The 57671-nt window shown below is 61.1% G+C and carries 52 protein-coding genes and 1 tRNA gene (2 of these 53 only partly in view); 20 read left to right on the forward strand and 33 right to left on the reverse strand.

Annotation, left to right across the window (positions count from 1 at the left end; genetic code table 11):
* From ACN0SO_RS13575 to ACN0SO_RS13585, 3 genes are all read left to right on the forward strand, one after another.
* Window positions 1–618, forward strand: partial view of a sigma-54-dependent transcriptional regulator gene (locus ACN0SO_RS13575; protein WP_417678522.1) — the 3' end only. The gene continues 939 nt to the left of window position 1, outside the view; only the last 618 of its 1557 coding nucleotides appear in the window; its start codon lies beyond the left edge, outside the window; it ends in the stop codon at window positions 616–618.
* A 307-nt stretch (window positions 619–925) separates the two neighbouring features.
* Window positions 926–2635: a DUF882 domain-containing protein gene (locus ACN0SO_RS13580; protein ID WP_417678782.1), complete on the forward strand. Its 1710-nt coding sequence runs from the start codon at window positions 926–928 to the stop codon at window positions 2633–2635.
* A 114-nt stretch (window positions 2636–2749) separates the two neighbouring features.
* On the forward strand, window positions 2750–3844 hold the full coding sequence (locus ACN0SO_RS13585) for a transporter substrate-binding domain-containing protein (protein WP_417678524.1): 1095 nt from the start codon (window positions 2750–2752) through the stop codon (window positions 3842–3844).
* A 158-nt stretch (window positions 3845–4002) separates the two neighbouring features.
* Here ACN0SO_RS13585 and ACN0SO_RS13590 read toward each other — a convergent pair whose 3' ends face one another.
* From ACN0SO_RS13590 to ACN0SO_RS13600, 3 genes are all read right to left on the reverse strand, one after another.
* Complete coding sequence (locus ACN0SO_RS13590; RefSeq protein WP_190292029.1) at window positions 4003–4263, reverse strand: DUF2312 domain-containing protein; 261 nt, start codon at window positions 4261–4263, stop codon at window positions 4003–4005.
* 149 nt (window positions 4264–4412) lie between these two features.
* A complete protein-coding gene (locus tag ACN0SO_RS13595) occupies window positions 4413–4709 on the reverse strand; it encodes a DUF1244 domain-containing protein (RefSeq protein WP_417678526.1) in 297 nt (98 codons plus the stop codon).
* 24 nt (window positions 4710–4733) lie between these two features.
* Window positions 4734–5552 (reverse strand): N-formylglutamate amidohydrolase, encoded by an 819-nt coding sequence (locus tag ACN0SO_RS13600; RefSeq protein ID WP_417678528.1) that lies wholly within the window; start codon window positions 5550–5552, stop codon window positions 4734–4736.
* 553 nt (window positions 5553–6105) lie between these two features.
* Here ACN0SO_RS13600 and ACN0SO_RS13605 point away from each other — a divergent pair.
* Both ACN0SO_RS13605 and pyk read left to right on the forward strand, forming a co-directional pair.
* Window positions 6106–6507 (forward strand): DUF1036 domain-containing protein, encoded by a 402-nt coding sequence (locus ACN0SO_RS13605; RefSeq protein ID WP_417678784.1) that lies wholly within the window; start codon window positions 6106–6108, stop codon window positions 6505–6507.
* Window positions 6504–7940 (forward strand): pyruvate kinase, encoded by a 1437-nt coding sequence (pyk, locus tag ACN0SO_RS13610; RefSeq protein ID WP_417678530.1) that lies wholly within the window; start codon window positions 6504–6506, stop codon window positions 7938–7940. The genes ACN0SO_RS13605 and pyk overlap by 4 nt, the downstream gene beginning before the upstream one ends.
* A gap of 84 nt (window positions 7941–8024) precedes the next feature.
* Here the strand turns inward: pyk and ACN0SO_RS13615 are convergent, their stop codons facing one another.
* The 4 genes from ACN0SO_RS13615 to cpdR all read right to left on the reverse strand — a co-directional run bounded on the left by ACN0SO_RS13615 (window position 8025) and on the right by cpdR (window position 9652).
* Window positions 8025–8672, reverse strand: coding sequence for a tetratricopeptide repeat protein (locus tag ACN0SO_RS13615; RefSeq protein ID WP_417678532.1), 648 nt, complete (start codon window positions 8670–8672; stop codon window positions 8025–8027).
* A 120-nt stretch (window positions 8673–8792) separates the two neighbouring features.
* The gene (gene ykgO / locus ACN0SO_RS13620) at window positions 8793–8918 is read right to left on the reverse strand and encodes a type B 50S ribosomal protein L36 (protein WP_006932207.1); all 126 of its coding nucleotides are present in this window, start codon (window positions 8916–8918) and stop codon (window positions 8793–8795) included.
* 171 nt (window positions 8919–9089) lie between these two features.
* A tRNA-Val gene (locus tag ACN0SO_RS13625) sits at window positions 9090–9164 on the reverse strand.
* 128 nt (window positions 9165–9292) lie between these two features.
* Window positions 9293–9652 carry a cell cycle two-component system response regulator CpdR gene (gene cpdR, locus ACN0SO_RS13630; protein WP_190293130.1) on the reverse strand — a complete coding sequence of 120 codons (360 nt, stop codon included), beginning with the start codon at window positions 9650–9652 and terminating at the stop codon, window positions 9293–9295.
* Window positions 9653–9891: 239 nt separating this feature from the next.
* Here cpdR and ACN0SO_RS13635 point away from each other — a divergent pair, with 239 nt between their 5' ends.
* Window positions 9892–10755: an N-formylglutamate amidohydrolase gene (locus ACN0SO_RS13635; protein ID WP_417678787.1), complete on the forward strand. Its 864-nt coding sequence runs from the start codon at window positions 9892–9894 to the stop codon at window positions 10753–10755.
* 369 nt (window positions 10756–11124) lie between these two features.
* Window positions 11125–11916 carry a histidinol-phosphatase gene (hisN, locus tag ACN0SO_RS13640; protein ID WP_417678535.1) on the forward strand — a complete coding sequence of 264 codons (792 nt, stop codon included), beginning with the start codon at window positions 11125–11127 and terminating at the stop codon, window positions 11914–11916.
* A 24-nt stretch (window positions 11917–11940) separates the two neighbouring features.
* Here the strand turns inward: hisN and ACN0SO_RS13645 are convergent, their stop codons facing one another.
* Together ACN0SO_RS13645 and ACN0SO_RS13650 are read right to left on the reverse strand one after the other, a co-directional pair.
* Complete coding sequence (locus ACN0SO_RS13645; RefSeq protein ID WP_417678537.1) at window positions 11941–12987, reverse strand: alpha/beta hydrolase; 1047 nt, start codon at window positions 12985–12987, stop codon at window positions 11941–11943.
* Between the two features lie 103 nt (window positions 12988–13090).
* Window positions 13091–13504, reverse strand: a complete 414-nt coding sequence (locus ACN0SO_RS13650; RefSeq protein ID WP_417678539.1) for a hypothetical protein — start codon at window positions 13502–13504, stop codon at window positions 13091–13093.
* A gap of 293 nt (window positions 13505–13797) precedes the next feature.
* On the opposite strand from ACN0SO_RS13650, the gene ACN0SO_RS13655 reads away from it, so the two are divergent.
* Window positions 13798–14244 (forward strand): Hsp20 family protein, encoded by a 447-nt coding sequence (locus ACN0SO_RS13655; RefSeq protein ID WP_417678541.1) that lies wholly within the window; start codon window positions 13798–13800, stop codon window positions 14242–14244.
* Between the two features lie 108 nt (window positions 14245–14352).
* Here ACN0SO_RS13655 and ACN0SO_RS13660 read toward each other — a convergent pair whose 3' ends face one another.
* The 5 genes from ACN0SO_RS13660 to ACN0SO_RS13680 all read right to left on the reverse strand — a co-directional run bounded on the left by ACN0SO_RS13660 (window position 14353) and on the right by ACN0SO_RS13680 (window position 18224).
* Window positions 14353–15408 (reverse strand): threonine aldolase family protein, encoded by a 1056-nt coding sequence (locus ACN0SO_RS13660; protein ID WP_417678543.1) that lies wholly within the window; start codon window positions 15406–15408, stop codon window positions 14353–14355.
* Window positions 15409–15471: 63 nt separating this feature from the next.
* Window positions 15472–16050: a DoxX family membrane protein gene (locus ACN0SO_RS13665; RefSeq protein ID WP_417678545.1), complete on the reverse strand. Its 579-nt coding sequence runs from the start codon at window positions 16048–16050 to the stop codon at window positions 15472–15474.
* 13 nt (window positions 16051–16063) lie between these two features.
* Complete coding sequence (locus ACN0SO_RS13670; RefSeq protein WP_417678547.1) at window positions 16064–16834, reverse strand: DNA-binding domain-containing protein; 771 nt, start codon at window positions 16832–16834, stop codon at window positions 16064–16066.
* Window positions 16835–16853: 19 nt separating this feature from the next.
* The gene (locus ACN0SO_RS13675; RefSeq protein WP_417678549.1) at window positions 16854–17753 is read right to left on the reverse strand and encodes a DUF692 domain-containing protein; all 900 of its coding nucleotides are present in this window, start codon (window positions 17751–17753) and stop codon (window positions 16854–16856) included.
* 171 nt (window positions 17754–17924) lie between these two features.
* Entirely contained in the window at window positions 17925–18224 is a 300-nt protein-coding gene (locus ACN0SO_RS13680; protein WP_417678551.1) for a DUF2282 domain-containing protein, read from the reverse strand.
* 624 nt (window positions 18225–18848) lie between these two features.
* On the opposite strand from ACN0SO_RS13680, the gene gltB reads away from it, so the two are divergent.
* Window positions 18849–23579, forward strand: coding sequence for a glutamate synthase large subunit (gene gltB / locus ACN0SO_RS13685; RefSeq protein WP_417678553.1), 4731 nt, complete (start codon window positions 18849–18851; stop codon window positions 23577–23579).
* A gap of 86 nt (window positions 23580–23665) precedes the next feature.
* The gene (locus ACN0SO_RS13690) at window positions 23666–25096 is read left to right on the forward strand and encodes a glutamate synthase subunit beta (protein ID WP_417678557.1); all 1431 of its coding nucleotides are present in this window, start codon (window positions 23666–23668) and stop codon (window positions 25094–25096) included.
* A 75-nt stretch (window positions 25097–25171) separates the two neighbouring features.
* On the opposite strand, the gene ACN0SO_RS13695 is transcribed toward ACN0SO_RS13690, so the two are convergent.
* The 4 genes from ACN0SO_RS13695 to ACN0SO_RS13710 all read right to left on the reverse strand — a co-directional run bounded on the left by ACN0SO_RS13695 (window position 25172) and on the right by ACN0SO_RS13710 (window position 29455).
* Window positions 25172–26305: a GDSL-type esterase/lipase family protein gene (locus ACN0SO_RS13695; protein WP_417678559.1), complete on the reverse strand. Its 1134-nt coding sequence runs from the start codon at window positions 26303–26305 to the stop codon at window positions 25172–25174.
* A gap of 47 nt (window positions 26306–26352) precedes the next feature.
* The gene (locus tag ACN0SO_RS13700; RefSeq protein WP_417678561.1) at window positions 26353–27546 is read right to left on the reverse strand and encodes a lytic murein transglycosylase; all 1194 of its coding nucleotides are present in this window, start codon (window positions 27544–27546) and stop codon (window positions 26353–26355) included.
* Between the two features lie 218 nt (window positions 27547–27764).
* Window positions 27765–29261, reverse strand: a complete 1497-nt coding sequence (locus ACN0SO_RS13705; RefSeq protein WP_417678563.1) for an outer membrane beta-barrel protein — start codon at window positions 29259–29261, stop codon at window positions 27765–27767.
* Window positions 29249–29455 (reverse strand): hypothetical protein, encoded by a 207-nt coding sequence (locus tag ACN0SO_RS13710; RefSeq protein ID WP_417678565.1) that lies wholly within the window; start codon window positions 29453–29455, stop codon window positions 29249–29251. Before ACN0SO_RS13710 ends, ACN0SO_RS13705 begins: the two co-directional genes overlap by 13 nt.
* Here ACN0SO_RS13710 and ACN0SO_RS13715 point away from each other — a divergent pair.
* The 3 genes from ACN0SO_RS13715 (at window position 29454) to ACN0SO_RS13725 (ending at window position 32288) form a co-directional block, all read left to right on the forward strand.
* Window positions 29454–30467, forward strand: a complete 1014-nt coding sequence (locus ACN0SO_RS13715; RefSeq protein ID WP_417678567.1) for a KpsF/GutQ family sugar-phosphate isomerase — start codon at window positions 29454–29456, stop codon at window positions 30465–30467. The genes ACN0SO_RS13710 and ACN0SO_RS13715 overlap by 2 nt on opposite strands.
* Window positions 30468–30632: 165 nt before the next feature.
* On the forward strand, window positions 30633–31400 hold the full coding sequence (locus tag ACN0SO_RS13720; protein WP_417678569.1) for a motility protein A: 768 nt from the start codon (window positions 30633–30635) through the stop codon (window positions 31398–31400).
* A 33-nt stretch (window positions 31401–31433) separates the two neighbouring features.
* Entirely contained in the window at window positions 31434–32288 is an 855-nt protein-coding gene (locus ACN0SO_RS13725) for a flagellar motor protein MotB (RefSeq protein WP_417678571.1), read from the forward strand.
* Window positions 32289–32318: 30 nt separating this feature from the next.
* Here the strand turns inward: ACN0SO_RS13725 and ACN0SO_RS13730 are convergent, their stop codons facing one another.
* The 10 genes from ACN0SO_RS13730 to ACN0SO_RS13775 form a co-directional block, all read right to left on the reverse strand.
* A complete protein-coding gene (locus tag ACN0SO_RS13730; protein ID WP_417678573.1) occupies window positions 32319–32792 on the reverse strand; it encodes an NfeD family protein in 474 nt (157 codons plus the stop codon).
* Complete coding sequence (locus ACN0SO_RS13735) at window positions 32789–33784, reverse strand: SPFH domain-containing protein (protein WP_417678575.1); 996 nt, start codon at window positions 33782–33784, stop codon at window positions 32789–32791. The genes ACN0SO_RS13730 and ACN0SO_RS13735 overlap by 4 nt, the downstream gene beginning before the upstream one ends.
* Before the next feature lie 156 nt (window positions 33785–33940).
* The gene (hemH, locus tag ACN0SO_RS13740) at window positions 33941–35017 is read right to left on the reverse strand and encodes a ferrochelatase (protein WP_417678577.1); all 1077 of its coding nucleotides are present in this window, start codon (window positions 35015–35017) and stop codon (window positions 33941–33943) included.
* Window positions 35018–35181: 164 nt separating this feature from the next.
* Window positions 35182–36420, reverse strand: a complete 1239-nt coding sequence (locus tag ACN0SO_RS13745; RefSeq protein ID WP_417678579.1) for a phenylacetate--CoA ligase family protein — start codon at window positions 36418–36420, stop codon at window positions 35182–35184.
* A gap of 29 nt (window positions 36421–36449) precedes the next feature.
* On the reverse strand, window positions 36450–37292 hold the full coding sequence (locus ACN0SO_RS13750) for an ABC transporter ATP-binding protein (RefSeq protein WP_417678789.1): 843 nt from the start codon (window positions 37290–37292) through the stop codon (window positions 36450–36452).
* Window positions 37293–37365: 73 nt separating this feature from the next.
* On the reverse strand, window positions 37366–38691 hold the full coding sequence (locus ACN0SO_RS13755) for an ABC transporter substrate-binding protein (RefSeq protein ID WP_417678791.1): 1326 nt from the start codon (window positions 38689–38691) through the stop codon (window positions 37366–37368).
* Between the two features lie 110 nt (window positions 38692–38801).
* Window positions 38802–39878, reverse strand: coding sequence for a branched-chain amino acid ABC transporter permease (locus tag ACN0SO_RS13760; RefSeq protein ID WP_417678581.1), 1077 nt, complete (start codon window positions 39876–39878; stop codon window positions 38802–38804).
* Between the two features lie 5 nt (window positions 39879–39883).
* The gene (locus tag ACN0SO_RS13765; RefSeq protein WP_417678583.1) at window positions 39884–40837 is read right to left on the reverse strand and encodes a branched-chain amino acid ABC transporter permease; all 954 of its coding nucleotides are present in this window, start codon (window positions 40835–40837) and stop codon (window positions 39884–39886) included.
* A gap of 17 nt (window positions 40838–40854) precedes the next feature.
* Window positions 40855–41667, reverse strand: a complete 813-nt coding sequence (locus ACN0SO_RS13770) for an ABC transporter ATP-binding protein (RefSeq protein ID WP_417678793.1) — start codon at window positions 41665–41667, stop codon at window positions 40855–40857.
* An 8-nt stretch (window positions 41668–41675) separates the two neighbouring features.
* The gene (locus ACN0SO_RS13775; protein ID WP_417678586.1) at window positions 41676–43658 is read right to left on the reverse strand and encodes an AMP-dependent synthetase/ligase; all 1983 of its coding nucleotides are present in this window, start codon (window positions 43656–43658) and stop codon (window positions 41676–41678) included.
* Window positions 43659–43919: 261 nt separating this feature from the next.
* Between ACN0SO_RS13775 and ACN0SO_RS13780 the strand changes: the two genes are divergently transcribed.
* Window positions 43920–45881 carry a PAS-domain containing protein gene (locus ACN0SO_RS13780; RefSeq protein ID WP_417678588.1) on the forward strand — a complete coding sequence of 654 codons (1962 nt, stop codon included), beginning with the start codon at window positions 43920–43922 and terminating at the stop codon, window positions 45879–45881.
* A complete protein-coding gene (locus ACN0SO_RS13785) occupies window positions 45878–46621 on the forward strand; it encodes a response regulator transcription factor (RefSeq protein WP_417678590.1) in 744 nt (247 codons plus the stop codon). Before ACN0SO_RS13780 ends, ACN0SO_RS13785 begins: the two co-directional genes overlap by 4 nt.
* Window positions 46622–46630: 9 nt before the next feature.
* On the opposite strand, the gene ACN0SO_RS13790 is transcribed toward ACN0SO_RS13785, so the two are convergent.
* The 5 genes from ACN0SO_RS13790 to ACN0SO_RS13810 all read right to left on the reverse strand — a co-directional run bounded on the left by ACN0SO_RS13790 (window position 46631) and on the right by ACN0SO_RS13810 (window position 53704).
* A complete protein-coding gene (locus tag ACN0SO_RS13790; protein WP_417678592.1) occupies window positions 46631–48199 on the reverse strand; it encodes a TRAP transporter large permease in 1569 nt (522 codons plus the stop codon).
* Window positions 48196–48705, reverse strand: coding sequence for a TRAP transporter small permease subunit (locus ACN0SO_RS13795; RefSeq protein ID WP_417678594.1), 510 nt, complete (start codon window positions 48703–48705; stop codon window positions 48196–48198). The genes ACN0SO_RS13790 and ACN0SO_RS13795 overlap by 4 nt, the downstream gene beginning before the upstream one ends.
* Before the next feature lie 95 nt (window positions 48706–48800).
* Window positions 48801–51464 carry a TRAP transporter large permease subunit gene (locus ACN0SO_RS13800; protein WP_417678596.1) on the reverse strand — a complete coding sequence of 888 codons (2664 nt, stop codon included), beginning with the start codon at window positions 51462–51464 and terminating at the stop codon, window positions 48801–48803.
* Between the two features lie 18 nt (window positions 51465–51482).
* Window positions 51483–52520 (reverse strand): TRAP transporter small permease subunit, encoded by a 1038-nt coding sequence (locus tag ACN0SO_RS13805; protein ID WP_417678598.1) that lies wholly within the window; start codon window positions 52518–52520, stop codon window positions 51483–51485.
* Between the two features lie 83 nt (window positions 52521–52603).
* Entirely contained in the window at window positions 52604–53704 is a 1101-nt protein-coding gene (locus ACN0SO_RS13810; protein ID WP_417678600.1) for a TRAP transporter substrate-binding protein, read from the reverse strand.
* Between the two features lie 187 nt (window positions 53705–53891).
* On the opposite strand from ACN0SO_RS13810, the gene ACN0SO_RS13815 reads away from it, so the two are divergent.
* The 5 genes from ACN0SO_RS13815 to nthB form a co-directional block, all read left to right on the forward strand.
* Window positions 53892–55259: a cache domain-containing protein gene (locus ACN0SO_RS13815; RefSeq protein WP_417678602.1), complete on the forward strand. Its 1368-nt coding sequence runs from the start codon at window positions 53892–53894 to the stop codon at window positions 55257–55259.
* 1 nt (window position 55260) lies between these two features.
* Window positions 55261–55914 carry a response regulator gene (locus ACN0SO_RS13820; RefSeq protein ID WP_417678604.1) on the forward strand — a complete coding sequence of 218 codons (654 nt, stop codon included), beginning with the start codon at window positions 55261–55263 and terminating at the stop codon, window positions 55912–55914.
* Between the two features lie 115 nt (window positions 55915–56029).
* Window positions 56030–56791, forward strand: coding sequence for a gamma-glutamyl-gamma-aminobutyrate hydrolase family protein (locus ACN0SO_RS13825; protein WP_417678606.1), 762 nt, complete (start codon window positions 56030–56032; stop codon window positions 56789–56791).
* A gap of 31 nt (window positions 56792–56822) precedes the next feature.
* On the forward strand, window positions 56823–57458 hold the full coding sequence (nthA, locus tag ACN0SO_RS13830) for a nitrile hydratase subunit alpha (RefSeq protein WP_417678608.1): 636 nt from the start codon (window positions 56823–56825) through the stop codon (window positions 57456–57458).
* Window positions 57455–57671, forward strand: the 5' portion of a protein-coding gene (nthB, locus tag ACN0SO_RS13835) for a nitrile hydratase subunit beta (RefSeq protein WP_417678610.1). 443 nt of this gene lie beyond the right edge of the window; only the first 217 of its 660 coding nucleotides appear in the window; it begins with the start codon at window positions 57455–57457; its stop codon lies beyond the right edge, outside the window. The genes nthA and nthB overlap by 4 nt, the downstream gene beginning before the upstream one ends.

The following is a 57671-nucleotide window of genomic DNA, read 5'->3' on the forward strand; positions in this document are numbered from 1 at the left end:
CCGATCTGGATCCCGCCACTCCGCGACCGGCTGGAGGATATCCCCGCCCTCACCCGTCATTTCCTCGCCCGGTTCGCGGCAGAGGAAGGCAAGCCTCAGGTGACCGGTATCGCGCCGGAGGCCATGGCGATGCTGCAGCGCTATCACTGGCCCGGCAACATCCGTCAACTGGAAAACACGGTTTTCCGCGCGGTGGTCCTGTGCGACGGCGCCCGGCTTACGATCGATGACTTTCCGCAGGTGGCAGCCGCCATCGATTACCCGATCCAGCCCTCCGCGCCGGCCCCGGCAGACGGAGCGCAGGTCGCGGCCGATGCGGCTCCGGCCGCGCACCAGCCGCCCCCGTTTCCGCGCGATCCCGTCCCGCCGTCAAGCTACAGCGCTTTCGAGCATGCCGCTCCGTTCGGCTTCATGCGCAACCTCGACAATGAAGGCCATGTGCGCAAGCTGGCCGATATCGAGGAGGAACTGATCCGGACCGCCATCAACCACTACTCCGGCCGCATGACGGAAGTCGCCAAACGGCTGGGGATCGGGCGGTCGACCCTTTATCGAAAGCTGAAGGAATACGGCCTGGAGGAAGAAGGCGAATCAGCGGGCAACGACGCCGCGGCGTAATGCCGGCTCCCTGCCCTCAAAAGGACCCGAACCTGAAATCACTACGCAGAACCCCGCAATTTACCGATTGCGGGGTTGTTTTTCGTGCGCATTTTAGCGAGAAAGATATTTATCGTTGCATTTCTGCCACGTTTTAAGATCAAACGAAAACAGGGTAAAATCTTCTTAACCTGCTCGAGGCTACCTTGCGACACCTGCTGGGGAGCAAGGGAATGGCTGAGGCCATCACAAACGGCGAGACAGATTATTGCGTAAACGGTTTGTTGGATACGACGCCGTCACTGGACTGAAGCGCGCGCTGACACTGATGTGTTTGTTTTTTGCGCTCTCGGTTGCCCAGTTTGCCGTTGCCGATGCCGAGGCCGAAACTCGGACGTTGCACCTCTATAACCTGCATACCAAGGAGCGGGTATCGATCACGTTCAAGAAGAACGGTCGCTACATACCTTCCGGCTTGCGCGAAGCGAACCGCTTCCTGCGCGACTGGCGCCGTAACGAAATGACCAAGATCGATCCGGCCCTGCTCGATCTTATCTGGGAAGTCTATCAGAAGGTCGGAGGGAAGCAGCCGGTCAACGTGGTGTCCAGCTACCGCTCGCCGGCAACGAACAACATGCTCAGGAGCCGCTCCAAGGGCGTTGCCAAGCGCAGCCAGCACACGCTCGGCAAGGCAATGGACTTCTTTATTCCCGGCGTCAATCTCGCCACGTTGCGTGCCACCGGCTTGAGAAAACAGGTGGGCGGCGTTGGCTACTATCCCAAATCCGGCTCCCCCTTCGTGCACATGGATACCGGCAGTGTCCGCCACTGGCCGCGCATGACCCGTTCGCAGTTGGCCAAGGTGTTCCCGGACGGAAAGACGCTGCATATCCCGAGCGACGGCAAGCCTCTTTCGGGCTACAAGCTGGCGCTCGCCGAGGCCAAATCCGGAACGAAGCGCCCCACCCGGCCGACGCTGGTCGCGGCCGCCGACCCCGCGTCGAACAAGACCACCGGACAGAGCCTGACCAACTCCGAAGAACGGTCGGGACCGCGGCCGCCGGCGAATCTGCTGGCAAGCCTTTTCAGGTCGAACAACAATTCGGATAGTGCGCAACGCTCCCGCGTCGCCTCGGTCAGACCCGACAATGGACCCAGCCTGCCTGAGGGCGTCCTCCCCGGCGTCCGGAGTTCGCAGAATTCGCCAACGGCAGGCGTGCCGGCGCCTGTGCCCGCGGCTGCGCCGGAGACCAGTCAGATCGTTCTTGCCGACATAGGCACCGTGCCGAACCGGAAGCCGGCTCGTGCCGTGGAAAACCCCGTCCAGCTCGCCGCCGCACCGCCGGTCGGAAGACCTGCGGAACCCAATACGCTCGAAGCCCAACGGGTCGCGCTTGAACAGGGCCAGACGTCGCCGGCCGCTTCCGCACCGGTCGATGGCCGGTTCAACGTCGCCGGCAATGTACCGAACGAAAACGCACGCGAACAGCTGCTCAAGGCGACGCAACAGGCAGCCCTGGCGGAAGCCTCCGTCTCCGGACGCGTTCCGGTTCCGCCCAAGCCCCCGGCGCTCGACCCCGTATCGGCAATTGCTGCCGCGACGGGAACCGCCACGCCGACCGTGAAACCGGCGGCATCGACGACCCTCGCCTATGCTTCAGCCACTTCCATGACGGCCGCACAGCCGCGAAGCGGTCAGGATCTTGCAGCCGGAGGCAACCCGCCTATCATGCGCCCGGCGCCCGCAAACCAGTCGGTTTCAGGCAGAATTCCGCGTGAAGAGATCAAGGACCCGCTTGCCGGATTTGCGGGGTTGCCGGACAAGTCTGAACCGAAGCTCATCTCCGGGCGAAGCACAACCCGCAACAGGCTGTTCGCCTCCCTGCGCCATCCCTTCCAGCGGTCCATGAACAACCTCCTGGATCCGGGTAACCGGTTTGTCCAGAGCGGGTTCGCGAAGTTCCCCTATGGCACGCTGCGCACCGACCGTTTCGACGGTCCTGCCGTCGTGGTCCTGCCGGTGACCTTCGCCCGTTAAGACCGATCCGCTCTGAGGTTTCGGACGCAGCGCCTTGGCCATCGTCCGGATCTTCGCCCTTCGGCCCGGGCCTGATCGTTTTATGCGTTCCGAAATGAGGGAAGAGGTTTTCAAATGGGCACAGGGCCACAAAGGTTTTTAAGGCTTCTCGGCGCCTTGCTGCTCATTCTCGCCTCAAGCCTGGCCTCTCACGCACAAGACGGCGGCTCCGGAAAACTGAAAGTCGGCATTCACGACAGTCCGCCCTTTGTCATGCACAAAAACGGGCAGCCGACCGGCATGGCCGTGGATCTCTGGAAGGAACTGGCGGACGAACTGGGCGTCACCTACGAGTATCAGGTGTTTCCAACCGTCCGGGGCCTTGTCGATGCGACAGCGGACGGACAGATCGACGTGGCTGTCACGAACCTGACCGTGACCCGCAAGCGCGCCGAGCGAATCGACTTCACCCAGCCCTGGTTCGATGCCGGTCTCAGGCTCATGGTGAACGAAGATCGCGGGTCCGGCTTCGCCGCGATCGTGCAAGGCCTGAGGGATGCGGGCCATCTTCAGGCCTATGGCTGGCTGGCATTCGTTGTCGTGGCCGCAACGGTTTTTCTGACACTGTTCGATCGTCGCTTCAATCCGGACTTTCCCGGAACCTGGCGCGACGGAATGGCGGAAAGCTTTTACTCCGTCATGTCGGTCGCGACATCGGGAAGACTGCCTTCGCGGAAAAACACCTTCGGTTGGATCGGCCGGGTCATGCAGGCGTTCTGGCTGGTGTGCGGCATCGCGGTGCTCGCCTATGTCACCTCTTCCGTAACCAGCGTCATGACGACGCTGTCCCTCTCCAGCCAGATCCACGGCCTGGAAGATCTTCCGGGCAGGACCTCAGGCGTTTTCGAAGGAAGCGTGGCGGAAGAATTCGCGCGCGACGAAGGCTTGCGAGCCAGAAACTACGACAACATGGACGCCGCCGTATCGGCCCTGCTTTCGGATGACATTGCCGCGATCATCGGCGACGCGCCGGTTCTTGAATATTATGCGTACAAATATCCAGGAGAGCCGCTCGACGTGGTCGGCCCGCTTTTCGAGCCGGATAAATACGCGTTCGCCCTTCCTCCGAACAGTCCTCTGACCCGCCCCCTCTCCCTGGCGATCCTCAGCGCCAAGGAGAAAAGCTTCATCGAGGATCTCCGGATCAAATATTTCGGCGAAGCCCAGTAAGCCAAAGCACCGGACCGGGCCGATAGCCGTATTTTCCGGCGGCAAGCCAATACGTACACGGTCGGCGTTGGGGCGAAAAAACAAAACCCACCGGAAATACCGGTGGGTTATCAAACTCGTCCGGGCCTCTATGAAAGCCGCCCCGATGTTCTCGGGCGTCAGCCCTCTGCCGGCCCCGCCATGCCGAGCGCATGCAGGTAGAGATCGAGCACGGCTTCTTCCTCTTCCCGCTCATGCGGCTGCTTCTTGCGCAGGGAGACGACCTTGCGAAGGATCTTCACGTCGAAGCCATTGCCCTTGGCTTCCGCGTAGACGTCCTTGATGTCGTCGGAGATGACTTTCTTTTCTTCTTCCAGCCGCTCGACGCGCTCAACAAACGCACGCAATTGATCGGCTGCAACTCCGCCCGGTTCTGCCATGGATAGATGTCTCCTTGATGGATTCTTGTCTGTGGATTCTTGGTGTCATGCGGTCCCCCGGCTGACCCGCCGGGGCAACGATTTTCAATATCGGAAGCTGCCGTGCCAGAGTTGGGTCCCAAGGTCAAGCGCGCTCGACGGTTTGCCGCTCAATGCTGCGGCTTGTTCACCTCGAAAGCGGCTTTCTGGGCCTCGGTCGCCTCGGTCTGGTACTTGTCCTTCCACTCCGAATAAGGCATCCCGTAGACGATTTCGCGCGCGTCTTCCTTGGCGAGGTCGATGCCTTTTTCTTCCGCCGCATCCTGATACCAGTTGGACAGGCAATTGCGGCAAAAGCCGGCCAGATTCATCATGTCGATGTTCTGAACGTCCGTGCGGCCGCGCAGGTGGGAAACGAGACGGCGGAACACGGCCGCCTCCAGTTCGGTCTTTGTCTTTTCGTCCATGGACTTCCTCTCTGGCCGAATGCGTCAGCGGGCCATTGGGCCATCGCCGCGCGACGGATAATATTCGATGGTCCGAAGATCGGGTCTTTTTGCCAGATCTTCAAGGATCGGCTGCAGCCGGTCGGCCCAGCTCATGACACCCGCCTCGTCCGCAATCAGATCCTGCCGCACCTCCAGAAGGGCATGGGCAAGCCCCCGTTTGGTCGCGTGGCGGTACATGGTGTCGTTCTTCAAGGCGCCGTCATAAGGCTCGTTGTCGCCGATGACCATATCCGGATCCGCGCCAAGCTGGTCCAGGAACGGCCGGACGGCGCGGGGATCCGTATCCCAAAGAATGCCCGCATGCCAGGGACGGGGCACACCCCGCCAGACCGGCGTGTAGCTGTGAATGGAAATGATCACCGGCGGAGCGGCCGCTTCCAGCATCCGATCCAGGGTCCGGTCGATCAGGTCGTGATAGGGCCTGTGAAACCGTTCGATCCGCCGTTCCCGTTCCGCCGCGTCGATCCTGGCATTTCCCGGAACGACAGCGCCGTCGGACAGGCGCATGACGATGGTCGGATCGTCCTCGCCCCGATTCGGATCGATCAGAAGTCTGGAATAGGTCGTCATCAGGGCCGGTACATCGAGCCGCCGCGCCAGCTCCAGCGTCAGCGGACGGACACCGATGTCATAGCCGATGTGCCGTTCGAACTGCTCCTTCGGCAGACCCAGATCCCCGTAGTCCGGCGGAACCTGGTTGCTGGCGTGGTCGCACAGCAAAAGCAGTCCGCCTGCCAGGTTCCCCGGAACGGTCTCGGTCGGAACGAAGCCGGCGCCGGCATGAGTCGAATGCAGTGTCATGAACCGTGTCTTAGAGCGGGTTGCAGGGCGTGCCGAGATTCCGGGATGTTGTAGGACAAGGGCGTCTTCGTTCCAAGTTTTTCGTTGATCGCCCCCCGATTGAGCAAATGTCCCATCGTTCCTCTTTCGGCAAACCGCGACCCGACAGATATCCTGTGAACGAATATCACCATTCGGTCGGCAACCGGATAAACAGCAGCAATTTGTCAATCATTTGGCGCGACAAGCAAAGGAACGACCGTGAGCCGACGAAACAATCCGAAATGAAAAAGGTTTGGCCTTGATCCCGCCTCATTTCTGGAGACAAAGCGTACTATCAAATCAGAAGCCGACCTGCCCGCTCCTTGAAGGAAGCAGGGGTCAAACTCTATGAATGTCAATAACTTTAGGCCATCATCGTTGACAATACGGATGTGGCCACGCAAAAAGCTTATTGTCTATAACGCCGCGAGACGACAAACAGCGCATGACTAGGGACAGGAAACGACGCCAGGCCGGAAAGCAGGCTGGGTTTGGCTTTGTCGGAAAAGCGACAAGCGCCGCCTTTCTGTCCATGCTGTCTCTCGCTGTCTTCGGCGGCTCGGCGAAAGCCGATTTGCGCCTGTGCAACAAGACCGAAAGTCAGGTCGGCGTGGCGATCGGCTACAAGGACAAGAACGACTGGGTCACCGAGGGCTGGTGGAATCTGACACCGAGTTCCTGCGAAACGCTGGTTCCAGGTTCGCTGGTGTCACGATACTATTACATCTACGCAGTTGATTACGACCAGTTCGGCGAATGGGGCGGACGTGCCTTCATGTGCACCCGTGAAAAGGAATTCACCATCCGCGGAATTGAAGACTGCGTCGCCCGCGGGTATGAACGTACGGGCTTTTTCGAAATAGACACCGGTGAGCAAAGCAGCTGGACCGTCCAGCTTACGGAGCCGGTGCAACAGGGGACAGGTGGGCGATGAGGCGTAACCGGCGAGTTAAAATCCTGGCAACTCTCGGTCCCTCTTCCTCAGAACAAGACATCATTGAAAAACTATATCGCTCGGGTGCGGACGTGTTCCGCATCAACATGAGCCATACGGATCATGATCGTCTGAAGATGCTGGTTGAACGCATTCGTTCGGTGGAAGAATCAGTCGGACGACCGATTGGCATTCTGGCGGACCTGCAGGGGCCGAAACTTCGCGTCGGCACGTTCGCCGACGGCCCGGTCCAGCTCGAAAACGGCGCCAGGTTCATCCTGGACAACGATTCCAAGGCCGGCGACGTCAACAGGGCCTATCTGCCCCATCCGGAAATCTTCAAGGCGCTTGAGCCGGGCCACAGGCTCCTGCTCGACGACGGCAAGGTCCAGCTGCGCGTCATCGAAGCCTCCAGCACCCGCGCCGTCACCGAAGTGGAGGTCGGCGGCAAGCTGTCCGACCGCAAGGGCGTCAGCGTTCCCGATTCGGAGATCGCCACTAGCGCCCTGACCGAAAAGGACCACAGGGACCTGGTCGCGGCTCTGGACCAGAATGTCGACTGGATCGCCCTGTCCTTTGTCCAGCGCCCTGACGACATCGCCGAAGTGCGCAAGATCACCCGCGGTAGAGCCGGCGTTCTGGCCAAGATCGAAAAGCCGCAGGCGATCGGTCGTCTGGCCGAGATTATCGAACTGTCCGACGCCATCATGGTTGCCCGCGGGGATCTCGGCGTCGAGCTGCCGCTGGAACAGGTTCCGGGCCTGCAGAAGCAGATCACCCGCGCAGCGCGGCGCGCCGGCAAGCCGGTGGTGATCGCCACCCAGATGCTGGAATCCATGATTTCCGCCCCGGTTCCGACCCGCGCCGAGGTGTCCGACGTGGCGACAGCCGTGTTCGAAGGTGCAGATGCGGTGATGTTGTCTGCCGAATCCGCGGCGGGCTCCTATCCGGTCGAGGCGGTGGAGACGATGGACAAGATCGCCCACGAAGTCGAACGCGACCCCAATTTCCTCACCATCATCCATGCCCAGCGCACGGAGCCGGAAGCGACCGGTGCGGACGCGATTTCAGCCGCCGCCCGCCAGATCGCCGAAACGCTGAAGCTGGCCGCGGTCGTCTGCTATACGACGTCCGGTGCGACCGGTCTCAGGGCGTCGCGCGAACGTCCAGCCTCCCCGGTAATCGTTCTGTCTCCGGTGATCACCACGGCCCGGCGCCTGTCGCTTGCCTGGGGCCTGCATTGCGTGGTGAGCGAGGACGCCACGAACGAGGACGACATGGTCGACCGCGCCTGCCGGATTTCCTATTCGGAAGGGTTCGCCAGGCCCGGCCAGCGGATTATCGTGACCGCCGGCGTGCCCTTCGGCACGCCCGGATCGACCAACATGCTGCGGATCGCCTTCGTCGGCAGCGACGGTCAAGGCGGCATCTGACGGCTTAATCGATTTATCGAGCACAACGAAAGACGGCGGCCCGAGGCCGCCGTTTTCATATCAGTGACGAGAGCATCGGGCCGCTCAGATCGCGTCGCCCTCGGCTTCCTTCTCCATTTCGTCAACGGCTTCCTTGGCATTCTTGAGGCCGGGATTGATTTCCAGTGCGCGGCGGAAGGTCGTCAGCGCCTTGTCATCCTCGCCGATCCGGCGCTGGATAATTGCCAGGCCGGAGAGCGCGCCCCAGTGGCGCGGCTCAAGCGCGAGCGTCCGCTCTATATCCGCCAGCGACCGGCCGAAATCCTGTTGCACGTAATAGACCGTCGCCCGCCGGTTCCAGCCTTCGGCGAAATCCGGCTTCAGCGTTACCACCACGTCGAGCAGATCGAGCGCCAGGCCATACTTGTTGGCCCTCAGCGCAGCCGCGGCACGAGACATCAGCGCATCGACGGTATCGCTTCCCGATTCGAGCCACTTTGCCTGGATCTTCTGGCCGATGGCGAGCGCCTGTTCCGGCGTTTCCGCCCCGCCGAGCTTTTCGAACAGCTCATCGAGGGCTTTCTGGTCCTGATCCGTGCCGTCGGCAACGACCTTTCCGCCTGTCTCGTCCTCTTCATTTTCGGGAAGGGAATGCAGGTCGTCGAGGGACGGGGTATCGACATCGGGCCCAAGCTCGGGGGCCTGTTGCGCAAGGCTTGCCGGGGCGGCAAGCGACATAAGGAGGATAAACAAAAAGAGCCGCATGCCGACAAGTATGCCTTGCCGGCTGCAGCGGTCAATCCGTTAAACGGACAATGAAGAAATCACTTTTACGCGAAACCGGGGCGGCCGGGCCGCCGTACAAGGGTTTCCTCAGCCCTGGCGGGCTTTAAAGCGCGGATTCTTCTTGTTGATGATGTAAACGCGACCCTTGCGGCGAACCATGCGGTTGTCCCGGTGACGGGTCATCAGCGCTTTGAGCGAGTTCTTGATCTTCATTGTACTGTCCCCCGAAAGGGCCCTGTTTCCCTAAAACGTGAACGAGCGCCTGAGGCGCCCGATTTGATGGTGGCTATCTCCGTTTCGGACCGCTGCATGCCTTATGCATTGCGCCGGCCCGTTTCCGGAAACCGCCTGCGCTTTTCGAAAAACTCCCGAAAACCGCAAAAATGGTGGGCGTGACAGGGATTGAACCTGTGACCCCTTCGATGTCAACGAAGTGCTCTCCCGCTGAGCTACACGCCCGAATTTCTCGGTATTTCGACGCCGCAGCGCCGTGGTGGAGTGCGATATAACGGGGATCGCCGATCAGTGCAAGACCCCAATTCGCAGAACTGTCAAACAATTCTCACGGAGGCCGAAAAGATCGCGCTTCAGGCCGCCAGCATCCGATCCACTTCCTGGACGAGATCCTTCAGGTGGAACGGTTTGGACAGGACCTTGGCATCCTTGGGCGCATCCGATTCCGGATTGAGAGCCACCGCCGCAAAACCCGTGATGAACATGACCTTGAGGTCCGGGTCCAGTTGCGTCGCCCGGCGGGCCAGCTCGATGCCGTCCATTTCCGGCATGACGATATCCGTCAGCAGCAATGAAAACGGCTCTTCGCGCAGGCGCTCGTAGGCGCTTTTTCCATTATCGAAAGACACCACGTCGTGACCGGCGTTTTCCAACGCCTTGGCCAAAAACCGACGCATGTCGTTGTCATCTTCCGCAAGAAGGATACGCGGCATCTTGGTCAACCATTCTTCTCCGTACCGGTGAGGCAGGGACAATCCACCTCCCTCGCCGGTTATAGTCCGAAATGCGCGTAAAGATAGGGTGAAACCGTTCTCCCCCTGTTTTGAGCCGGTTTCTGTGGACTGCGTGTTGATTCCTTGGCACGATGGGAATGACAGTGAAACGAGGACGAAATTTGCCAAACACGAGCGACGGCGATACCGCGGATGCGGCGCAGGCCGACTTCAACGGCTTGCCGGCCTTTGAAGTTCTGGCGCCCGCCGATCAGCGCCTGCCCTTCATCTTCAATTCCCCGCATTCCGGCCGCGAGTATCCGGCAAGTTTCCTCGATGCGTCCCGTCTGGACGAACTCGCGATCCGCCGCTCCGAAGACGCCTATGTCGATCAGCTGTTCATGAACGTCGTCGGATTGGGCGCACCGCTTTTGAAGGCCAACTTCCCCCGCGCCTATCTGGACGTGAATCGCGAGCCTTACGAACTCGACCCCAAGATGTTCGACGGCCGTCTGCCGTCTTATGCCAATATTCGCTCCATCCGGGTGGCCGGAGGCCTCGGTACGGTGGCCCGCGTGGTCAGCGAGGCCCAGGAGATCTACCGGCACCGCCTGCCGGTCAGCGAGGCCATGACCCGGATCGAGGACATCTACAAGCCGTATCACTCCACTTTGCGCCGGCTCCTGGCCCAGACCCACGTTACCTTCGGCCACGCGATCCTGATCGACTGCCATTCGATGCCGTCGACCATCAAATGCCAGACGAGCGAAACCCGGCCCGATTTCATCCTGGGCGACCGTTACGGTACGAGTTGCGCCATCGAACTCACCGATTTCGCCACGGAGCTTCTGAAGGGCTACGGCTACACGGTCAGCCGAAACAAGCCCTATGCGGGCGGCTTTATCACGGAACACTACGGCCGGCCCGCAAGCGGGCTTCACGCACTGCAGATCGAAATCAACCGCGGTCTTTACATGGACGAAGGTGCCCACACCCTTCATTCGGGTTTCAACACCCTTGCGGACCATCTGGCGAGTTTCGTGCGCGAACTCACGGCCATGCCGGATACCGCCTTCGGCGCCGACTCCATCGCAGCCGAATAACCCGCATTGGGCGTTTGCCCGAGATCACCCCGTAGCCGCATTGTCACCAGGCGAAAAACTCGATAAACGGGCAAAAAAAAGGCCGCACTCACGAAGAGGCGGCCCGAGTCTAGGGAGGAAACGCCCAAGGAGGGCGGCGCTAATAGGAAAGATCCTTTCGCGCTGCAACAAATTCGCATTGCGTCGCACAAAGGTCAAGCCCACCTTGTAGGCAGGAGATGCCCTAAAATAGGGCACCGACCTTCTGCTTGGCTCTTGCTTGTTGCTTTAACCAATTTAAGTCACTGACCTAAAAAGAAAATGAGGCAAACTGACGCCTCCAGACTCTCTGCACTCGGTATACAGGCATTCCAAATGAACAACCCAGCCATGCACTTATCGCATATCCATGCGGATTTTCTGAACCGGCTCGCCGATGCAGCCGAGGCAGCGATCATGCCGCACTTCCGATCGGGGCATGATGTCGAGAACAAACTTGATGCAGGGTTCGATCCCGTGACGGTCGCCGACCGCGCCGGAGAAGAGGCCATGCGGGCTCTGATCAATGCGGAATTCCCCGATCATGGCATACTGGGGGAAGAGCACGGCCCGGAAAAACTCGATGCCGAAAACGTCTGGATTCTGGACCCGATCGACGGTACCCGTGCCTTTATCACCGGGCTGCCCACCTGGGGCACGCTGATCGGGCTGCGCACCAACGGCCGCGCCTGTCTCGGCATGATGGCCCAACCTTATGTGAAGGAACGGTATGCGGGCGACGGCACATCGGCCTGGTACACGGGCCCGATCGGCCAGCGGCAGCTAAAAACCCGTGCCTGCGAGCGGATCGGGGACGCGGTCATGCTGACGACCGCGCCGGAGCTTTTTTCCGCCGCCGAGCAGCCGGTTTTCGACGCCGTCGCGAAGGCCACGACCCTGACCCGTTTCGGCACCGACTGTTACGGCTATTGCATGGTCGCTGCCGGTATGGCGGACCTGGTGATCGAATCCGGTCTCAAGGCCTATGATATTGCGGCCCTCGTTCCGGTCATTGAAGGAGCCGGTGGCGTCGTGACCACATGGTCAGGCAACTCGCCCGTGGACGGTGGCCAGATCCTGGCCTGCGGTGATCCACGCCTGCATGAAAAGGTCCTGCACATGCTGGAAGGCGCGGCAGTCTAGGGGCCGGACCCGGGACCGAATTCGTCATTCGTAGTCGGACCCGGGCACGAAGGCGTCGAACGCCGTCCAGAACTGATCTCTGTATACATTGGCTTCGGTCAGCAGCTCGTGCTCCGATCCGGCGATCTCGATATATCCGGTCGCCCGGCAGCGGGAGGCGAACTCCTCCGTTGCCCTTGTCGAGACGATACGGTCGTTGCCCGCGGCAATAATCAGGCAGGGCAGCATGACCTTCTGGCCCGCGTCGCGTCGCCGGAAGGACAGCATGCACCGCGCTGCGCTGTGCAGCCAGCCAATGGTGGGAGACCCAACCCCGAGTTGGGGCGCGGCGACCAGCACCGCATTGAACCGGGCGAACCGGTCATGATCGCTTGTCTGCCTGTTTTCCGAGAAAGGAATGAGGAAATTGCGGCTGCCGCCGGGGATGAACGCCCGGGCCAGCCCGATCCAGGAAAATATCGCAGCCAGGGGGAAGGCAATCCGTTCCAGGAAATTCCGGGCACCGGGCGTATATCTGGTGACCTCCGGCTTCGGATACCGCCCGAAGCTGAGGAATTTAATGAGCCTGTAAAGGCCTGGCCGGGTCTTTTTCAGATTGAAGTCCGCCAGCCCCATCAGCGGTGATATCAGCACCGCCCGGTCCAGCATGGTCCGCAAGCGGGCGGAATCCGACAGGAGGATCGACGCCCCCGTCGAGTGGGCCAGAGCGAAATGCGGTCCCGGATATTCGGTGAGCGACACTTTCTTCAGAACCGTTTCCAGGTCCTGACGGTACTGCCGGAACCCGGAAATGTGCCCCTTCGCGCGATTGCGCAAGGACCGTTGCGATCCGCCCTGCCCACGCCAGTCGAAGGTGATCACGGCAAAGCCCCGCCCGCGCAGGTCCTGAATGGTCTCGAAATATTTCTCGATGAATTCCGCCCGCCCCTGCAGCAGGGTCACCGTGCCGCGGCGCCTGCCCCCGACGGAGCCCCAGTGCGCATAGCGCAGTTCGGTACCGTCCGGAGTTGTGATCATGCCGGTGACCGCGCCGTCGGGAATGGGGTTTTCGGGATGATCGATCAGGGTCATGCGGCAACTTGCAAAGGAATCGGTTCTTCACTGATACCTTCGGCCGATCCGGTCCTCAACCGGAAACGGGCACCCCTGCGTCAGGGGCGCCTGTTTTCTGTGTTCACCAGCTGCGGCCCCAGCCGCCGTGATGACGACGGGTCACATGCTTGCGCAGGATCCGGCCGTTGAACGCGTCGACCACGAGCCGGACCGGTGCGCCGCGCCAGCCACGGGCCTTGACCACGTAGACCGGACCACGTGCATCGACAATGCGGACCCGGTGGAAACCGCGATGCTTCAGGCTGCGACGGATCTGGTGCGGCCCCATGCGGCCCCAGTGACCCGGACGGTTCCCATGCCAATGACGGCCACCGTCACGTCCGCCGCGGAAACCGGCTTTCTGGACCGCGACCGATTCCGGAACCTGGAACTGGGCACCTGCAGCCTGGGCGGAAGCAGCGCCGCCCAGAGATACGGCGGTGATCAGGAATGCGCCGGCCAGCGGTGCGGAAACGAGGGACTTCAAAATGGACATAACGGATCTCCTTTTCTCATCGCCAGCCCTGTGCCGGCGTTGAAGACAAGATGACCCGCTGCACTTGAACCTAACCGGAAAGCCTTGTTCATGTGCCGTTCAGCTTCCCGGCCCGTGTCCCCCGCCCGCGCAAACGAACGGGCTTTTTGCCTCTTGAAAGGGAAAATTGCCGTTCCCATCTCTTGGATGCAGGCGCCAAACGGGCCTGCGCTGCAAGGACTGTCCGCGTCCCGCCGAAGTCGGGGGACCATGGAAGTCAGTGGAACCGTTGCTCATCAGAAGAGGACATAACCATGCGTCATTTTGATTTTACCCCCCTGCACCGTTCGACGATCGGATTCGATCGCCTGTTCTCCATGCTCGATTCGGCCAATTCCGAAACACCGAGCTATCCGCCCTATAACATCGAGCGAACCGGAGAGAACAACTACCGCATCACCATGGCCGTCGCAGGCTTTGCTGAAGCCGACCTGTCGCTGGAAGCCAAGGAACATGTGCTGACGATCAAGGGTGAGAAGAAGGAAGAAGACGAAACCCGCGACATTCTCTATCGCGGTATCGCTTCGCGCGCCTTCGAACGGCGCTTCCAGCTCGCCGAACACGTCCGTGTGGAAGGCGCCCATCTGGAAAACGGTCTCCTGCATATCGATCTCGTCCGCGAGATCCCGGAAGCCATGAAGCCGCGCAAGATCGAAATCGGCTCCGGCGCGCCGAAGCAGATCGAGACCAAGGCTCACTAAGGAGGCTCCGGCTCCGCCTGAAAAAGGCGGAGACCGTCAGAGCCGAAACGGGCGCTCGGGAGACCGGGCGCCCTGTTTCGTTTCGGCCAAGATTATGACCCGAAAGGCTCAGCTTCCAGCCAGTATCTCAAGGAACCGCTCCACATCCGCCTCGGTCGTGGCGAAACTCGTCACAAGGCGGAGGCAGACTTCGTCCTCCTTAGGCCCTGCTTCTGCCGGCACACCGCTGGCCGGCCATTCATAGAAAAAGGCACCGGCGGCCTTGAGCCGTTCGGCGTCCGCCTTTTTCAGGATCGGAAACAGCTCGTTGGCCTCCACCGGCCAGGCCGTGCGCCCGCCGGCTTCGCGAATGCCTTCGGCAAGCCGTAGCGCCATGTCATTGGCGTGGGCAGCCGTCGCCAGCCAGTTGTCGTCGGCGAGATAGCCCTCGAACTGGGCGGCGATGAACCGGCTTTTGGAAAAGAGATGCCCGGCGCGCTTGCGCGCATATTCGAAGCCCCTGGCAGCTGCCGCGTCGAAAAAAACGACAGCCTCCGCACACCAGCAGCCGTTCTTCGTCGCCCCGAAGGACAGGACATCGACACCCGCCCTCCAGGTCATGTCCGCAGGCGAACACCCAAGAGAAACAAGCGCGTTGGCAAAGCGGGCGCCATCCATGTGAAGCGGCAGGCCTCGCGTCTGCGCGACCGCCTTGATCGCCCGGATCTCGTCGAGACTGTGGACAGTCCCGCTTTCGGTCGCCTGGGTAATGGACACCGCAGCGGCCTGCCCGTGATGGACGACACCCTCGGGAAAGGCGGCAATTGCCGTTTCCAGCGCCTGCGGCGACATTTTTCCGTTTTCCCCGGGAACGGAACCCAGCTTGCCGCCGCCGGTGAAAAATTCCGGACAGCCGCATTCGTCGACCTGGATATGCGCATCCGGATGGCAGAAGAACGCCGCACCCGGCTTCGCATAGGCCGACAGCGCCAGCGCGTTCGCCGCCGAGCCGGTCCCGACAAAGAAGACGGCGACCTCACGCTCGAAAATCTCCGAGAGCCGGTCCGTTACGGATTTGGAGATCGGATCCACGCCGTAGGACGGCACGGCTCCGGCTTGATGGCGGGCCAGGGCAGCCATCACCGGCTCCGTGGCACCCGCCCAATTGTCACTGGCGAAGTTCATGCCCCGGTTTAATCAGCAAATCCGCCAGCCGACAAGATCGCGAAACCGGGATCCGAGCGCACTTTAATAGTAATAGCGCTCACGCTTGCGGTAATAGGACCCGAGCAGGGTATCGAGCGACAGATATCCGCCCCCCTTCAGGGCCGGCACCAGAAGCACGAAGATCCACATCAGCCGCTGGTCGGCAATGAGCGAACTTGGATTGCCGTCAAACAGCGCCCCGATCGTCTCCGCCCCGACATGATGGCCGGTAATGTCCACATAGGTCATGACGACCACGAAAACGATCATGCCGAGGCTGGCCGCGCGCGTAAACAGGCCGACCGTGATCAGGACGGGAAGAATGAACTCCATCCAGGTGCCGAGCAGGACGATGAGTCCGTAGGGGAAAAAGGCAATCTGACTGGTGTCGTAGCTGACCTTTTCCATCAGGGTCGGCAGGATCTGGGCATAGGCCCCGTCACTTGGTGACAGAAAACCCAGCGGGCCATTACCGATCTTGGTCAGTCCGGAATTGATGAAATAGACGAGCAGGACGCTGGCGAACACGAACCGGGCGGCAAGGCCGAGCAGCCAGCCGTTGGTCAGCCGCTCCAACCCGCCGAAGAAGCCGCCGTAAAGCCTCGTGAGAAAACCGATCATAACTTCCCCTCTATCAAGCTGACCGATCCGCCGGCGTGTCATTCACGACGAGGCCGGAAAAGGCTCCGGCGGACAGAAAATCGGACAGGCACCCAGACAAATCGAATTCGGGTATCTCCGCAAGGGCCTTGTTGGCCGCTTGCCCCAGAGTGTGTGTTTCAAGCGCCCGGAAAAACAAATCCGCGCCCGGGCGCATCAGCTGCAAGCCGACGTCCAGCTCGGGCCGGGTGATCAGCACGCTTTCGGATGTTTCAAGATCGACCACCGGCGGATCTTCGGGCAAAAACCGGTTGGCAAGCGCAATGGACAAGACCGGCCAGGGCGAGCTGACGCAGCTTGCGGCCGGATGGAGCTTGAAACGAACTTCGCCGACACGCTCGGGCGCCACCGAACCCAGCACCTGCGGATCGAGCGGTTCGTCATCTGCCGCGTGATAGGCCTGAAGCCAGGTCCATTCCAGGCGCGCGACATCGGCCAGATACGGATACCGGCCAAGCGGCGGGAAAGCCTCGATGAAGTCCGGGAACTTTGCCCCGTACCACAGAAGCACCGGCGAACGTGGCGGATGATCGATGACGAAGCTGCGTGCGAGCGCCTTGAAATAGTCGTCTCCGAGCAACCGTTCGATGGCCGGATACGTCTGCGCGAGCGCCTCCGTGAGGCTGACGATCACGTTGTTGCGGTAGACGTTGAAGCGTTTCGGCGCCGGCTCGCCGTCAGGTCCGACGATACCGTCCGGAACCGGCAGATCCGCATCTGTCAGCGCGGCGGAGAACGATGACATTGTATCCGGTAACTCGGGATCAGACAGCACGTTTCAGCTCCGAACCCGTCATCCGGCCCAGAATTGCATCCGCCGCCCGCGCCTCCGCGAGAAGCACGGACCATGCCGGCACGTCGTTGTCCCATTCGATCAGCGTCGGCAGCGGACCGGAACGCTTCAGGACCTCTTCATAGAGCGCCCAGACCGCCTGATCGACTTCCCGGTCGTGCGCATCGATCAAAAGAGGTCGGCCCTCGTCGTCCGTATCCGGCGCGTGACCGCCCAGATGCAACTCGCCGACCGCTTCCATGGGAAAGGCATCGATATAGTCTTCGGCAGACCTTTGGTGATTGACGCAGGAGACATGAACATTGTTGACATCGAGCAGCAGGCCGCAGCCGGTCCGGCGGGTAATTTCGCGCAAGAAGTCCAGCTCGCTCATGGTGCTCCGGTCAAAGGCGACATAGGTCGAGGGGTTTTCCAGGAGCATCCTGCGGCCCATGACCTCCTGGACCTTGTCGATATGGTCGCAGACCCGCTGCAGGGTCATCTCGTCATAAGGTACCGGCAGAAGGTCATTGTAATAGGTCGCATCGTGGGTCGACCACGCCAGGTGTTCGGAAAACAGCCCCGGCTCATAGCGGGTATTCAACGCTTGCAACCGCTTGAGATGATCCCGATCGAGCGGTCCTTCGCCGCCGATGGACAGGCCCACGCCGTGCAGCGACACCGGATAATCGCGGCGGATCGACTCCAGCTGGCGGTGCGGGACGCCTCCTGCCCCCATGTAATTCTCCGCATGAACCTCGAAAAACCCGACTTCCGGCCGGGTCTCCAGGATCTCCGCCACATGCTCCCCCTTCAGCCCCGCGCCCGCACGGGCCGGAACCGTCTCAGCGATGCGCGAATGGGCAGTCTGGCTGTCCGGGTCGGATGTCATAAGGACCTCCTCAAGGGTGCTCGGCGCGACGCCGGCGGGTTGCCGGCCGGTTTTTCGGGCCAGTGTTTTTGGCCAGTGTTTCGGGTCGCTCTTCAGGTCGCAACCGGAATATCAAAGCCGGACGCGGCAAGGCGCCCGGCTTTCTATGCATGCGTCGATACGCAAAAGGCGTCAGGCCTTCGGAAGGTCGCGGTCGAGCTCGGTCAGCGATCCCTTGCGGCCGTCGGGCAATTCCATGGTTTCACAGGTGCCTTTCGGAACCAGGGTCCATGCGTTGCCCTGGTAATCGATCGTCGAGGTCCCGGCGCACGTGGTGCCGGGGCCGGCCTTGCAGTCATTCTGCCCCTTCAGGGACACGCCATAACACTTTTCCTTCGCTTGGGCATTTGCAGTACCGGGCACCGAAATTCCGGCAAGTGCCGTTGCAACGGCACCTGCGACGATAGCAGCGGACATGACCTTTGTTTTCATTGCGGACTCCTGGGATCAAAAGCAATTCGTTCGGGCCGGCATAACGACATCCGGTCGCACCTGCCGTGCTCGAAAAGTGGACAGTTCGCCCATCAATAGGAAATCAAACGGCCGTGACTAAAAAATGAACAACAATTCTAGCATTTTGGACGGACGAAAGAATCTTACGTCCGAACCGCCCTCGTACGTCATTAATTCGCAATTGGGACATTGAGGGCGAAACTTTTGTAATTTTACAGTATATAAACGGTCTTGCCCCTGGCTTCGAAATCTGGCATGGTCGCGCCGCTTGGAATAGGACAGGATCACTGTCCCTTTTTGATCGAAGGTTCAAAATAGGCCTGAGCGAGGCGGTGAACCGATCGGATCGAAAAGGCCGGGCTGACCGCTCGGCTGCCAAAGGGATGGCGCCGAAAGGCGGGAGCGGGAAGCTCCCGGCGGCCCTTACAAACGGGCCGCGTCATTAAGACGGTTCGCTTTCTGGAAGCGAGGCGTTAAATATTTCGACAGAGCCGGGGCTGAAGCCGGGGTCGTCGCACGAGCCGCGTCCGGACAGGAACGCGACCCGAACGGGACCCGACGCTTCAAACCACGGCGGCGACTGGGGTAACGTTGAGGGCGCACATGACGAAGATCGAGCTGACGACCGGCACGACCATGCAGGCAGAGGGACACGCGGCGAAAACCACCGCAACCGGTACCACCCTTGCCACACGACTGGGCGCGGCCGCCGCAAAAGGGCTCTACAATCCGTCGCGCGAACACGACGCCTGCGGCGTTGGCTTTGTTGCCCACATGAAGGGGGAGAAATCCCACCGCGTCATCGCCGATGGCCTTCAGGTGCTGGAAAACCTGACCCATCGCGGCGCCGTGGGCGCGGATCCGCTGATGGGCGACGGTGCGGGCATGCTGGTGCAGATCCCGCACACGTTCCTCAAGGAAGATTTGGCCGCCAAGGGCATCGACCTGCCTGAAGCCGGTGAATATGGCGTCGGCTTCGTCTTCCTTCCCCAGGACGAAACCATCCGTACGAAATGCGTAGCGATCATCGAACAGACCATCGCCGCCGAGGGCGAAGAGCTGATCGGCTGGCGCGATGTGCCTGTCGACAACTCCAGCCTGTCGAAAGCACCCGACATCGCCGCGACCGAACCGGTGTCGAAGCAGGTCTTCATCAAGCGCACCAGTTCCACCGACCCGGACAGTTTCGAACGCCGGCTTTATGTTCTGCGCAAGGTCATTTCCAACCAGGTGCGCACCCAGCTTGGCCTGGAAAAGAGCGGCTTTTACGTCGTCTCCATGTCGAGCCGGACAATCGTCTACAAGGGCATGTTCCTCGCTTATCAGCTGGGCGCCTACTACCAGGACCTGAAGGACGAGCGCTTCGTCTCCGCGCTGGCGCTCGTGCACCAGCGGTTTTCGACCAACACCTTCCCGTCCTGGGAACTGTCGCACCCCTACCGGATGGTTGCCCATAACGGTGAGATCAACACCCTGCGCGGCAACGTCAACTGGATGGCGGCCCGTCAGGCTTCGGTCTCCTCGCCGCTGTTCGGCGACGACATCTCCAAGCTCTGGCCGATTTCCTATGAGGGCCAGTCGGACACGGCCTGTTTCGACAACGCCCTGGAATTCCTGGTCATGGGCGGCTACACGCTCGCCCACGCGGCCATGATGCTGATCCCAGAAGCCTGGGCCGGCAACCCGCTGATGGACGACAACCGCCGCTCCTTCTACGAGTATCACGCGGCCCTCATGGAGCCGTGGGACGGCCCGGCCGCCGTCGCCTTCACCGACGGCCGGCAGATCGGCGCGACCCTCGACCGCAACGGCCTGCGTCCGGCGCGCTACATCGTCACCGACGAAGACTTCGTCATCATGTCCTCGGAAGTCGGCGTGCTGCCGGTGCCGGAAGAACGCATCGTGCGCAAGTGGCGCCTGCAGCCGGGCAAGATGCTGCTCATCGACCTGGAACAGGGCCGCATCATCTCCGACGACGAGATCAAGCGGGAACTGTCGACCGCCAACCCCTACAAGGACTGGCTGCACAGGACCCAGATCGTTCTGGAGGATATGCCGGAAGTGCGCGGCCGCGCGCCGGTCGCGGGAGAAAGCCTGCTCGACCGCCAGCAGGCCTTCGGCTACACCCAGGAAGACATCAAGCTCCTGATGCAGCCCATGGCCACCGTCGGCCAGGAAGCCATCGGTTCCATGGGCACCGACACGCCGATTTCCGCCCTCTCCGACAAGTCGAAGCTGCTCTATACCTATTTCAAGCAGAACTTCGCGCAGGTGACCAACCCGCCGATCGACCCGATCCGCGAGGAACTGGTCATGAGCCTGGTGTCCTTCATCGGCCCGCGCCCGAACCTGTTCGACCTGAAGGGCCTGTCGACCTCCAAGCGCCTTGAAGTGCGCCAGCCGATCCTGACAAACGAGGATCTGGAAAAGATCCGCGCCATCGGCGACATCGCGGACAACCAGTTCTCCGCCAAAACGCTCGACATCACCTATTCGTCCGAAAAGGGCTCCAGCGGCATGGAAGATGCCGTGGACGAACTCTGCCGGCGCGCCGAAAAGGCGGTTCTGGACGGCGACAACATCATCATCCTGTCGGACCGCTTGATCAGCCGGAACCGGATCGCGATCCCGGCCCTGCTGGCAACGGCGGCCGTCCACCATCACCTGATCCGCAAGGGCCTGCGCACGTCCGTGGGTCTTGTCGTCGAAACCGGCGAAGCCCGCGAAGTGCATCACTTCTGCGTCCTGGCCGGTTATGGTGCGGAAGCGATCAACCCCTATCTGGCGTTCGAAACCCTGCTCCTGATGCATGCGGAAATGGACTTCCCCGAAGAAGTCGACGCCCACGAGGTGGTCTACCGCTACATCAAGTCCATCGACAAGGGTATCCTGAAGGTCATGTCCAAGATGGGCATCTCGACCTACCAGTCCTATTGCGGTGCGCAGATCTTCGATGCGGTCGGCCTGTCGAGCGAGCTGGTGCAGAAATACTTCACCGGCACCGCCACCACCATCGAAGGCATCGGCCTCAACGAAGTGGCGGAAGAAACCGTGCTGCGCCACGAGGATGCTTTCGGCGATCTCGCGATCCTGCGCAATTCCCTGCAGGTCGGCGGCGAATATGCCTACCGTACTCGCGGCGAAAGCCACATGTGGACGCCTGATTCCATCGCCACCCTGCAGCATGCGGTCCGCTCCAACCTGCCGGACATGTACCGCGAATTCTCCAAGATGGTGAACACGGAAACCGGCCGATTCACGATCCGGGGCATGTTCCGCATCAAGAGTGCCGAAGAGCTCGGCCGCACGCCGATCAGCCTAGACCAGGTCGAACCGGCGTCCGAGATCGTCAAGCGCTTCGTGACCGGCGCCATGTCCTTCGGCTCGATCTCCCGCGAGGCGCATACCTCGCTGGCGATTGCCATGAACCGGATCGGCGGCAAGTCCAACACCGGCGAAGGCGGGGAAGAGCCCGAACGCTTCAACCCGCTTCCCGACGGATCGATGAACCCGCAGCGCTCCGCGATCAAGCAGGTCGCCTCCGGCCGCTTCGGCGTGACCACCGAATATCTGGTCAACGCCGACATGATCCAGATTAAGGTCGCCCAGGGCGCCAAGCCCGGCGAAGGCGGCCAGCTTCCGGGTCACAAGGTCGATGCGGTCATCGCCAAGGTGCGTCACTCCACGCCGGGCGTCGGCCTGATTTCCCCACCGCCGCACCATGACATCTATTCGATCGAGGATCTGGCGCAGCTGATCTACGACCTGAAGAACGTCAACCCGGCGGCCGACATTTCGGTCAAGCTCGTCTCGGAAGTCGGCGTCGGCACGGTCGCCGCCGGCGTGGCCAAGGCGCGCGCCGACCACATCACCGTTTCCGGCTATGACGGCGGCACCGGCGCGTCGCCGCTGACCTCCATCAAGCATGCCGGGTCCCCCTGGGAAATCGGCCTTGCCGAAACCCAGCAGACCATGGTCCTCAACGGCCTGCGCTCGCGCGTGTGCCTGCAGGTGGACGGTGGCCTGCGCACCGGCCGCGACGTGCTTGTCGGCGCTTTCCTCGGCGCGGATGAATTCGGTTTCTCCACGGCCCCGCTGATCGCGGCCGGCTGCCTGATGATGCGCAAGTGCCACCTGAACACCTGTCCGGTCGGCATCGCCACCCAGGATCCGGTCCTGCGCAAGCGCTTCAAGGGCACGCCGGAACACGTCATCAACTACTTCTTCTTCGTCGCCGAAGAACTGCGCGAACTGATGGCTTCCCTTGGCGTCGCCAAGCTGGAGGAGATCATCGGCCACTCGGAGTTCCTCGACAAGGAAGCCGCCATCAATCACTGGAAGGCCCGAGGCCTCGATTTCACGAAGATCTTCTATCAGCCGGAGGCAAAGCCGGAAGAGATCCGCTGGACCGAGACCCAGAAGCATCCGATCGACGATATTCTGGACCGCCGCCTGATCGCGGCAGCAAAGCCCGCGCTCGACACCAAGGAACCGACGATCGTCGACGAGACCATCTGCTCCGTCGACCGGTCGGTCGGCGCCATGCTGTCCGGTGAGATCGCCAAGCGCTACGGCAACAAGGGCCTGCCCCAGGGCACCCTGCGGATCAATCTCAAGGGCACCGCCGGCCAGGCCTTCGGCGCCTTCGTTTCCAAGGGCGTGACCATGGATCTGGTGGGCGATGCCAACGACTATGTCGGCAAGGGCCTGTCGGGCGGTCGCCTGATCGTCCGCCCGCCGGAAAACACCCGCATTATCCCGGAAGATTCCATCATCGTCGGCAACACCGTTCTGTACGGCGCGACCGAAGGCGAATGCTACTTCCGCGGCGTCGCCGGCGAACGCTTCGCCGTGCGCAACTCCGGCGCCGTCGCCGTCGTCGAAGGTGTCGGCGATCACGGCTGCGAATACATGACCGGCGGCGTCGTCGTCGTCATCGGCCAAACGGGGCGCAACTTCGCGGCCGGCATGTCGGGCGGGATCGCCTATGTGCTCGATGAAGACGGCACATTCGGATCGCGCTGCAACCTGGCCATGGTCGATCTGGAGCCGGTCTCCGAAGAAGACGACCTTCTGGAAAAACTGCACCACCATGGCGGCGACATCGAGCACAAGGGCCGCGTCGACATTACCGGCGACATGACCCGGCACGACGACGAACGTCTGCGCCAGCTTCTGGCCAAGCACATCGAGTACACCGGTTCGACCCGGGCTCAGATGATCCTGGATAACTGGGCGACCTACCGTCCGAAATTCGTCAAGGTCATGCCGGTCGAGTACCGCCGGGCCCTGCGGGAGATGGAAGAACAGCGCCTGGGCGTCGCCGCTCAATAAGCTTCGGAATAGAAACGCGCCGGCTCTCGGGCCTTCGGGCCCGGTCGCAGCCGGTCATTGAGACATGTGTTTGCAAGGAGGTTGCCTTGGGCAAGGTTACCGGATTTCTCGAGATCGATCGGCAGGAACAGAAGTACCAGCCGGCATCGGACCGTATTCGCCACTTCCGTGAATTCACGATCCCGCTCAACGACGGCGAGATCACGAACCAGGCAGCTCGCTGCATGGATTGCGGCATCCCGTTCTGCCACGGCCCCGACGGCTGTCCTGTCGACAACCAGATCCCGGACTGGAACGATCTGGTCTATCAGGGCGACTGGGAACTGGCCTGCGAGAACCTGCATTCGACCAACAACTTTCCCGAATTCACCGGCCGGATCTGCCCGGCGCCTTGCGAGGAAGCCTGTACGCTGAACCTCGAAGACATTCCGGTGAACATCAAGAGTGTCGAACAGGCGATTGCCGACAAGGGGTTCCAGGAAGGCTGGATCGTGCCGCAGCCGGCAGCGATCAAGACCGGCAAGGCGGTCGCCGTCGTCGGTTCCGGCCCGGCCGGCATGGCCGCGGCCCAGCAGCTCGCCCGCGCAGGACACACCGTCCACGTCTATGAACGCGAAGCCAAAGCCGGCGGCCTGCTGCGCTACGGCATTCCCGACTTCAAGATGGAAAAGCACTACATCGACCGCCGGGTCGAGCAGATGGAAGCCGAAGGCGTCACCTTCCACTATGGCGTCAATGTCGGCGTCACGGTCACGCTCGACGAGCTGGCCGAACGCCATGACGCGGTGATCCTGTGCGCCGGCGCGGAACGTCCGCGCGATCCGGGCGTCGGCGGCATGGAACTGGAGGGCTGCCACTGGGCCATGCCTTATCTGGTTCAGCAGAACCGCAGGGTCGGCAACGAGCCGGAAACCGGCGAAGCACCGATCTGGGCCGCCGGCAAGCATGTGGTCGTCATCGGCGGCGGCGACACGGCCTCCGACTGCGTCGGCACCGCGTTCCGCCAGGGGGCGCTGTCCGTGACCCAACTCGATATTCGTCCGATCCCGCCGCTCAAGGAAGACAAGCTGACCGTGTGGCCTTACTGGCCGACGAAATTCCGCACCTCGTCCTCCCAGGCCGAAGGCGCCGAACGCGAGTTTTCCGCCGCGACCCTGGAACTCGTCGGCGAAGACGGCCATGTCACCGGTGTGAAATGCGCCCGAGTCGATGAAAAGCGCCGTCCGATCGCAGGCACGGAATTCATCCTGCGCGCGGATCTCGTCCTGGCGGCCATCGGTTTCTCCGGTCCGCTGCTGGACACCTATATCGCCAAGGCCGACGGCCGTCTGGAACTCGACGGTCGGACCAACGTCAAGGCCAATACCGACGACTACAGGACCAGCATCGACAAGGTCTTCGCCGCAGGCGACGTGCGCCGCGGCCAGTCCCTGGTCGTCTGGGCCATCCGCGAAGGCCGCCAGGCGGCCCGGTCCGTGGACATTTTCCTGACCGGTTCGACCAACCTGCCCCGGTAGGCCCTTTCGGGAATAGAAATACGAAGGGCCGCTCTTGGGCGGCCCTTATTGTTTCACTACTATCGGCTTTGAATTTCAGGACCCGCCGGGAACCGCCCGCTTCGTATCGTCCACCCGTCCCGGCATTTCCGGCAGGCTTTCGCCCTTGACGAAGAAGCGATAGGCGACCGAGTCGTCCTTCAGGTCCGGCGACATGTCTTTCCCGCCAAGGAGTTCGTCCTCGGGCGAGGTCACCCGCCCCGTCAGCACGATGAAATCCGGATCGTCGTCCACGCCTTCAAAGGCATAGCCCCCATAGCCGCCGAGAATGCGGGACAGTTCGCGTTCGACGAAGAACGCGACCTTTTGATACCCGGCCCAGGTAAATCCAATCTTGTCGCCGGCACGCAACCGGGCGTTCTTGCCGTCAACATCGGGACCGTAGGACGAAAAGGCGCCTTCCTCGTTGAGGAAAATATCCCAGATATCGACATACCACGTCCGCGAATCCGACAGTTCCCCCTGAAAGATGTCATTCAACTGGCCGAAATCGGCATTCGTAATTTCCGCATTCGTCGGCGGCAACCCGACCCAGACCAGCGGCTTTCTTTCCTGCCGGACCGTGCGCACCAGGTCCCCGGCCCTTTTTCTGTAGGTTTCGATCCAGGCGTCGGTCAGGAATTCGACCGGCGGCTCACCCGGGAATTGCTGTCCGAGATCATGCTGGCCCAACATGACCACGACCGCCTTGACATCCTCGCTGCGGATTTTCGCCAGCAGCTGGGTATCCCAGTCAGGCGCTGCGTCTCCGGCAAGGCCTTTCTTATCTTCCGTCAGAAGCTCCACCCGAACCATCGGCTTGTCGTGGAGAAGATATTTCAGCCCGCCGCCGACGCCTCGGGCCATCCGGTCTCCGACAACCAGAATCACGCCTGCGTCGGGATCTTTCGGCTCTTCGGCAAAGGTCGGCGGCGTTTCTGCCGGACGGGACACACGCTTGACCGGCTTGTCTGCCTTCTTCCTCACCGGGCGATCCCGTCCGCCGCCGAACAGGCGCAGCAGCGGCCGGAACGGATTGAACGACCGGGAATTGTCTCCGGATCGCGCCCCGCTCTGGGCGAAAGCCGGTTCCATGGGTTCCAGAACCACAAGGGCAGTCGACACGGCAAGCAGGACGACGGCCAGACACTTGAGGCCGCGTCCCAAAGCCTTTTTGCCGAAGATGCACACGGGATCGCCTTATTCTCGAATTCGAACCAAGGGTACGGACCCTGTACCTAATTGTAGCTGTCCAGCTTGATCCGTGCCAGCAAAACCACCGAGGGGTAACCGTCCGGGACAAGGCCCCTGGCCTTCTGGTAGGCGCGAATGCCGCGGCGGGTCGCCGGCCCCACCCTGCCGTCCGCCTCGCCGACATTGAATCCCCGACGATTCAGTTCCCGCTGCAGTTCGGTCGTTTCCGTTCGCGACAAGGGCAGATATTCCCGCGACCAGTCGCCCGCAAGCGGACCGCCGCCGATGATCCGGTCGGCGAGATGCCCGACCGCCAGCGCATAGGAGGTGGAGTGGTTGTAGCGTTTGATCACGTAGAAATTTTTCAGCATGAGAAACGCCGGTCCGCTCGCACCCGCAGGCATGACCAGAATGGCCCTGTCCGAAGCACGCGGAAAGGACTTGCCATTCACCCTCGAAACGCCGCGGCGGCTCCACTCGCCGACGGTCAGTGTCGTCTTGTCGTCGGCGAGATGGAAATCGAACCCGGCCGGCAGGGTGACCTCGTAGCCCCAGGTCTTGCCGGTCTGCCAACCGTGCTTTTGAAGATAATAGGCGGTAGAGGCGAGAGCGTCCGGGATCGATGTCCAGATGTCCCGCCGTCCGTCGCCGTTGTAGTCCTTGGCATAGGCTTCCCAGCTCGACGGCATGAATTGTGTGTGGCCCATGGCTCCGGCCCAGGATCCTTCCATGTCCTCGAAGCGGACGTGTCCGCCCTGAACCACGCTGATGGCCTTGAGCAGCTCCCTGCGCCAGTAATCCCTGCGGCGGGGCGCTTCATAGGCAAGTGTGGCCAGGGCCCTGATCACATTGTGCCGGCCCATGAAACCGCCGTAGTTGGTTTCCATGCCCCAGATCGCGAGAACGGCCTCGCGATCGACCCCGTAGCGCGATTCAATGCTGGTCAGGACACTGTCGTATTCCCGAAGAAGTTCCTGGCCGCGCTCGACGCGTGCGTCCGAAACCGCGGAATCCAGATAGTCCCATATCGGTTTGACGAATTCCGATTGCTTGTCCATCAACCGAACCGTGTCCGGATCCGGGTCCATTCCGGTAAAGATCTGATTGAACGTTGCCGTGCTGATGCCCGCAGCCCGCGCATCCGGCCAGAGGTCCTTGATGAAACGGTTGAAACCCGCGTCCGCCTGGGCCGCTGCCGTGGTCAGGGTAAGAATAGCGGCGGCAAGCAGATTGCGCACAAAACCCCTCCTATGCGTAGGCTGGGTGTTTCCGGCTTCAATCCGCGTCCCGTCTCTTTTGAAACAATCCATACAGGCCTCCTCGTGCCCGCTTTTCCGCATCTTCGTTTCCAGTTGCCCCTCAACCCCGCATCACAAAATTGCCACCTCACAACGGCGAAAACGTGTTCGCCCCAAACACGTCCGCCTTATTCCTGCCGTCAGTTTTGTCCGGTTGATCAATGACGGAATCTGAAACCCGCCTCGATCGAATTCTTCGTATAGTCGCCGCCCGCTGTCGTGCTGTCATAGGCGGTGTAGCTGTATTGCGTTTCAAACGCGACGTTGCGCGTGACCGCGTAAGTCAGGCCGAGGAAACCGGTCAGGGTGTTCGTCTCGATGGAATCCCCCTGATAGGTCCGGTAACTGTAGCCGACCCCGGCCTCCCCGACGAAACGGTCGGAGAAGGAATGGGCGGCACGCAGATCCCCGGAATAGATGATCGACCCGGACACGTAATCAAGGTCCGTCGGCTCAAAACTCGTGCTCAGTCCCGCCGTAACGGTCGTCAGACGACTTGGAGACCACACCAGCGTTCCATCCACGACCAGTCCCTGGAGCGCAGCCAGGCGGTTGTCGTCGATATCCTCGATCCGCCAGCCGCCGCTGACCTCACCGGTCAGCTTCGGACTGGCTGCGATCGTCAAGCCGCCACGCAGCTCGTAACCGTTCGCATTCCGGTTTTCGCAAATCGCATCGTTGCAGGTCTTGTCGAACCGGCGCAGCAACAGCGAACCGACCGCAAAGGGTTCGAAAATGGCGCCGCCGTTTCCTTCCAGGCGAAGGCTCGCCGCGTAGAGGGTGTTGTCCCGTCCGCTCGTCGAAGCAGCTCCCCCGCTCGAAGTGTAGGACGTCCTATCGACGTTTGCGCCCAGGGTTGCCGAAACGAGACCGACATCCCGCGTAAAGCCGAGCGTGCCCGTCAGCTCATGGACATCGTTGTCGCCCGAGATGTTTTCCACACTGGACTGGTCTTCCCGGGAATAGTTGTAGCGCAATCCGGCAGTCGCGGTCGTGGACGCACTCAGGTCGGCTCTGAACGTTGTCGAGAGGTTGAGGCTCGGGTCGCTCTGGCTGGGCTCCTCCGGATAACCGATATAACTCCCCCTCAGCGCGAAATCGAGCTGATGCCTGGACCAGTTCGACGCGCCCGCAATGCTTGGAGCCACCCGGTAGAGACGGCTGGAAGTTCCCGACGAGGTTCCCTCTGCATTGTCCGTCCAGCCGCCGGTCACGCTCAACTCCGGCGTGATCGTAAACGAGCCGAGACGGATGCCTTCGGCTTGGTCATAAGTGGTTTCGCCATCGAAAACACTGGTATCCAGGCTTTCACCCCGGCTTGCCGCGATTCCCTGGGCGGCCGACAGACGGTCTGAAAACACGCGGATCGGCGTCACGCGCCCGGCGGTACCAAGGCCCGTGGAGCCTTCTTCCGCGGAGGCCGCGTTCAGCGTGCTCCGCAGTCCGACAACCGAATTCCGGTTCTGCAATTCGTAGACAGACTCCCGGCGCTGCAATTCTTTGGTCGGATCGGCGGTCGTCGGAACGGCCGCGCTTTCATCGGGCGCGGTCCGCTCATCCACGCTGCCGCGCAAATCGATCGCACCTTCCTGCGCGCGCAGGGCGGACCCCTGCAACAGCAAGAAACAAATCGTCAGGCAGATCAGGCGCGACATTCAAGGCCTTGTAAGAAATTTGAAAATCCGGACACAAGCGCACACTGGCGAAACATGGTTAACGCTTGGTTGCTTTTCGCCAAAAGTGAAAGCGGTTCGAAACGCTTGTTTTGCGCCAAACCCGGCTTGCGCTGAGCAGGACGCTGGCGTAGACAGATCAGGTCGGGGTATAAGGATAATAAAGGATCAGCCATGCACAGCCCGCTCCAGGATGCGATCGTGACGAGTGAACAGGAAGCGTCCGCACGGCCGCTCGTTTCCGCAGAACGCACACTGGAGACCGAGATTGCCGGCCTGAGTGCCCTCCGGGCCGCATTGCAGAACGGCCTGTCCGCCCCCTTCAGCAAAACGGTTGAACTGATCGCCGGTATCAAGGGGCGCGTCATCGTCTCCGGCATCGGCAAGAGCGGCCATATCGGCACCAAGCTGGCCGCGACACTCGCTTCGACGGGAACCCCGGCCTTTTTCGTTCATGCCAGCGAAGCCAGCCACGGTGATCTCGGCATGATCACCCAGGACGATGTGGTTATCGCCCTGTCCTGGTCCGGCGAAACCCAGGAACTCGCCGGCATCGTCGCCTATACGCGCCGCTTCAAGGTACCGCTGGTCGCCATCACCAAGTCGGAAGACAGCACTCTGGGCCGCGCCGCCGACATCGTCCTGAAAATGCCGAGTGTCACGGAGGCCTGCCCGCACGGACTGGCGCCGACCACATCCGCCCTGGTCCAGCTTGCCGCAGGCGACGCACTGGCCATCGCGCTTCTGGAATACCGGGGCTTCACGGCTCAGGATTTCCGCATTTTCCATCCGGGCGGTCGTCTCGGCGCGAGCCTGACCGCTGCCCAGGACATCATGCACAAGGGCGATGCCCTGCCGCTGGCACACAAAGCCATGGTCATGCGCGACGCCATCGTCCTGATGACCCAGAAGGGCTTCGGCGTACTGGGTGTGGTGGATGAAATCGGCCATCTCATCGGCATCATCACCGATGGCGACCTGCGCCGGCACATCTCCACGAACTTCCTCGACAAGCCGGTCACCGACATCATGACGCCGAACCCGAAGAGCATTCCGGGCGACATGCTGTCTGCCGCAGTGCTTGAGCTGATCAACAGTTCGGCGATCACTTCGGTCTTCGTTGCGGATGAAAAACGCCCGGTCGGGATTATTCATTTGCATGACCTGCTTCGTATCGGCGCAGCCTGACACCTTGATTGACGGGCCCGTTCGGCCCGGCAGCCGCTTCTTCAGCATAAATTGAACCGGGAAATTCGATTTCCCTGTCCGCGGTTAGGATTTGATTAGCCTTGCCAAACCTAAACTGTCGGCCAGATGACGGCGGATGGTCTGCCTCAAGGTTTGGTGTACAGAATGGATCTGGCGACCCTAATCGGTATCATCGGTGCCTTCGGCATCGTGGTCACGGCAATCTTTATCGGGGGCAGTTTCGGGCAATTCGTCGATGTCCCCTCTGTTCTGATCGTGTTCGGAGGCGGATTCGCGGCAACGCTCATCCGTTTCCAGCTTTCCGACATCATCTCTGCCCTGGCCACGGGCTCGAAAGTCGCCCTGGCCGGAAAGAACCAGAGCCCGCGCGACCTGATCGCCGAAATCACCACCCTCGGCGAAGTTGTCCGCAAATCCGGTCCCCTGGGACTGGAAAACGTCGACGTCTCGGACCCGATCCTTGCCAAGGGCGTCCAGTACATCGCCGACGGCTATGAGCACGAATTCATCAGGGAATCGATGGAGCGCGAGCGGGATCTGCAGCTGTCGCGCCTGTCGGAGGGGCGGCGCGTTTTCAAGGCGCTCGGAGATTCGGCACCCGCCTTCGGTATGATCGGAACCCTGGTCGGCCTAGTGCAGATGCTCGCCAACATGGACGATCCGGCCGCGATCGGCCCGTCCATGGCTGTCGCCCTTCTGACAACGCTCTACGGCGCCCTCATTGCAAACATTATCTGCCTTCCGCTGGTGGACAAGCTGGACGCCAAATTCGACGTCGACGAACTCAACCAGACCCTGATCATCGACGGTGTTCTGCAGATCCGCGAATCCAAGAGCCCGGCGCTCATCAAGGAAATGCTGATCGCCTATCTGCCGGAAAAAATCCGGGCCGACATGGAAGACGCCGCCTGATCCGGACGGCAGAATTCAACGGGAAAGACGGCTATGGCGAGAAAGAAACAGAAAAGCGGAGGCGGCGCACCGGACTGGCTGGTTACGTTCGCGGACCTGATGTCGCTTCTCGTCTGCTTCTTCGTTCTGATCATTTCCTTTTCCATCCAGGACAAACAGAAGCTGCAGGTCGTGGCCGGTTCCATGCGCGAAGCCTTCGGCGTGAAGGAAACGTCCAAGCGCACCGGCATTATCGAAGTCGAGGGCATTCCGGTTCGCGATTACATGAGGCAGGTCACCCAGGTTCCTCAGGAACTGGATTCCGACTTCGCCCAGGAACGTCACGACAACCGGCAGAAACAGGGACCGGAAGCCAATACCTATGACACTCTGAAGGCGGACATCGAAAAGCCGCGCCAGTTCGCCACCGCGGCAGCCTCTTTGCGCCAGGCCTGGCAGGAGATGCCGGAAATCACCGAGATCTCCAACAACATCATCATGGAAGAAACCGATGAGGGCCTGAATATCATGCTGGTCGACCAGGATGGCCGGTCCATGTTCCGCGAGGGCTCCAAATACCCGTACGAAACCACCCGGCGACTGCTCGCCAAGATGGCTCCGATTGTCGCGAGAATGCCGAACAGGGTGGAAATCACCGGCCACACGACGGCCGGAAAACAGTCGATGGATCCGACCTACACCGGATGGGATCTGTCCACGGAACGCGCCAACGTGGCGCGACAGATCCTCAATGAATACGGCGTTCCGGACGAGCAGTTTTATGCGGTCATCGGCAAATCCGACACCGAACCCCTGTTTCCCAACGATCCCTATCTCGCCGCGAACCGGCGGATCGGCATCCTCCTGAAAGCCGAAGCGCCGCCGATCCCGCCCGGCCACAGGCCCTGAAGCACGTCGCCTTTACAGGCCTTTCAAGACCTAAGCGTTCGGGGCTTCCGCCTCCACCGGGGCCACGACAAGCCGTGCGCCGTCGATCCGTTCGACCGTGACGGTCGTGCCTGCAGGAAGGTCCGGCCCGGAAATCCGCCAGACGGTATCGTCGATCGAGAGCTGACCCGCCCCCTGCTGCAGGGGCGCCTTCAGAACGAACCGGCGGCCGATATAGCGGCTGCCGCGCCGGTTCAGACCCGGATCGCCGGCTTCCGACGACATTTTCGACATCATGTACCGGCCGACAATCAGGGTCGCGAAAGACAGGACCAGGAAAATCACCAGACTCGCCTGCCAGGACAGGTCGACGAACAGCGCCAGTGTTCCCACCAGGATCGCGGATATTCCGAACCACAGAAAGACGGTTCCCGGCGCAAGCACCTCCAGGCCGATCAGGATGAGGCCGATGACCCACCAGTTCCAGGGGCCGAGTTCCAGGACGATCCGCTCGAGAATGCTCACGCGTCATCTCCGCCCGGCACCGATCCGGTGTCGGGAACCCGTCCGGCGGAGCGCGGCTCCTTCCGGTCGTTGCCGAAGGCTTCCCTGGCGATCTCGCCGATACCGCTGAGGCTGCCGAGCAGAGAAGACGCCTCCATCGGCAGGATAAGTGTCTTCTGGTTTCGGGAATTCGCCAGTTCGCGGAAAGCTTCGACGTATTTGTTGGCCACAAAGTAATTGATCGCCTGAACGTTCCCGTTCGCGATCGCATCGCTGACCATTTGCGTCGCCTTGGCTTCCGCCTCTGCCTCGCGTTCGCGCGCTTCAGCGTCGCGGAACGCGGATTCCCGGCGGCCTTCCGCCTCCAGGATCAGAGACTGTTTCTGGCCCTCCGCCTTCAGGATTTCCGATTGGCGCTTGCCTTCAGCCTCCAGAATGGACGCGCGCTTGTCGCGTTCCGCCTTCATCTGGCGGGCCATGGCATCCACCAGATCCCGCGGCGGGTTGATGTCCTTGATCTCGATACGGGTGACCTTCACGCCCCAGGGCTCCGCCGCCGCATCGACCACCCTCAACAGCCTGGAATTGATTTCGTCCCGGTTGGAAAGCAGCTCGTCCAGGTCCATCGATCCCATGACCGAGCGGATATTCGTCATCGTCAGATTGAGAATGGCATTTTTCAGTCCGAGGACCTCGTAAGCCGCCCTGGCCGCATCGAGGACCTGGTAGAAAGTGATGCCGTCGGCCGTAACGGTGGCATTGTCCCGCGTGATGACTTCCTGTGACTCGACGTCGAGCACCTGCTCCATCATGTTCAGCTTGTGGCCGACCCGGTCGATGAAGGGAATAATGAAATTCAGTCCGGGGGACAGGGTCTTCCGGTACTTTCCGAACCGCTCGATCGTATAATTGTAGCCTTGGGGGACGGTCTTGACCCCGGCGAAAATCACCAGAATGACTACGAACAGGACGATAATCAGAACGATATCGAACCCAAACAGATTTTCAGGCATTCCAGTCTCCCAGGCAGCAAGGCATGTGCCAGTTCTATTTTCGCCAGTATGCCCAAGCTTTTATGACCGCACCAGTCATAGAATGAAGACACCGACACGAAAACGGGGACTGGTTACCAGCCCCCGTTTCCCTAAGTCGCGCATTTCGGGAAGATCTTACAGCCAGCCGCCGAGTTCCCGGCGTACGACGTGCTCGATGACGTCCATACCCAGGTCGCTGTCGTTCAGGCAGGGAATATGGGTGAAGTTCGCACCGCCGTTTTCGGTGAAGATCTCCGCGGCTTCGCCTGCGATTTCCTCCAGGGTTTCCAGGCAGTCGGCCACGAACCCCGGGTTCATGACCGCAATGTTCTTCACCCCGTCCTTCGCCAGTTGCTCCACCGTCTTGTCCGTGTAGGGCTGAAGCCATTCCTCCGGTCCGAAGCGCGACTGGAAGGTGATCTTGAGCCTGTCTTCGTCCCAGCCGAGCACCTCCCGCATCAGCCTGGTCGTTTTCTGGCAATGGCAGTGATACGGGTCGCCGCGCTTGAAATAGGACTGCGGAATGCCGTGATAGGACGTCAGCACCAGATCCGGCTCAAAGTCCAATCCCGCCAGGTGCCGTTCGACCGACTTCGCCAGCGCCGTCACATAGACCGGATCGTCATGATAGGGCGGCACCGTGCGGATAGCCGGCTGCCAGCGCATGTCAAGAAGAGCCCGGCAGACCTCGTCGTTCACGGTCGCCGTCGTGGACGCCGAATATTGCGGATAGAGCGGAAACACCAGGATCCGGTCGCAGCCATCGGCCTTCAGGGCCTCCAGCCGGGAGCGGATCGACGGCTGTCCGTAGCGCATGGCCCAGTCGATCTGCAGCCGGCCGCCGCCATCGCCGATCCGCTTGGCCAGTTGGTCCGACTGGCTGCGTGTAATCGTGCGAAGCGGGGATTCGTCCTCTTCCCGGTTCCAGATCTCGTCATAGGCCTTGCCGGACTTGCCTGGCCGGGTCATCAGAACGATGCCGTAAAGGATCGGATACCAGAGGGCCCGCGGCCATTCGATCACACGCTTGTCGGAAAGAAACTCGCGCAGGTAGCGGCGCATGGGCCAATAGGACGTCCCGTCCGGGGTGCCCAGGTTCACCAGAAGCACACCGACCCGGCCCGTCTTCACAGGAGGATGCCCCGAAGGCAACTGGACCTTGCGCATGTCTTCTTGTTTTTCCGGCATGGACGGCGTCGATTGATCGGTCATTGAGTGTCCGTAGAAAGCGGCCTGTGGCAGAGCCGCGAACCGCGCGATTTCATGGTCCGCGTCAAACCTTACGCATACACTCAGCCTTTAGATCATAAAGCGTCCAAATAAAACCCGTACGAGGGTCTCCGGAGGGGCCAAACGTCCTCCGAAGCCGTAGACTTCTAGCCGTAGTCGCGTTCGTCGGAAATCACCTTGCCATCGTTGGGCAAAGCGCCCGGCCCGACGATTTCAATCGCCCCCTTCAGCCGGGTCACGTCCCGGAGCGTCCCGCCGACTCGCTCGGCCAGATCGGCAACAGGATTCGCCGCTTCGACCGTGAGCGTCATCACATCCGCTTCGCCGTCGCGGCTGACGGTCAGACGAGCCTTTGAGATCTCGTCATGGGTTTTCACGATTTCATCGATCTGGGTCGGATCGACGAACATACCCTTGATCTTCGTGCGTTGGTCCGCTCGGCCCATCCATCCGGCAATGCGCCGGTTGGTCCGCCCGCAAGACGATTGACCCGGCAGCACGGCAGACAGGTCTCCGGTTCCGAAACGGATCAGCGGATAGACCCGGTTGAAGGCGGTCACGACCAACTCGCCGACCTCGCCGTCCACAACGGGCTCACCGGTTCCAGGGCGTACGATTTCGACGATATAGTCTTCGTTGACGATCATACCCTCTCGGGCATCGCTCTCGTAGGCGATCACCCCGAGATCCGCCGTCGCATAGCACTGGCTGACGCGAATGCCTCTTGCCTCGTATTCCTCGCGCAGGGACGGGAACAGGGCGCCGCCGGAGACGAGCGCCGTCCTGATGGAGGAAACATCCCGCCCCTGTTCGTCGCCGCGGTCCAGCAGGATCTTCAGATAGTCCGGCGTGCCGATGAAAGCGGTGGGTTTCAGAACCTCGATCGCTTCGACCTGCATGTCGGTATTGCCGACCCCGGCCGGGAAGACCGTGCATCCAAGCGCCCGCGCGCCGTGATCCAGAATGAAACCGCCCGGCGTCAGGTGATAGGAAAAGGCATTGATGACCACCTCGCCCTTGCGGACACCGGCGGCGAAGAGTGCACGGGCGCCGTTCCAGGGATCGTCTCCGGATGCCTGCGGTTCCCAGATCGGCCCCGGCGACATGAACACCCGCTCGACTCCGCCGAGAGTTCCGGCCAGAAATCCGCCAAAGGGCGGATTTTCCTTTTGCCGCACCAGAAGCTCCGACTTCCGCAGAACCGGAAGCGACGCAAGCGCATCGCGGGAGGTTACCTTCGCCAGATCGACCCCGCGCAGGTGCTCCGCCCATCCGGGTGCGGCAGCCACGGCATGGCTGAGAAAATCCGGCAATTTGGCAAACAGTTCCGCCTCGCGCTGATCGGCGGCCTGCCGCTCGCGCGCATCAAACATGTCGTCGCTCATGATCGTCTCCGCTTTCCCAGAGATACCCTCTAGGACAACCAGCGTTTCCTTCGCTTATAGTGCTTGAAGTCCCGGAACGATTTGCGTCCCGCGCCGCTCACACCCAGGTAGAATTCCTTCACGTCCTCGTTTTCCCGCAGGGCCTTGGCTTCGCCGTCAAGTACAATCCGGCCGGACTCAAGAATGTAGCCGTAGGTGGCGTATCTCAGCGCCACGTTCGTGTTCTGCTCCGCAAGAAGGAAGGACACGCCCTCCTGCTGGTTGAGCTGTTTCACGATTTCGAAAATCTCTTCCACGAGCTGCGGCGCCAGCCCCATGGACGGTTCGTCCAGCAGGATCATCTTGGGTCGGCTCATAAGCGCCCGGCCAATGGCGCACATCTGCTGCTCACCGCCGGAGGTGTAACCGGCCTGGCTTTGACGGCGCTCCTTGAGACGCGGGAAATAGCGGTACACCATCTCGAGGTCGTCGCGGATGGCAGCCGACCCGTCCTTTCGGGTATAGGCCCCCGTCAGCAGGTTTTCCTCAATCGTCAGATGGCCGAAGCAATGACGGCCTTCCATGACCTGAATGCAGCCGCGGCGCACAAGGTCGTTGGGCGAAAGCGCCTGCACCTCTTCGTTCTCGAAGACGATCTTGCCCTTGGTCACCTCGCCCCGTTCCGCGCCCAGCAGATTGGAAACGGCCTTCAGCGTGGTGGTTTTCCCGGCGCCGTTGGCGCCCAGTAGCGCGACAATACCGCCCCGTGGAATGGTCAGGGAGACCCCCTTCAGGACCAGGATCACATGATCGTAGATCACTTCGATGTTGTTCACCGACAGGATCGTGTCTTTCGATCCCGCAGTCGCCGCATCGGCTTCGGGTCGCGCCATATCCAGGGTCGACATTTTAGAAATTCCTCCGGAAATTGTCCCGCCGCCGGTGGCGGCGGGACGAACGACCCGATCAGTTCGGGCAGGGTTCGGTACGTGCCGGCCAGGGAGCGTTCTTTTCCGCATACTCCTTGGCAGCCGCTTCAAGCATCGGACGGACGATCTCCGTCATCGGCTCGAACCAGTCGGTGATCTGGTTCCACTTGGTTCCGTCCCACTGCTGGATGAACACCGGCTCGGAACCGGCATGGTCCTCACAGGTCATCTTCATGGGATGCGCGAAGCCTTCCATGCCGATTTCCTTCAGCCGAGCTTCCGTCAGATCCAGACTTTCCAGGCCGATCCGCATATCTTCGCCGGTCAGCACCTTCTTGCCGGTCTTTTCCTGTGCGGTACGAAGAGCTTCGGCAACCAGCATGGCGTTCAGAACACCGCGGTTGTAGAGCGTGCTGCCGACCATGGCCTTGTCGGTCTGGGACTTTCCAGGCTCGATCATGTACTTGATGATATCCTGGATCGCCGGATACTCGGTGCCGACACCGGAGAAGTTCATCGCCTTGTAGCCCTTTGCACCGGCACCGCCGGCAGCGGCATCGTCATCGCCGGCCGACCACCAGACGCCAATGAACCGATCCATCGGGAAACGGGTCTTCACGGCTTCCTTGATGGCGGTCGGGTTCATCGCGCCCCAGCCCCACATGACCATGTAGTCGGGACGGTCACGACGCACGTTCAGCCACTGCGACGACTGGTTCTGCATTTCCTTGCCCGGAACCGGGTACTGCAGCAGTTCGAAACCGTACTTCTTGGCAAGGTCTTCCAGAAGCGGAATCGGCTCACGGCCGTAACCGGCGTCGAGGAACAGGTAGCCGATCTTCTTGCCCTTGAGCTTGTCGAGGCCGCCTTCCTGGTGCGCGATGTACTTGATGACCACGGATGCGCCGTCCCAATAGGTATCCGGTGCGTTGAAGATCCACGGGAACACATTGCCGTCGGCCGCGGCCGACAGGCCGTAACCCATGGACAGGACCGGGATCTTGTCCACGGAGGCCTTCGGGATCAGCTGAAGGGTGATACCGGTGGAATACGGGTTGTAGACCAGCGCGCCCTTGCCCTTGGTGGCTTCGTAGCACTCAACGCCTTTTTGGGCGTTATAGCCGGTTTCGCATTCCTCGATGTTGAGCTTGACGCCGCCGACGCCACCGTCACGCTCATTGAGCATGTTGAAATAGTCGGACATGCCGTTGGCGATCGGAATGCCGGATCCGGCATAAGGACCGGTTCGATAGGTGAGCAGCGGAATGTAGTTGCTGTCTTCAGCCGCTGCCTGCTGCACCAGCCCCGAAGAGCCAAGTGCAACGGCCACGGCGGTGCCAAGCGCGAATTGCTTGAAATTCATCATGCATTTCCTCCCTTGCGGCATCGCTCTGGTTCGAGTGCCGCCGGACCGGTTGAGCCATCCTCCCCGGACAGGTCCGTTGTCCGGATGGCGTGCCTGAATCTTGCCGCTCAGTAAGGGAACGGCCAGACTCTCAGCTTCTGCTTTCCGATCTGCCACAGCCGCGCGAAACCGTGCGGTTCGACAATCAGAAAGAAGATGATCAGCGCGCCGACGATCATGAACGTCAGATGTTCGACCGTCTCCGCAGCAATATCGACTCCGATCACTCCCGGAATGAATTTCAGGAAAACCGGCAGGATCCAGATGAAGGCGGCGCCCATGAAAGACCCGCCCAGGCTACCCAACCCGCCCAGGATCACCATGAACAGGATCTGGAACGACAGGGTGATCGAGTAAGACGAAGGTTCGGCCGCATTCAGCCAGAAAAACACCATCATCGCGCCTGCGACGCCGCAGATGTAGGACGAGACGCCGAAGGCGAGAAGCTTCGTCTGCAGCGGGCGGATCCCCATCAGCTCGGCGGCAATATCCATGTCGCGGATCATCATCCACGATCGCCCGATCCGGCCGCGCAGCACGTTGGCGATCACGAGCGCAATGAAAACTGTGATTGCCAGAACGACGAAGTAGCGCGCCAGCGGCGTTGCCTCGGCACCGGAGATCGTGACGCCGAACATCTCACGTTTCGGGATCTCGATCGCGCCGGACGCATTGTAGTTGTAAAGCCACGGAATACGGATGAAGCACCATTCCAGGAAGAACTGCGCCGCAAGCGTCGTCACCGCGAGATAAAGTCCCTTGATGCGCAGGGACGGCAGGCCGAACACCGCACCGATGGCCGCCGAGAAGAACCCGGACACCAGCACGAGGAAGATCACGTTCACATCGGGAAAGATGGACGTCAGCTTGTAGGCCGCATAGGCACCCACACCCATGAAGGCGCCCGAACCCAGGGAAAGCTGGCCGGCAAAACCGGTCAGCACGTTGAGCCCGATCGCGGCCAGTGAAAACACCAGGAACGGGATCATGATCGACGTCAGGAAGAAGTCGTTGGCCGTCAGCGGGATCAGCACAAAGGCGATCAGCAGCAACACGGCAATACCGACGCGGTCCTGCCTGATCGGAAAGAGCGACTGATCCGCTTCGTAGCTTGTCTTGAATTGGCCGGCTTCGCGATAGAACATGTACCTTACACCCGCTCGATGATTTTTTCGCCGAAGAGACCCTGCGGCCGGAACAAGAGGAAGATCAGGGCGATGATGTAGGCGAGCCAGGATTCGATCCCGCCGCCGACCAGTCCGCCCCAATAGATCTCACCGATCTTCTCGCCGAAGCCGATGATCAGTCCGCCGATAATCGCACCGGGGATGGACGTGAAACCGCCCAGGATCAGAACCGGCAGAGCCTTGAACGCCACGATTTCCAGTGCGAACGACACGTCGGACCGTGCCCCCCACATGATCCCCGTGGCGAGCGCCACCAGACCGGCCGCGAACCATACGATGGCCCAGATCTGGTTCAGCGAGATGCCGACCGAGAGAGCTGCCTGATGATCGTCGGCCACGGCCCGAAGTGCCCGGCCGATCCGCGTCTTGTTGAAGAAGATGCCAAGCGCGGCCACCATGATGATGGCGATCACCGCCGCCGCGATGTCGATGTGCTGCAGGATCACCAGGCCGCGCTCGCCCATTTCGAACGCGGTGGATCCGGTCGGAAGCCCGAGCTGTTCCGCGATCATCTGCTTCGGCTCGCCGCCGAACACGAACTCGCCGAAACCGACCAGGAAATAGGTCAGGCCGATGGTCGCCATCAGCAGGATGATGTCCGGCTGATTGACCAGCGGCCGCATGACCACCCGTTCGATCCCGTAGGCGAGAACGCCCATGGCAACGATGGTCAAAAGCAGGGCCAGATAGGCGGGTATACCGTGTTCGTACAGGCCGACCAGCGTCAGCCCGGCAAACACCACCATGATGCCTTGCGCGAAATTGAAGACGCCGGAAGCCTTGAAGATCAGGACGAACCCGAGGGCGATCAGCGCGTAGAGGATCCCGGTCACGAACCCTTCCCACAAAACCTGCAGGAAGAAGTCCGGCATTTCGACCATCTGGACGAAGGGATCGATGAAGATGTCATATAGCATGTTGGTCGTTCCCCCGATCAGTGGCTGACGCCGAGATAGGCATCGATCACGGCCTGGCTGGCCTGAACCTCTTCAGGCGGTCCATCCGCGATCTTCTTGCCGTAGTCGAGAACGACGACACGGTCGGACAGGTCCATGACCACGCCCATGTCATGTTCGATCAGGGCGATCGTGGTGCCGAACTCCTGGTTCACATCCAGGATGAACCGGCTCATGTCCGCCTTTTCTTCCAGGTTCATGCCCGCCATGGGTTCGTCGAGCAGCAGAAGTTCCGGCTCCATGGCAAGGGCCCGGCCCAGTTCGACGCGCTTCTGGAGACCATAGGGCAGCTTTCCGACCGGCGTTTTCCGGATGGCCTGGATTTCGAGGAAGTCGATGATTTCCTCGACCTTCTTGCGGTGCTCAATTTCCTCCTGGCGCGCAGGCCCGTACCACAGCATCTGCCAGAAGAAGTTCTTGCGCATCTTCAGCGACCGGCCGGACATGATGTTGTCGAGGGTCGTCATGCCCTTGAACAGCGCCACGTTCTGGAAGGTCCGGGCGATGCCCTGGCTGGCGGCTTCATAGGGTTTCATCTTCCGCCGCACCTGACCCTGCCAGGTAATGGTGCCCACCTGCGGATGATAGAAACCGTTGATCACATTGAGCATGGAGGTCTTGCCCGCCCCGTTCGGCCCGATGATCGCCCGGATCTCGCCCTTCTTGATATCGAAGGAAATATCGGTGATCGCTTTTACGCCGCCGAAGGACAGGGACACATTGTCCACGCGCAGCAGGTCTTCCCGCTCCGAGGCCGGGGTTGCCACCTGCGGCATTTCCTCACTCGTCATGATGGCATTCATTCAGCCGCCTCCTGATGGCCGGACGCCTCGTGCGCGGTCATATCCCTGATTTCCACGGTCGCTTCGATCGCACCGATCCGGCCGTCCTCATAGGTGACTTCCGTCCTGACATGTTTGGATGTCGAGCCGTCATAGAGCGCCTCGATCAGCGGAGCGTACCGCTCCGCGATGAAGCTGCGGCGGACCTTCTGGGTCCGCGTCAGCTCGCCGTCATCCGCGTCCAGTTCCTTGTGCAGGACCAGGAAGCGTCGGACCTGGGCACCGGCCATCATCGGTTCGCCTGCAAGGTCCCGGTTCACCTGATCCACATGATCCTGGATCATGTCATAAACCTGCGGATGGGCTGCGAGTTCCTGGTAGCTGGCGTAATTGACGTTGTTGCGTTCCGCCCAGGAGCCGACCGCCGTCAGGTCGATGTTGATGAAGACGCCGACCCGGTCCTTGCCGTCGCCGAAGGCAACCACTTCCTTGATGTTGGGGAAGAACTTCAGCTTGTTCTCGATGTACTTCGGCGGAAACAGGGATCCGTCCGTCAGTTTGCCGACGTCCTTTGCCCGGTCGATGATCTTCAGATGACCGTTGTCGGCGATAAAGCCGGCGTCGCCGGTATGCACCCAGCCTTCCTCGGTCTTGGTCGAGCGGGTCGCTTCGTCGTTCTTGTAGTAGCCGACAAAGACACCGGGAGAGCGGTAAAGCACTTCGCCGTTTTCCGCGATTTTCAGCTCGACGGACGGCGCCGGCTTGCCGACGGTGTCGCCGTAGATTTCGCCGTCCGGCTGCAGCGTGATGTAGACGCTGGCTTCAGTCTGTCCGTAAAGCTGCTTCAGGTTCAGGCCGAGAGAGCGGTAGAAGCGGAAGATTTCCGGGCCGATCGCCTCGCCTGCCGTATAGCCGACCTTGAGCCGGGTCAGGCCCATCCGGTTCTTCAGCGGTCCGTAGACGAAGAAGTCTCCGAGCCGGTAGAGGATCCTTTCCTTCAGGGAGACGCTTTCGCCGTTCAGGATCTTCTCCCCCGATCGGCGGGCGACACCCATGAAATAGTCGAACATCCGGCGCTTGAGTTTCCCCGCATCCTCCATTCGCACCATGATCGACGTCAGCATGCTTTCAAACACGCGCGGCGGAGCGAAGAAGTAGGTCGGTGCGATCTCGAGCCGGTCGACGTCGATGGTATCGAGACTTTCCGGACAGTTCACGCAATAGCCGGCGGTAAAGGCCTGTGCGAGAGAGAACACATGGTCGCCGATCCACGCCATCGGCAGATAGGCCAGAACTTCCTCATGTTCGTCCAGATGATCGAACGCGTTGGCGTTGCGCGCGGAGATGATGAGGTTGTCGAAGGACAGCATCACGCCCTTCGGCCGCCCGGTCGTGCCCGACGTGTAGAGCATGACGGCGATATCCGACCCCTTGCCGCCGGCAAATCCGTCCGCCCAGGCTTTTTCCGCTCCCGGATCCTTTTCCAGAACCTTTCGGCCAAGCTCTTGCACGGCGTTGAAATCATGCAGATGCGTATGATCGTAATCGCGCAGGCCCCGGGTCTCGTCGTAGATGATTTCCTTGAGCGACGGGACTTCGCTGTCCATGGACAGCAGCTTGTCCACCTGCTCCTGATCCTCGACGACCGCGAACGTCACCTCGGCATGGCCGAGAACATAGGCCATCTCCTCGGCCACCGAGTCCGAATAAACCGGAACCGGAATGGCGCCAATGGCCTGTGCGGCCACCATTGACCAATAAAGCCGGGGCCGGTTGGAGCCGACGATGGCCACTTTTTGTCCCGGCTGAAGGCCGAGCTCTTTCAGACCGAGCGACAGATCGCGGATATTGTCCCGCACTTGCGCCCAGGTCCAGCTCTGCCAGATCCCGAAATCCTTTTCCCGAACAGCAGTTCGGTCTCCGAAGACCTTCGCATTGTGCAGAAGAATCTTCGGAAAGGTGTCCCCGCCGCTCGAAGCGGCGTCGGCCAACCCTGCCATAGCGTGTTCATCCCTTTAGAGTCGCCCCGTTTTCCGGGGTCGAATTATGCGCCTATGAAACTATCCGTTTCTCTCCGCTTCAAGCCATTTTTTCAAAAATGGTTTTCGCAGGGCGGAACCGTCAGCCTCCAGACAGGCAAACGCTAAGCAGCATGGATTACGCCATTATGTTTCAATTGTAACAAAATGTGTCACGCAGCTGTTGGGCACGAGAACCGAAAGGCCCTAGCCAATGGAGACACAGCGAAATAATGTTTCACTATGAAGGAGAAAGCCCAACTTCAGGCTCAACTGGACTTGCTTCAGGCAGCGCTTGACCACGTCAATCAGGGATTTTCCGTGTTCGATGCGGACATGCGGCTTGTCGCCTGGAACCGGGGTCTGTGGGAAATGCTGGATTTTCCGCAGGAACTTGCCTGCCGGGGAACGCATCTGGAAGCCTTTTTGCGCGTGAATGCCGAACGCGGCGAATACGGCCCCGGTGACATCGAAGGCAAGATCCAGCGCCGGCTGGAGAGGGCCTGGCTGTTCGAACCCCATTATTTCGAGCGGGTCCGGCCGAACGGCCAGGTGATCGCAATCAGCGGAACGCCTCTCCCTCAAGGCGGCTTCGTCACGATTTACACCGATGTGACCGAGGAACGCCGCCGGCAGGAGAAGCTGGAAAAGACGGTCGAGGAACGCACGCGCGCCCTGCGCCAGAGCGAGGACTGGCTGCGCCTGGTAACCGACAACATCCCCGCCCTGGTCGCCTATCTGGCGCCCGGCCCCGTCTACCGGTTCGCCAACCGACGCTATGCGGAGTGGTTCGGCCAGTCCGTCACCTCGATCGCGGGCCGGTCCGCCCGGGAAGTGATCGGCGAAGAGCTTTACGGAGAGATCGGACCCCAGATCGACCGGGCTTTCGAGGGCCATGTCGTCTCCTACGAATATACCCGCACCCGCCCCGACGGCTCGCTCGCCTACATGCGCTCGACAATCATTCCGGACATGACCCTTGACGGGCGCACGCTCGGGATCTTCGTCCTGTCGCTCGATGCGACAGATCAGAAGCGCAGCGAGGCGACGCTGTTACAGTCCCAGCGGATGGACGCGGTCGGCAAGCTGGCCGGCGGACTTGCCCATGACTTCAACAATCTGCTGACGATCCTGATCGGCAACCTGCTCAGCCTGAATCGCAAGGACGGCATGATTGCAGCCGAGACGCTGAGAACTCATCTTGCGCCCATGCTGCAGGCCACAAAGCGCGGCGCGGACCTGACCCAGCGCCTGCTGGCCTTCAGCCGGGGGCAGGCCGTCGACCCCAAGGTCGTCCCGCTACGCCAGGTTCTCGACAACATCGGCGGCCTCCTTTTGGGATCGATCCCCGCGCCCATCACGCTCAAAATCGAACAGGCGGCACCCGATCTTGCGGCCTGCATCGATCCCACGCAGATGGAAACCGCGCTGATCAATCTGGTCTTCAATGCCCGGGATGCCATGCCGGAAGGCGGCACACTCGAAATCCGCCTGGAGGCGCAGGAGCTTGACCAGCACCGTGCGGACGACCTGTCCGTTCCGCCCGGATGCTATGCGGTTCTGGTCGTGAAGGACACCGGCGTCGGAATGGATCACGACACCCGCCTGCGTATCTTCGAACCCTTCTTCACCACCAAGCCGTTCGGCACAGGAAGCGGGCTCGGCCTGTCCATGGTCTACGGCTTCATGCGCCAGTCGGGCGGCGCGGTGGATATCATTTCCGATCCCGGAACCGGTACGGAATTCCGCCTGTATCTGCCCGCCAGATCTCTGCCGGCAGTCTCCGCGGAACCCGAAGCCCTCGCCGCCTCCGGTCAGGCGGCCAACCTCCGCGGCAACGGTGAGCTGCTGTTGCTGGTGGAGGACAACCCGGACGTCGCCGCGGTGTTGACGGAAGAACTGGCCGGGCTCGGCTATTCGGTGCTGCTTGCGGAAAACGCCGAGGATGCCCGCATTCTCGCGGTCGAGCTTCCCGATCTGCGCGCCGTCCTGAGCGACATCGTCATGCCGGGCCAGATGAACGGATTGGCGCTTGCCAAGGAAATCAGGACGAAACGGCAGGACCTCGGCATCGCTCTCATGACCGGCTATGCGGATTGGGGCAGCCTTGACGCCGACCTGCCGGACTGCGAATTCCCGGTGCTCGCCAAACCCTTTCAGACCGACCACCTTGCTCTGACCTTGAGGCAGATACTCACGTCATGACCCATCAGGATTTTCGCAACGGGAACTTCGACCCGACGGCCAAACCTGCGCTGGTTTTCATCGTCGACGACGAGCCGGACATCTGCACCTTGCTGGTGGAGAACATGACCCCGTTCGGGATGACGACCCGGGTTTTTTCCCGCGCGACCGACATGCTCGATGCGCTCGCCCTGGAGAAACCGGATGCCTGTCTGATCGATCTCGGCCTCCCGGACATCGACGGCATGACCCTCATAAACGAGGTCCGCAGGAAATCCTCCGTGCCGATCCTGGTGCTGAGCGCGCGCAGCCATTCCTCCGATCGGGTCATGGGTCTCGAGATGGGCGCGGACGACTATGTGGTCAAACCTTTCGACCCGCGCGAGGTCGTGGCCCGTATCCGCTCGATCCTCAGGCGGTCCGCAAGCCGTCCGTCCGAAGCGGTATCTGAGGACAAGGCCCGATTCGCCGGCTGGACCTACACGCCCGGCTCGCACTGCCTCACCTCCGCGGACGGAGAGGAAACCTTTCTCTCCACCGGAGAAGCCCATCTGCTCGAGGCCCTGTTGCGAGCCCCCAAACGGGTTCTCACCCGTGACTACCTGCTGGAACACGGCGGCCGCGACGAAAGCCTGGACCGGTCGATCGACGTCCGGATCTCCAGGCTGAGAAAGAAACTCTCCACGCCCGATGTTCCGACCCTGATCCGGACGATCTATGGCTCCGGCTACATGTTCGCCGCCAGCGTCGAGTGGAAATAGTTCAACACGCTATGGATAAAGCTCACCGGGCAGCCAGGTGGCCAGGGCCGGCACCCAGTAGATCAGCGCCAAAACCAGAAGCTGGATCGCGACGAACGGAATGACCCCGCGATAGATATCCATCGTCCGGACCGATGCCGGAACGGTGCCGCGCAGATAGAACAGGGCAAACCCGAACGGAGGCGTCAGAAAGGACGTCTGCAGATTGACCGCCATCATCACCCCGAGCCACGCCGGCGACATGAGCGAGCCGTCCGCCATGGGCATCTGCAGAAGAACCGGGGCCACCAGCGGCACGATGACGAAGACGATTTCCAGGAAATCCAGGAAGAAGCCGAGCACGAACATCACGGCCATGACCGCCAGCATGGCGCCAAGCGTCCCGCCCGGCAGGGACGACAGCAGCGACGTGACTGTTTCATCGCCGCCGAGATCGCGGAACACCAGGGAAAAAATGGTTGCGCCGATCATGATGGCAAACATCATCGCGACCATCTCGACCGCCTTCTGAACGATCCCGCTCAGGATGCCCTGCGTCCGCAGAACATTGAAATTTGCCAGAAGCCCGGCAAACAGCCCCAGACTTGCGACAATCGCCAGGACGAGCGCGACCGGACCTGCAAAGCCTTCCGCCTTCAGAAAGCCGGAAGCAAGAACACAGGCGAGTGCAAGCGCCGACAGGAGCGGAAGCCCGAACGGGATTACCCTGGACGTCGAGACCCTGGCGCCGGCAATCACCACCGCGCCGGCAGCGCCGAGCGCGGCGGCCTCGGTCGGAGTGGCAATGCCCGCCAGAATGGATCCGAGCACGCACGCGATCAGGAAGAGCGGCGGGCAAAGACTGAAAAGCAATTCGGCCCGGCCGGGGGGCGCAGCCGGCGCCTTCAGATCGACGACGTCCCGATCTCTTGTCCGGCCTGCCGCGAACAACTGGTAGAGCATGTAAACGCCGACCAGGACCAGCCCGGGCAAAACGGAGGCGGCAAACAGGTCTGCGACGGAAAACGGGTCCGGCGCGAAATGTCCCATGTCCCTCTGCGCGGACTGGTAGGCGTTTGAGAGCTGATCGGCCAGGAAAACGAGCACGATCGACGGCGGAATGATCTGTCCAAGCGTCCCGGCGGCAGCAATGGATCCGCAGGCGAGGCTCGGCCTGTAGCCATTCTTCAGAAGCGTCGGCAAGGCCAGCAGGCCCATGGTGACCACGGTCGCGCCGACGATCCCCGTGGAGGCGGCAAGCAAGGCGCCCACAAGGGTCACCGACAGGCTGAGACCGCCGGGAAGTCTGCGCAACAGCCAGCCCATCGCCAGAAGCAGGTCCTCGGCGACTTTCGACCGTTCCAGCACGAAGCCCATGAAAATGAACAGGGGAACCGCGATCAGCACCTCATTGGTCACGATCCCGTAGATCCTGAGCGGGATGGCGCCGAGCGTGGGCGTGATTCCCGCAAGCGAACCGAAAAGGGCAAAGAGCAACCCGGCCCCTCCGAGCGAAAACGCCACCGGGAAACCGGCCATCAGCAGCAGACAGACCGAAACGAGCAGCAGCAGGTCGAGATGGCCGACGAGGAAACTCATTGACGGCCAACACCTGTCACAAGCGCATCGAACGCCCGGATCGCGAAGGCGAGGCCCTGCAGACCCAGCAGAAAGGCAAAACACAGGATCGATGTTTTCAGCAGGAAGACAGCCGGCAGGCCGGACGGCTGCGCGGAGCCTTCGAGCACGGACCAGGAGGCGGCAACGAACGGCAGGCTTTTCCAGAAGATGAGAACGCACAGCGGCAGAAGGAAAACCAGCGTACCGGCCAGATCGATCAGCGCCTTCATGCGCGGCGCCGCGGTCTGATAGAAAATATCGACACGCACATGGACGTTGTTGAGCAGGGCGAAACCGGCCGCAAAAAGAGCGAGCCCCACATGCAGATAGAGAACGCTCTCCTGCATCCAGAGAAAGCCGATGTTGAAGACATAGCGCAGCAGCACGACCAGGACCTGGATCAGCACCATGGCCAGAAGAAACCAGCCGGCAAGCCGGCCGGCCGCGCGGTTGAGGCTATCGATCCAGGTCAGATAACGGGCCATGCAGGAGTGCAGCCATGCCGATTGTTGGTGACGCTCACGAAAAACGGGGGAAGAGTGACCTCTTCCCCTGCATCATAGTCAACTTTCGCTGAAAATCAGAAGTTCAGCGAAATATCCCGATGGGGCGACAGGCATGCGGCCACATCAAGGGCCATATCCTTCGGCAACCGGGGCTGCGACCGCAGTCCGATATTGTACTTGATCGCCTCGTCATAGGTGTTGAGCGCGGGCAGCAGCTCTGCCTCGCCCTTCTTGCGCCACTTGAGGTCATCCGCCAGCGCCGCCAGGGACTTGTCGACTTCTGCGATCGCCTCGTCCTTGTCCGGCGACTTGCTGCGCATGATCTTGCGCGCATCCGTCAGGCCCTTGCGTATGTCGCTGGTTCCATCGACATCGCTGACCATGGCGCGGACCTCCTCGATACGCGAGACGGCTGCTTCAGGCTCGAGGTTGCGGATATCGTCCTTCAAGGAAGCGATTTCCGTCTCCAGACCCGCAAGCTTTTCGGCACCCCCGAGGATTGCCCGGACTTCGGCGATCGGCTCGTAGGCACCATCCACCGTCCTGCGATAGGTCAGGCGCGCCTTGTTTTCCGCACTCTGGATCGTCGAAAAGGTCTTGTGGGTTTCTTCCCAACCATCAGGAATCCGGGCCATCAGGGCATCACGCTCGTCCGTGAGCTTGTCGATCTCCGCCTGCGCCTTCCGGCCGCGTTCTTCCGAATAGACCCCGGTCGGTCCGGAGCGGGAAACGATCACCTCAAGGTCCTTGATGTGACCGTCTATGCGCCGTGCATCCCGTTCCAGCGCGCGGACTTCGTCATGAACCGATCGGTAATCGACGGCAGCCACTTCCACAGCCTTTTCCGCGGTAAAGATGTCATCCATCAACGGAATGGCCTTTTCCGCGTCCTCATATCCCGTCTTCAGCTTTTTCTGCAGATCTTTCGGCAGATAGCTCATGTCGACGTTGGACACGGTCTGGATGGCGTTCATGATGCCGTTGCCGTCCGTCCGATACATGTCATGCACGATATCTTCCATGCAGTACTGCAGCTTCGGGTTCTTCGGCGGTGGCGCCGTTTCCGAGAGCAGCGACACGCGGTTCGGCAGATAATTGACCAGCGACGGGTACTGTCCGACGATCCCCAGAGCCAGAAGCTGCAGGGCAATGAAGGCAATCACGCCCTTGTACATGTCGATCGTCTTGACTGCGGCCGGTGCCACGCCACGCAGATAGAACAGCGCGAAGCCGAACGGCGGTGTCAGGAACGACGTCTGGATGTTCAGACCGATCATCACGCCGAGCCAGACCGCAGTCACGTTTGCACCCGGGTCGGCCAGCAGGATCGGCGCGACGATCGGCACGACGACCACCGAAATTTCGATGAAGTCGAGGAAGAAGCCGAGGATGAAGATCACCAGCATCACCACGATGAACTGGGCCCAGAAGCCGCCCGGCAATCCGAGCAGGAATTCCTTCACCAGCTCTTCACCGCCGAAGCCGCGGAACGCGGCCGTCAGCATGGCCGCGCCCATCAGGATGATGAACACCAGCGCCGAGGTCTTGGCGGTTTCCAGCATGACCCCGCGCAGGGTGTCCTCGAAACGCAGCGTTCTCCAGCCGCTCCAGAACAGCGCGATCAGCAACAGGGAGACGGCGATCAGGGCGATAATAATCGCCACGACGTCGTCGCTCGTTTCGATGCGCTTGATGTTGATGTTGTGGAAGCTGAGTGCGATGGCGATCGCCAGAATGGCCAGCACGGCCAGGACTGCGGGCCGGTATTGTCCACGCTTGCCTTCGCGCAGGCGGTAGCCGGCCATGACCATCGCGCCGACGGCACCGATCGCGCCGGCCTGGTTCACGGTTGCCACGCCGGCAATGATCGAACCCAGCACCAGGAAGATCAGGGCCAGCGGCGGCACGAGCGTCATTAGCACCTTGCCGAGAAACGCGCGATTGAAGGTTCCAGGCTCATGCACCGCAGGCGCGGCGCTCGGCTTCAGGAAGGCGAAGCCGAGAATGAACAGCATGTAGAGCCCGACGAGAACCAGACCCGGAATAAAGGCGCCGAGGAACATTTCGCCGGCACTGGTCGACACGACCGAGAAGTCCGACGGCATGGAGATCTCACCGGTCGCCGCCTTGTAGAGGGTCTGACGCAGCGTACCGGCCTGGTCCACCGCGCTTGCCAGCTGGTCGGCGAGAATGATCAGCACGATCGAAGGCGGAATGATCTGTCCGAGCGTTCCGGACGCGGCGATCGTACCGGTCGCCAGCGGCACCGAATACTTGTTGCGCATCATGGCCGGCAGGGAGATCAGGCCCATTGCCACGACCGTGGCGCCAACGATACCCGTGGTCGCCGCAAGAAGGGCGCCCACGAAAACGACCGAAATACCGAGGCCGCCCGGAACCGGGCCGAACAGCTTCGCCATGGTCACGAGCAGATCTTCAGCGATCTTGGACCGCTGCAGCATGATGCCCATGAACACGAACAGCGGAATGGCGATCAGCGTATCTCGTTGGGCCTCCCAATAGACCCCTCGAAGGTTTGTGGTTCCCGCGCTCAGCCACTGGCTGGGCCCGCCCTGGGCGAAGAAGGCGTCCACGTTACCGGCATAAAGATAGCCGACAATGGACGCGATACCGATGGTGACGATGGCAGCACCGGGCAACGCGAAGGCCACCGGGAAACCGGAGCCGAGAGCCACAGCCATCACCACGACGAGAAGAGCAAGAAAGAAGAGTTCCATGGAAGTGTCTCGGCTCAGCTACTGGACGGCATGTGAGGAATGATCTTTACCGCCGGGCTCCCCGCGGATATCGGCGACAGCGTCGAGGAAATAGCTGACGAACTGGATCATCATCGAAACGGCGAAGACGCCCAGGAAGCCCGCCATCAGATATTTGACATAAAGACCGAAACCGGCCTGCGTGACTTCATAGGACAGCATCGGGCTGTTGATGATGCTCGACTTGCCACCCATGCCGACGACCAGAATGACCCAGCACAGCGAAACGCCGAACAGGATCGAACCGATCGCATTGACCCAGCCTTTCGTGCGCGGCGCGAAATTCGCGTAGAACACGTCGACGCGCACATGGCCTTCTTCCAGAAGCGTATAGGCACTGGCGAAGAGGAACAGCGCGGCATACCAGAAGCGCACCAGGTCGGCCATGAAGGCCTGTTCGTAGGAGAAGATGAAGCGGCCGATAACGATCAGCAGTTCGGCGACAACCACGAACAGAGCCAGCCAGTGGAAGCCAAGCGTGCGGGTAAAGGCAGCCAGAACGAATGAAAACGCGATCAGGGGCATGTGAATGACGGCGCCGCGCCATTGCGACCGGCTAAGGTCGGCGGCCAGGTCCTTGCCGACGACAGCCTCCAGAAAGCCTTCCACCCGAAGGAAGGAAATCGCCATGTCGGCCAGCCCCACAAAGAGAACGGCCCAGAACATGGCTCGGATCAGATAGGCGTTGATATCGCTGATGCGCTTGCTGTCCTCGCGTAGGGTCGTTTCGCTGTTGCGCGCCACGTACCCGGCGGCCAGGACCAGAAGAAGGACATAGATGCCAAGCTGGACCCAGGACCATAAGATCGGCATTGAACCGTTTGCGGCGGCCCCGTAAATCGGCGCGACGCCGGGGAAATCCTGCCAGTAGTTCAGGTAATTATTGACAAGGAACGCTGCCATAACCGCAAGGATCGCCCAGCCGAAGATGCGAATTGCCTTCTGGCTTGTATTGGAGCTTCCCCGTCCGGATTTGTTGGCAGACACCTCGTCTTGAACGCTGTCCAAGGCCGTCATCGTGGCGATGCCTTTATTCTTTTTGATTTGTAACGAAATGGGGACGGGAAATTTCCCGTCCCCTTAGCTTCGGTCAGACCGCCTTAGGACGGAATGCCCAGGAAGCGGTTGCGCTTCTGGCTGTAAGCGATGTCGGAAATAGCCATCCAGCTACCGATGTCCTTACGCGCGGTGATAACGCTTTCGAAGATCTTCTTGGAAAGCGGATCGTTGTCCATCGCTTCCTGAAGAACTTCCTCGGAGGCTTCACCGAAGGCGTCATAGACTTCGTCGGAGAACTCGCGCAGCTGAACGCCGTGCTCGTTGATAAGCTTGTCGAGGTAAGCACCGTTGTTGGCGTTGGTTTCAGCCATGGTGCCGGCGTTTTCTTCCGCACAAGCGGCCTTGATGATTTCCTGGTCGGTCTTGGACAGCCCTTCCCAGAAAGCCTTGTTCATGCCGATCGCGAGCTGCGAACCCGGCTCGTGCATGCCCGGCCAGTAGTAGTACTTGGCGGCTTCGTAGAACTTCATGAAGTAGTCGTTGAACGGACCGACCCACTCGGTAGCGTCAACGGCACCGGAAACAAGGTTTTCATAGATCTGGCCGCCCGGCAGGGAAACCGGAGATGCGCCGAGCTTCGCCATGACGTCGCCGCCAAGACCCGGAATACGCATCTTCAGACCCTTGAGGTCGTCAGCGGAGTTGATTTCCTTGTTGAACCAGCCGCCCATCTGGACGCCGGTGTTACCCATGGCAAGGTTCTTCAGGCCGAATTCGCCTGCGAGTTCGTCCCACAGTTCCTGACCGCCGCCGTACTTAATCCAGGCGTCCATTTCGGTGTAGGTCAGACCGAACGGAATAGCGGTGAACGCCGCCCAGCCCGGGTGCTTGCCTTTCCAGTAGTAGTCGGCACCGATGTAAGCCTGAGCGTTACCGGAAGCGACTTCGTCGAAGGAGTCGAATGCGCCCACGCGCTCGCCGGCGGCGAAATACTGCGTGCTGATCCGGCCTTCGGTCAGTTCGGAGATACGTGCGGCCAAGCGCTGTGCCGGAATACCCAGACCCGGAAAATCCCGCGGCCAGGTCGACACGATAACCATTTCCTTGGTCGACTGAGCGATGGCCGGAGCGGCGAGAGTGGAGGCAGCAACGACACCACCTGCACCGAGACCGGCCTTTTTGATAAACGAACGACGATCCATTAAATTATCCTCCCAAATCGGACATGAATCCAACCGGCGCCTACACTTGCACCGATCTGTGAGTATGTCTAGGTGAAGAAAAGAGCATCGCGCTATTCGTGGTTCTGCGGAAGAACTCAGTAGTAGTACTGAAAAACATTCAAGAGTCGCACCCCGGCAGTCAGGGGCGATACAACCCGGGAGATGCATGGGAGTGACGTTTAAAACCAAATTGCTCCTGATTACGCTCCTTCCCCTTGTCGCCGTGTCGATCCTCATCGGAAGCGCCACCTATTATCAGGCGCACCGGCTGATCGAAGTCGAAACACGCGCGGTCGAAGAGCGGATTCTGGAAACCAAGCGGCAGGAAATCCGCAATTATATCAGCCTCGCACTGACCTCCATCGAACGGATCTACAAGGAAGAGCCGGGCGGCCGCGCGGCCGCCCAGGAGGAAGTCAAGCAGATCATCCACAACATGACGTTTGGAGAAGACGGGTATTTCTTCGTCTACAAGCTCGACGGCACCAATCTCGTCCATCCCAGACTGAAACATCTGGTGGGCGGAAAATGGTGGGACCTCCAGGATCCGGAGGGCGACTATGTCATCCGCAACCTGATCGAGGCGGCAAAGGCCGGCGGCGGCTTCCATCAGTATGTCTGGAACAAGCCGAGCACCGGACAGGTCGAGGAGAAGCTCGGCTACGCCATCCTGCTCGAGGACTGGGGCTGGATGCTGGGGACCGGACTTTACACGGACGACATTGCCCATGAGGTGGCTGCCATTCGGGCGGACTTCGCGGCGAGCATCCGCCAGACCGTCATCGTGATCTTCGCGATCACCCTGATCGCGATCGTCATCGCCGGCACGCTGATCGCCGGTGTGCGTTTTTCCGAGGAGCGGTTTGCCAACTCCAAACTGAAGGAGCTCACGAACCGGATTTTCGATGTCCAGGAACAGGAACGCAAACGGGTGTCTACGGAACTGCATGACAGTATCTCGCAATTGCTGGTCTCCGTGCGCTACGGCATCGAAATGATCCAGAGCGAAGCCGGGGGCGCCACGGCCCTGCGCGACTATGCGACCAAGTGCCTGAAGACCCTGGACGGCGCCATTTCCGAGGTCCGCCGGATTTCCCGGGACCTGAGGCCGAGTCTTCTCGACGACATGGGTCTGGCAACCGCCCTCGTCAGTCTCGGCAACGAATTCCAGACACAATCCGGGATTTCGGTTTCCGTCGACGCCGAAAGATGCCACGACAGGCTGTCCGACGGGGCAAAGACCGCGCTATACCGGGTCGTCCAGGAATGCATGACCAATGTCGCGCGCCACTCGGAAGCGCGGAACGTGAAGATCGATCTGAAGGTCGGACCGCATACATTGGCCCTGATCGTGGAGGACGACGGCATCGGCATCCCCCACCCGCTGCCGCAAAACGGCGGATTGGGGATACGCAACATGCGTGAGCGGATCGAAACCTATGGCGGAACGCTCCGGCTGTCGCGCCGGGCGGATGGCGGTACGCGCCTTCGCGTCAGCATGCCGCTCGAAAACAACGTCAGCAAGGCGGCCTGAAATGACGATCGAAACCACGGCCCGAACGATCAAGGTTCTGCTTGCCGACGATCACGAACTGGTCCGGGACGGCATTCGGGCGCGGCTGGAAAAAAACGGCGCGATTGAAATCGTGGGCGAAGCGACCAACGGACGGGAAGCTCTGGACCTGGTGGCCGTGCTCAAACCGGATGTCGTCCTTATGGACATATCCATGCCCATCATGAACGGTCTTGAGGCGGCGAACGAGGTTCGCAGGCGGTTTCCCGGAACCAGCGTCCTCGTCCTGTCGATCTACGACAATCCGGAATATGTGCGCGGCATGGTTCAGGCAGGCGCGCGCGGCTACATCCTGAAGGACATATCGGCGACGGAAATGATCACCGCGATCACCAGCGTCGCCAAGGGCGGCTACTATTTCTCCTCTGCTGTCGGCCAGAACCTCATGAGCGAACCCCAGGCGTCTCTTGTGGCGGATCCCTACGGCCTAACGGAGCGCGAGCGCCAGGTCCTGACCGCCATCGCCAAGGGCCAGCCGAACAAGGAAGTCGCCAAGAATCTCGGCATCAGCGTGCGCACGGTCGAATCTCATCGCTTGAACCTGCGCGAAAAAGTCGGCACCAAGAACGCGGCCCAGCTTTACAAGGTGGCCCAGGAACTGGGTCTTCTGGACTAAGGTCCACACTCCGGGATCAGATTTGAAGGGCGACGCGCGCGCCGATCTGATATCCAACGAACACCGAACGAAAACGACAACGACAAACCGCAGGCTTTCCACTCGGACACCTCACATGACCAAACCCCTCATTCTTGTCACGGCGGATGTGAAGCCCGTCGACGGTTACAACTGGCACGCAGCACCCTCCACCTATCTCCATGCCGTGGTCCGCGGCTCGGACGCCCTGCCGCTCGTCCTGCCGTCGCTCGGCGCCGACATCGATATCGATGACGCTCTTGACCAAGTCGACGGCGTGCTCGCGACGGGATCCCGCTCCAACGTCAATCCGCAGATTTACGGCGGCGAAGCGACGGAGGCCAACGGCCCCTACGACCCGGAACGTGATGCCACGACCCTGCCGCTACTGAGGCGCGCCGTGGAACGCGGCGTTCCGGTTTTCGCCATCTGCCGGGGCATGCAGGAACTCAATGTGGCCCTGGGCGGCACACTGTTGACGGAAATCCAGGAACTGGAGGGCCGCGCCGATCACCGCGCGCCGCCATCGGACCATCAGGACACCCGTTTCAAGATCGCCCATCCCATTGAAATCGAGCCCGACAGCCAACTCGCCGAGATCCTCGGAGAGGAACCGATTGACGTCAATTCGCTTCACCGGCAGGCTCTGGGAACGCTCGGCGACCGGCTGACCGTGGTGGCGCGCGCCGAAGACGGCACCATCGAGTCGGTCGCCCTCCGGGACGCACCGGGCTACGTGGTCGCGACCCAGTGGCATCCGGAATACTGGGTTTCCAGCGACGGGCCTTCACGGAAGCTGTTCAAGGCCTTCGGCGACGCCGCGAGAGAATACCGGGCCCGCCGTCTCGGCCCGGCTTGACACACAACACTTGATTGAGGTTCGACCGGTCATGTCCCATTCGCACGATCATCATCATGACCATTCCGAACTTTCGGAAACGGAGCTCCGCGTCCGGGCGCTGGAAACGGTTCTGACGGAAAAGGGTTATGTCGATCCGGCGGCGATGGACAAGCTGATCGACACCTACGAGACGAAGGTCGGCCCGCGCAACGGTGCCCATGTGGTCGCCACCGCCTGGACCGATCCGAAGTACCGCGACTGGCTGATGAAGGACGCAACCGCCGCCATCCACCACCTCGGCTACATCGGCCGACAGGGGGAACATATGGTGGCGGTCGAAAACACGGCCGATACCCACAACATGGTCGTCTGCACCCTGTGTTCCTGCTATCCGTGGCCGGTCCTCGGCCTGCCGCCGGTCTGGTACAAATCGGCGCCCTATCGTTCGAAGGCGGTCCGCGACCCGCGCGGTGTCCTGAAGGATTTTGGTGTTGACCTTCCGGAGACGACAGACATACGGGTCTGGGATTCCACGGCGGAAGTCCGCTACCTCGTGATCCCCCGGCGTCCCGAAGGCACCGAGGACTGGAGCGCGGAAGACCTGGCAAAGCTCGTCACCCGGAACAGCATGATCGGAACCGGGCTGGCGCTGACGCCGGATCGGCTTGAAGAGGTCTCCTCATGAACGGCGCCCAGGATCTCGGCGGCATGATGGGCTTCGGCCCGGTCGTCCAGGAAGACAACGAACCGCTGTTTCATGCCGAATGGGAGAGACGCGCCTTCGCCGCGACGCTGGCAATGGGCGCGACCGGAAGCTGGACACTGGATGCGTCCCGCCATGCGCGCGAAACCCTGCCGCCGGCGCAGTATCTCTCCTCAAGTTATTACCAGATCTGGC

This window comes from Roseibium sp., assembly GCF_048260565.1.
In the GTDB taxonomy this organism is placed as follows: domain Bacteria; phylum Pseudomonadota; class Alphaproteobacteria; order Rhizobiales; family Stappiaceae; genus Roseibium.

Coding starts and splice junctions, on each gene's coding strand:
- ACN0SO_RS13580 (WP_417678782.1), top strand. CDS start 926: ATGTGTTTGTTTTTTGCGCTCTCGGTTGCCCAGTTTGCCGTTGCCGAT.
- ACN0SO_RS13585 (WP_417678524.1), top strand. CDS start 2,750: ATGGGCACAGGGCCACAAAGGTTTTTAAGGCTTCTCGGCGCCTTGCTG.
- ACN0SO_RS13590 (WP_190292029.1), bottom strand. CDS start 4,263: ATGGCAGAACCGGGCGGAGTTGCAGCCGATCAATTGCGTGCGTTTGTT.
- ACN0SO_RS13595 (WP_417678526.1), bottom strand. CDS start 4,709: ATGGACGAAAAGACAAAGACCGAACTGGAGGCGGCCGTGTTCCGCCGT.
- ACN0SO_RS13600 (WP_417678528.1), bottom strand. CDS start 5,552: ATGACACTGCATTCGACTCATGCCGGCGCCGGCTTCGTTCCGACCGAG.
- ACN0SO_RS13605 (WP_417678784.1), top strand. CDS start 6,106: ATGCTGTCTCTCGCTGTCTTCGGCGGCTCGGCGAAAGCCGATTTGCGC.
- pyk (WP_417678530.1), top strand. CDS start 6,504: ATGAGGCGTAACCGGCGAGTTAAAATCCTGGCAACTCTCGGTCCCTCT.
- ykgO (WP_006932207.1), bottom strand. CDS start 8,918: ATGAAGATCAAGAACTCGCTCAAAGCGCTGATGACCCGTCACCGGGAC.
- cpdR (WP_190293130.1), bottom strand. CDS start 9,652: ATGCCGCGTATCCTTCTTGCGGAAGATGACAACGACATGCGTCGGTTT.
- hisN (WP_417678535.1), top strand. CDS start 11,125: ATGCACTTATCGCATATCCATGCGGATTTTCTGAACCGGCTCGCCGAT.
- ACN0SO_RS13645 (WP_417678537.1), bottom strand. CDS start 12,987: ATGACCCTGATCGATCATCCCGAAAACCCCATTCCCGACGGCGCGGTC.
- ACN0SO_RS13650 (WP_417678539.1), bottom strand. CDS start 13,504: ATGTCCATTTTGAAGTCCCTCGTTTCCGCACCGCTGGCCGGCGCATTC.
- ACN0SO_RS13655 (WP_417678541.1), top strand. CDS start 13,798: ATGCGTCATTTTGATTTTACCCCCCTGCACCGTTCGACGATCGGATTC.
- ACN0SO_RS13660 (WP_417678543.1), bottom strand. CDS start 15,408: ATGAACTTCGCCAGTGACAATTGGGCGGGTGCCACGGAGCCGGTGATG.
- ACN0SO_RS13665 (WP_417678545.1), bottom strand. CDS start 16,050: ATGATCGGTTTTCTCACGAGGCTTTACGGCGGCTTCTTCGGCGGGTTG.
- ACN0SO_RS13670 (WP_417678547.1), bottom strand. CDS start 16,834: ATGTCATCGTTCTCCGCCGCGCTGACAGATGCGGATCTGCCGGTTCCG.
- ACN0SO_RS13675 (WP_417678549.1), bottom strand. CDS start 17,753: ATGACATCCGACCCGGACAGCCAGACTGCCCATTCGCGCATCGCTGAG.
- ACN0SO_RS13680 (WP_417678551.1), bottom strand. CDS start 18,224: ATGAAAACAAAGGTCATGTCCGCTGCTATCGTCGCAGGTGCCGTTGCA.
- gltB (WP_417678553.1), top strand. CDS start 18,849: ATGACGAAGATCGAGCTGACGACCGGCACGACCATGCAGGCAGAGGGA.
- ACN0SO_RS13705 (WP_417678563.1), bottom strand. CDS start 29,261: ATGTCGCGCCTGATCTGCCTGACGATTTGTTTCTTGCTGTTGCAGGGG.
- ACN0SO_RS13715 (WP_417678567.1), top strand. CDS start 29,454: ATGCACAGCCCGCTCCAGGATGCGATCGTGACGAGTGAACAGGAAGCG.
- ACN0SO_RS13710 (WP_417678565.1), bottom strand. CDS start 29,455: ATGGCTGATCCTTTATTATCCTTATACCCCGACCTGATCTGTCTACGC.
- ACN0SO_RS13720 (WP_417678569.1), top strand. CDS start 30,633: ATGGATCTGGCGACCCTAATCGGTATCATCGGTGCCTTCGGCATCGTG.
- ACN0SO_RS13725 (WP_417678571.1), top strand. CDS start 31,434: ATGGCGAGAAAGAAACAGAAAAGCGGAGGCGGCGCACCGGACTGGCTG.
- ACN0SO_RS13735 (WP_417678575.1), bottom strand. CDS start 33,784: ATGCCTGAAAATCTGTTTGGGTTCGATATCGTTCTGATTATCGTCCTG.
- hemH (WP_417678577.1), bottom strand. CDS start 35,017: ATGACCGATCAATCGACGCCGTCCATGCCGGAAAAACAAGAAGACATG.
- ACN0SO_RS13745 (WP_417678579.1), bottom strand. CDS start 36,420: ATGAGCGACGACATGTTTGATGCGCGCGAGCGGCAGGCCGCCGATCAG.
- ACN0SO_RS13750 (WP_417678789.1), bottom strand. CDS start 37,292: ATGGCGCGACCCGAAGCCGATGCGGCGACTGCGGGATCGAAAGACACG.
- ACN0SO_RS13755 (WP_417678791.1), bottom strand. CDS start 38,691: ATGAATTTCAAGCAATTCGCGCTTGGCACCGCCGTGGCCGTTGCACTT.
- ACN0SO_RS13760 (WP_417678581.1), bottom strand. CDS start 39,878: ATGTTCTATCGCGAAGCCGGCCAATTCAAGACAAGCTACGAAGCGGAT.
- ACN0SO_RS13765 (WP_417678583.1), bottom strand. CDS start 40,837: ATGCTATATGACATCTTCATCGATCCCTTCGTCCAGATGGTCGAAATG.
- ACN0SO_RS13770 (WP_417678793.1), bottom strand. CDS start 41,667: ATGACGAGTGAGGAAATGCCGCAGGTGGCAACCCCGGCCTCGGAGCGG.
- ACN0SO_RS13775 (WP_417678586.1), bottom strand. CDS start 43,658: ATGGCAGGGTTGGCCGACGCCGCTTCGAGCGGCGGGGACACCTTTCCG.
- ACN0SO_RS13780 (WP_417678588.1), top strand. CDS start 43,920: ATGAAGGAGAAAGCCCAACTTCAGGCTCAACTGGACTTGCTTCAGGCA.
- ACN0SO_RS13785 (WP_417678590.1), top strand. CDS start 45,878: ATGACCCATCAGGATTTTCGCAACGGGAACTTCGACCCGACGGCCAAA.
- ACN0SO_RS13790 (WP_417678592.1), bottom strand. CDS start 48,199: ATGAGTTTCCTCGTCGGCCATCTCGACCTGCTGCTGCTCGTTTCGGTC.
- ACN0SO_RS13795 (WP_417678594.1), bottom strand. CDS start 48,705: ATGGCCCGTTATCTGACCTGGATCGATAGCCTCAACCGCGCGGCCGGC.
- ACN0SO_RS13800 (WP_417678596.1), bottom strand. CDS start 51,464: ATGGAACTCTTCTTTCTTGCTCTTCTCGTCGTGGTGATGGCTGTGGCT.
- ACN0SO_RS13805 (WP_417678598.1), bottom strand. CDS start 52,520: ATGACGGCCTTGGACAGCGTTCAAGACGAGGTGTCTGCCAACAAATCC.
- ACN0SO_RS13810 (WP_417678600.1), bottom strand. CDS start 53,704: ATGGATCGTCGTTCGTTTATCAAAAAGGCCGGTCTCGGTGCAGGTGGT.
- ACN0SO_RS13815 (WP_417678602.1), top strand. CDS start 53,892: ATGGGAGTGACGTTTAAAACCAAATTGCTCCTGATTACGCTCCTTCCC.
- ACN0SO_RS13820 (WP_417678604.1), top strand. CDS start 55,261: ATGACGATCGAAACCACGGCCCGAACGATCAAGGTTCTGCTTGCCGAC.
- ACN0SO_RS13825 (WP_417678606.1), top strand. CDS start 56,030: ATGACCAAACCCCTCATTCTTGTCACGGCGGATGTGAAGCCCGTCGAC.
- nthA (WP_417678608.1), top strand. CDS start 56,823: ATGTCCCATTCGCACGATCATCATCATGACCATTCCGAACTTTCGGAA.